A 57,671-nucleotide genomic window follows, 5' to 3' on the forward strand; every position below is an offset into this window, starting at 1 on the left:
GAAATCGAAAGACTATCGCACTCTGTAAAGAGTGTCATATGAAAAGACACAAGGGCGAGATATAAAATGCAGAAGACAGATGGAGAGCCGGATACATTGAGAGATGTAAGTCCGGTTCGGGGAGGAACATTTGGAAACCTATCACAGGAATGTAATAAGGCGCTGGATGTTTACTCTACGCTTTACTAGTTGTGTTATTCATTCTATTAATAATTGTAGGATGCAGCTGCTGGGGCGGAGGATACTAATTTTTAATTAGTCTTCACAAATGTAAACTAAAAAACATTGAAGATACTTATGTATCGAAACAAATAAAAAAGGAGCGACTATGCTCCTTTTTTATTTGTTTTAATGCGTATTCTTATTATATTTCGGGAACGTAATCGTTAAAGTCGTTCCTTTACTAACGATACTTCGAATTTTTAAACTTCCATGCATCGTCTCAATAATCTTAACAGCAACCATCGTACCTAAACCGGTTCCTTTTGTTTTTGTACTAAAATACGGTTCACCGAATCGATGTATTTGCTCCTGTGACATTCCAACTCCGCTATCTTCAATTCGTATTTCAACTTTACTATTATTGATAGATGAGGAAATATTTAAGGTACCACCATTAGGCATTGCTTCAATACTGTTCTTTATTAAGTTTAAAAAACATTGTTGAAAGTGCTGTTTATTACCAACAATGGTTGCCTCAGAAAAATCCTGTGTAATATGTATCGTATTCATATTACACAATGGCAATATCATATTAATAACCCGATTTAACTCTTGTTTTATTGAAATTTGATCTAATTTTTCTGGAGCAGGTTTGGCAAACGTTAAATAATCATCGATAATTTCTTGGGCACGATTTAACTCTTCAAGTATATGTTTAATATATTCGTCTCTTGACTCAGGAGTTAAATTTGGTGTTTTTAAAAGCTGTGTAAATCCTTTTACAACCGTTAAGGGATTCCTTACTTCGTGCGATATACTTGCAGCGAGTTGGCTAACAATCTCCATTTTTTCCATTTTAATTAATTTTGAGCGCATTAATACAGCATCTTTTATAACTTCATTTATATAAACAATAAATAACATCAAAGTAGTCGGTAATACCATGAAATAAATAATATACAAATTATTCACTTCAAAATCTGATAAAGTTAATACAATTAAAGTTGTAAATATGGCTAGGAAAAAGGTTAAAAACATGGAAAAAGCTACTTTAAGTTTTCTATTATATGTATTAAATTTTGAAGATGCGAGTGCTGTAACGATGAACATTATTCCGTAAACAACAACGGTCAGCATGTTAAAGCCATAAAATAAAAATCTTGTAATTAATAAAATTGTAAACAATATGATACCGACAGGGAATCCACCATAAAGCGTACCTATTATGACCGGAATTTGTCTTAAATCATGAATACAACTTTCATCCATATAGATAGGGTATCGCATACATAAAATAAGCGGGATACTAGAACAAAGGGTAATCAGTAGTATTTTATATTTCTTTAAATAGCGCCCGCTATCATATATGAAATAAAAAACAAATATACTACATAAAATGTATAGAAGATTATTTAATACGTTTTGATTAATATAAACAAAGTCCATAATATTTGCCTCGTTATTCTGAATTTACTTAACATATGTATTATACATAATAACATATGTTAAGGTGAATAAACCTTGTTAATACAAGATTTGTTTGGCTTTTTGTTATAAAATGCAAACATTTTTCAAACGTTAGCTATCCAAAGATACTTTTACTAAAATTTTTTACTCCTTCTTCCTGCATGTTCGGTAAAACATGAGAATAAATCCTAAGAGTTAATGAAATGTCTGTATGACCTAATCTCTCACTGATAATTTTAGGATTAACTCCTTGTTTCAATAGTATAGTTGCGTGTGGATGTCTTAAATTACGAATTTTAATTTTTTTCACTGCTGCATTTTTTATTTCCTTATAAAACTTTTCCCTGAAAGCATTTCTGCATAACCCCCCACCTGATTTATTACAATTAATTAAATCTAAATCTTGATAAGCAGAACTGATTGGTAATAAGAAACGTTTGCATGAGATTCTAAATAAATATAAAAATACTAAAGGAAAGTAAGGTATGAAAAAACAGGTGTTTCAAGAAAAGTGGACGAGCTAGGTCGTGTAGTAATTCCAGTAAGAGTTTATTTGGGAGGTGGCTTTTAAAACTGATGTTGTTGAGTACATGTGGTAGTAAAAGGTAGATGGACATATGAAAAAAGTAGAAATTGATGTTAGTAGCAACAAACTTTTAATAGTGCAGGACGGGAATGTGACAGTAGTCAATCCACCAATGAGCGGATTTGGTGAGCAAGTCGCGGTTTAGATAAACGGTAAGGTTGATCGTGTAGATACTAAGTTTACTGAAAAGATAAAATGATTATTTTTAGAAAGATACCCAGACGGATTTAGTCGAGAAGCTAGTCAAAATCGCGTAGATGTGAAGTGAAAATCGTAAAAAAAAAGAGTCATGAGTGGAAAGGCTCATAGCTCTTTGAATAAGGGTAATGGTTTTATAGGTAAATATTATTATTAAATTCTAAAAAATTCAATGTTAGTAAATTAATTGGTATGTGATTTGAGTTTTATAGAAAGAGATCAGCTAACAACAGCTAGCTGATTTGCAGGTTCTGTAAGACAAAACAGAAAAGAATATTAACAGAATATAGAGGTTTATTCTGGTTGTTTGAACGTAGTTAAAGAAAGAATATCACATACTATCAATTTTAATAAAAACTATCTGTGGCTTTCACTTCTTTATTTTATTCACAAATAGTTCCAGTAGCTATTCCGGTTGGAGCGACACCTACTGGGACATTAGTGATAACAGTATTCGTAGCAATATCAATAACGGAAACAGTATTACTAGCTTGATTTGTAACATATGCTCGAGTGCCATCAGGTATGATGGTTACTTGATCAGGTATGATGGTTACTTGATCAGGGGATAAACCAACAGAAATTGTATCAATCACAGTATTTGTCGCCACATTTATTACCGATACATTATTGCTAACTTTATTTACAACGTAAATAAGGTTTCCACCCGGTGTAATATCTATGCCAACAGGTTCGGTACCTACGTTAATTGTATTAATAACTGCATTGGTAGCGGTGTTAATAACAGAAACCGTATTGCTGTTTTGATTCGTGACATACGCACGAGTACCATCTAGTGTAAACACGATTATTCTAGGACGAATGCCAACAGGGATGGTAGCAATAACTGTGTTGGTAGCAGTATTAATGACAGAAATTGTGTTGCTTAATTCGTTTGCAACATATGCAAGGGCACCATTTGGGGAAACAGTAATTCCTTGTGGAGCGATGCCAACAGGAATGGTATTAATAACTGTGTTTGTTGCCGCATTAATGACAGAAACAGTATTATTGCCATGATTTCCAACATAAACAGTTGTGTTATTTGGAGAAACAGCTACACCTATTGGGTTAGTTCCAACAGGAATGGTAGCGATAACGGCATTAGTAGCAGTATCAATAACGGAAACGGTATTAGAAAAAATATTAGTAACATAGGCACGAGCTCCATTTGGTGAAACGGTTACTTCAAGTGGTGCATTACCTACAGTAATTGTATCAACTACTATATTTGTTCCGGTGTTAATTACAGATACTGTATCATTTGTAGGGTCATCTATGAGTCCTGCATTTGTAGCATATACTAGGAAATTACATGCAGGTCCGGTTGGCCCGGTAGGTCCGGTAGGTCCAGTCGGTCCCGGTGGACAATCACAATCTCCAGTAGGTCCTGGTGGTCCTTCAGGTCCTTGAATACCTTGCACACCTTGAGGTCCAGTAGGTCCCGGTGGTCCTTCCGGCCCTTGAATACCTGGCACACCCTGAGGTCCAGTGGATCCTTCCGGCCCTTCAGGTCCTTGAATTCCTTGTACACCTTGAGGTCCAGTGGGTCCCGGTGGTCCGGGAATTCCCATTCCGGTCCCTGAACCAGTAGGTCCCGGTGGTCCCGGAGGCCCTTGAATCCCTTGTACGCCTTGAAGTCCTTGAGGTCCCGGTGGTCCTTCCGGCCCCTGAATCCCTGGCACGCCTTGAGGTCCTTCCGGTCCTTCCGGCCCTTCAGGTCCCTGAATCCCTTGCACACCTTGAGGTCCTTCCGGTCCTTCCGGCCCTTCAGGTCCCTGAATCCCTTGCACACCTTGAGGTCCTTCCGGTCCTTCTGGTCCTTCCGGCCCCTGAATTCCTTGCACACCTTGAGAACCCTGAGCGCCTCTAGGTCCAGGAAATCCTCTAGGTCCAGTGGCTCCAGTCGGCCCCGGTATTCCGATGTTACTTAATAGCGAACTATTTAAGATTCCTTGTAAAATTAAGTTGAATGTTTGCTGTAATAAGGGGTCCGATATATTTGAACAACTTATAAGTGAAGACAAGCTTTGGAATAGAAATTGGAATAATGCTGAGATTTGAGTGAGGGATGCAGTAGGTAAGGAATTAATTAATTGATTTATAGTTCTTATAACTAAATTTCTATTTGGTGTATTTGGTTGTACTGTTATTAATAAATCATTTAATGCCTGTAATGCTGATTGGAGTATTTGTATAGTTGTTGGATTTGGTGTTGTGAAAAAAGAAAGGATGGCTTGATTTAATTGATTTATTATTTGTAATAATTCTTGTTGTTGAGAATTCGAGAAAAAAACAGGTGTACAGCAATTACTTTGATCACAAGGGGATATAGAAATAAAGCAGGGTTGCTGAAATTTATCACACGGATTTTTGGAATTTGATTTTCGATTATATCTCATAAATACCTCCTTTTAAAAATTGAATATTAAGTAATTTTTGGTAAATTATTAGCAACTGACTTTGTAGGTATATGTTTAATGTGAAATGTTTTTTCCTTCAAAGTATATGCCAATAAAATAGAGGTGTTCATATGGGATATATAACCAATACTTGGTTGTTAGGAGGATGTTGTAATCATAGGAAAGAAAATGAAGGTTACAAAGTTTATAGGCAAGCGATTGTATTTTAAAAAAGCGTTATTGTAATAAAATTTGAAGTTTATTAAAAAGAAGGAATGAAGGAAGATGTAAAAGATTTTGAAAGATCCATAAAAAGAATTCAGTAAAACACTGAATTCTTTTACACGTATTTTTATTTGTTAATCCATTTAGAAATAATAGGAATTTGTTGTGCCTATTAAAATATGTACTGTTGGTAATTATAACATGAAAATGGATTGTAATAGAATAATGCATAAAAAAGAACAAGTAATAAATTAAACAAAAGCTTTATTTTATTATAGATAAATAGGTGACTCAGCAATTGTGCTAGCCGAGTCACCTAGTACTATGGAACCAAATAATGTTCTTTTTCTATATGTAGTTATGTGGAGTTCTTAGAGGATAGCCCAATAAACAGTTAAGGGATAAATAAAATCATTTTAGAGGGTTTTACATTTTATTATGTTAATGCTACAACAGCAAGAGTTAAGCCCAATGTATTTAATGTATTAGAATATGGTCCTACATTAACAGTAAGAGTACTTGTTATACCTAAAGGTGTAGTGAAAATAGCGGGTGCTGATACAGAAGTGAATCCTGCAGTATATCCCAGAGAAGTACCAGAGCCAATGATTGGATTATTATTAAGATACATAGTGATACCTGCCGAATTACCTCCTGGTTGAATGATAACTTGCACTTCATAGATTGCCAAATAGGTTCTTCCACCTTCAAGTAAAACAGTTGTTGGTGGTGTGAATGAGATTGCCGTACCATTAGAATTTACCACGGTATCTAGTGGAATCGCAGAATTTACAGAGACTATTGATGGGGTAGTTTGAACAACATTTAAACTGTTAGCCGTGGGGGATGGACAAGTGCAAGGTTTGTGAATGTTAGGGTTATTATCATTTTGGTAATTCACAAATAATCAAGCTCCTTTGCGTAAGATAATTTTTTATCCTATATAAAACGTAGCTTTTTTGTATCTAAGTTATTTTTAAAGAGAAGTTGAATATTGTTGGTCAGTTAACTTTTAAAAGCATTTGATACTCTGGGATTTAAAAGTGCATCTGATAAATATATATGAATGTTTTTTAAGGACATTACTGTAAGTTTGGAAACATAATAAAATCGTTATTTGAAACTGTTCATGAAAAAAGAGCACCATCGAAAGTGCTCTTAGAAAATACATTTTATATTCTGTTTTGAGCTACAATTTTAATATTCTCTGGTGGAATGATATCTTGAATTTTTTCTTTTAAATCTACTTGGACCATTTCTTCAAGATGTTCAAGTGAAACTTCAAAGTTTATACATTCCGCAGATGCGATGCTTAATAAAGAATAATTTTCATTCTTTTTAACGACAAGATATTGCGATTGATCTGTTATTACTATACACCCTTGTTGAATGCCTAATTTACGATCGTCTTCAAAAGTCATAAATGTTTCTCCTTTTATATGTATTGCCGATAAATAGTTTACTACATAAATACATTGGCTCATATTGAGAAACCTTACATTAGTATTACAATTTCATACGGTTTCTGAATATCTTATGGGCTAGTAATACGGAGAGTGTAAGAAGGTTCAATTGAATATTTAACAAAATCCTTATTTGAAAACAAGAAGCCCTAGAGTTAGGGCTCTAGGGCTTCTTGTTTTGGTATTCTCACATGGTTTTTCAAAAAGAATAGAACATATTGAAGATAACATGTGAATGTTTCATAAATGTATCAAACAAGTGAACAAAATTGTTATTGTAGAAGTAGTAGAAATGAAGTTTCTATTAGTTAAGTGCGTAAAAGGTATTATTTCCAGTAGATAAAATGCGCATGGGGCACCTAATCATTATTATACCAGAGGAAAAGAATATGTTATGAACTTCGGTGAATGAAAAAATGAATATTTCACTTTAAGCGAAGTTAATGAAAATAAAAACTTCATTTTAGTAGGTGAGGAGGATGAATGATGGTTGTAGAAGCAAAGGTGAAATTTGAATTAGATGAAGAACAAAAATTACAGTTTCAAAATGTAAGAGAAAATGAAGGGGAACAAGAAGCGTTTTACTTTCTAGAAGAATTGATAATGAAAGAGATTAATTTAGCTGAATTTTTGGAGATGGAGTATAAGGATAAAGAATAGCATTTCAGTCAAATCAAAAGGGGGAACCTGTGATGGAAGTAGTGGAAATCGAAGGCCAGTTATCAATATTTGATATAGGTTAAACAAAATTTAAACTGTACGAAGTCTTAGAAGCGAAATACCTAGAACATCATAACAAATATAGTTGACTATGTTTGTCAAATTTTGTTGGATTCTTTAGAAAAGTAGTATTGCAGAGAGAAACACAATGATTTGGAAAAGATTATTATACGGGACTTATTAAGAGAATGTAGGAATTGATAAAGCTTAACAAAATAGTTATTTTGCATAAAAAAACAGGAGTGCGTGACCAAAGCACTCCATGTCGCTAATGACAACACCTATAAAAGTATATGAATGATTTTCATAAATATGTTGTTAAAACTTGAAACAAAATAGTTAGTTATTTGAATAGAAAGAGATTCAAGAATTATAAGGTGAAAAGCGTCATGTATTATCCATTGTAATTAAATATTCATAGTATGAAAGATGGAAGACAAAATATTTAAAGGATGAGGTGAATATAGGATGTTTTTTGATTTTTTTTATAATAAAACGCAAATGCGCCCTTTAGGAGGATCGGGGCCTGCACAAAGTACTATTCAAGCAGTTCATCAGGCTATACAAGCACAACAACAAGCGCTGCAATCACAGCACACGCAACAAAGTTATACCCCAGCACAATCATATTATTCTTTACAACCTTATACCCCAGCACAATCATATTATTCTTTACAACCTTATTACCCAGCACAATCGTATTACCCAATGTAGATTATCCAGAATAGAATATTCTTTTTATTGATTTCGTATGAAACTATATATTTTTTATAGTAATAAAAATAATAAAGTGGATTTAAATAAAAAAGGACCTGCTGTGGGAGAACAGGTCCGTTACAAAAATGCCTATGTGGAAAATCAATGTCACCAATATAGTATCAATAAACGAGAATTCATTTCAGGTGCTAAGTATTGAGAAATAAAAAATATTTGGCGCAACAAAGTGGTCAACTTTATTAGCTAACCACCTGTTACACAAAAGAAAATTAGGCCCTGCAAGTTAGGATGTGTAACTTAAAGTTACAGTTATAGTGTAAGCCAGATTTGAAATGTTATACGAAAGTTATTTTGATAAAAACCTCATTTTGTAGAAATAAGGAAAATAAAAAAAGTACTATGCATAAGTGCTCTTTAAGAAAGGAGGTAACTCTTTAAGCGGAACGTTCAGGTTAGAAATATATGATGTGAAAAGGAAATGAGAACAAAATTTCATTTTAGATTTAATACAAAAGAGCAGCTAGCAAAAGCTAACCGCTCTTCAGAAAAACATTAAGAAGGAAGTTCAGAACTCAAGTGTATTTATAGTATGGACATAATTTGAAGGTCTATTCAGAAAAAAATTATAAAGAGCAACCACTCAGGTTGCTCTACAGATAGGAGATAACTCAGTGAACAAAATGAACACGTTAAAAATGTATGTAACAAATAGAAAAATAAGAACAAAAAAGCAGCTAGCAAAAGCTAACTGCCCTGGTGAATAAGAAGAACACAATGGTCATTCGTATTCAACCTTGGTGTACTTATATTGTTAACACTTTTTAGAAATTTATTCAATAAAAGAGCAGCTAGCAAGAGCTAACTGCTCGACTCTCGACCAAGAGAGCTAGAGTGGGAAGAATTTAAAGCTGACTTTTTAAAGTCGTATATAGTATCGGTGAAATTTAGAGATTTATTCGTGTAAAGCATAAAAAGAGCAGCTAGTAAAAGCTAGCTGCTAAGCTTTCGGGTATGAAGGGGAATCAGAAACTGTATATACATTATTAACGGAATGTTGTGTTTTATTCAGTAGTAGCCTAATTTGCTACTACTTGATCTTGATCTGCAACATCAGAATCAAATGTATTCGTTGCACTAACACCATTAAAATTATTAACGATAAAAGCGGCATTGGAACCGCCCGAGCCATTATAAGATTTTGTATTTGCTTTTGGAGAAACGTTATAAAAATCACCTAAGTTGAAAGAACCGTTACTGGTTTGTAAGACAAGGTTTCCAAGAATAGCTGGCATAGCTTTCACCTACTTTCTTAGGGAGTATTTAAATTAGTATATGGTGTATGTGTCTAGAGGTTCATTTGAAACGGAGAATTTTGAAATGAAGTTTGATTGAAAACTCAATAAAATAATCACTTGAATAGAAAGCGAGTTAAAAGAATAGAAAAAGAACGCCCAGGAAAGCGTTCCTTGATCAAGACTCATATCGAAAAAGCGAAAATGTGACAGCGATATATATTATTTAAGTTTTGAGTGTATGTGCAAGTTTAAAACAAAATCCTTATTTGAACAGAAAAAAAGACCGCATGGGAAAGCGCTCTTTGACCAAGATATATTAAAAAGTATCGGCAATTAAATTTTATGTATGTTTTCAGTTTATGTGCAAGTCTGAATAAAATCTTTATTTTATCAATTTATAGGTTGATACAGTTCCCCAAACGAAAAGAACCAAGTAAAAAAGTCTTTGTAGTAGACCTGCAGGTAAGGGGAAAAGAAAAACAAGTGAGATAAGGATAGTTATTACTATTAAGCTTAGTAAACAGAAATATGTCCATTTTCTAGTTTTTTTAAGATTCTTAGCAAAAATAAATAGTCCTGGAAATACCGTAAGCATGCCTATCCAAACTAGAATGGAATGTCCAATTAGGTTTACATCTGCAGGAATTAATCCTGAAACTATAGTAGAGATTCCTATTATAAGTATAAAAAATGTTGCTATTCTATTAATTCTTGTTTTTTCTAGATGTTGTGAAATATATAGTACTCCAATACAAAATGTTATTCCATTAACAATAAAGAGTATATTCATCCCAAAATGATTAGGGGAGCATATTTCATACGGAGCTATTTCGTAGGTGAATTCTCCGCAGGTTGTTACACCTAGATCACTCATTGCATGATGCAAATAGTTATAAGGTGCTGTAGAAGTGAAAATAAAGAAAGGTTCAATTAAAAAGTATAGACAAGTTGCAATCCAGCTAAATAAGCCAATTTTATTTGATATATACATTAGATACCTCCTTTGAAAAAAAGTATATTTCCATTATAGGTGGTTACATCATCAAAAGTGAAAATTTTCAAGTTGAAAGTCGATAACTCTGTTCAATAATATAGGATTTTCTAAAAAAATGTGATTAGCGGAAAGACGTATAAAAAATGGATGGGGCAGAACCTAACAAAATAGTTATTTGAATTAGTTTTATTAATAAAAAGAGCACACTTGTATATGTGCTCTCAATAAGGTAGATGAATGTCTCATGAAACAGAAAAATCCAAAAAGTTGTAATCAGATTTTCATGAGTAAATTTTTAATATTGTATTCCTTATGTGAATTTATGGAGCCTGTCATTAAAGAAACGATGCGAGTTGGAGTTTTAACCCAAACGATATTTCATAATAAGCGAAAAGGAGCACACATATAAGCATGCTCTTTAATAAGAAAGGTAGATCTCTATGAGCGGAGAGACTACATACAATATCCATATGTTTGTTTCTTTTAAATGTGAAGAAAAAATCAACAAAAGGTCAATGTAAACTCAATAAAAATTCAACAAAAATGCTATTTTATTAGACTGCGAGATGGTGATATGAGTCTTACTTTTATAGAGATATTTGTAGGTCGTGAGAGTAGTACCTTCACGACCTACAATATCCCTAATTCCTTTAATGGCGTTTCTAGTTATTTTAATAAAATTTCATGTTCTGGTTCTAAATGGATTAGTATGTGAGCACGATTAAATTGTTTCTTAATATTTTTCTCTATCCGATCACATAATTCATGGGCAGTTTCAATGTTATAGTGAGATGAAACGACAAGATGAAAATCTATGTATTCAGTTGGACCAGAACGTCTTGAACGAAAATCATGAAACTCAATATATTCATCTCTATAAGATTCTATAATTTTTATGATTTTTTGTTCCTCTACTGGTAATAAACGTGCATCAATTAATGGGGGAAAGGACTCCTTCATTAATTCGAAGGCTTCAGTCATGATATAAACAGCTAAAATAATTCCAATGATTGGGTCTAGGAAATACCATTCTGTTATACTAACTAAAAGTAAGCTGATTGCAACACCTAAAGAAGTGTATACATCAGTGAGTAAATGTAGTGCATTAGATTTCATTGCAATAGAATTTGTTTTTTCAGCAGTTCTGTTAACAATTCGTGATACTACAAAATTGATGAGTGCTCCAATCAACATAACAACTATTCCTAAAAATGGGAGATGAATGGGTTCGGGGTGTATCAATTTAAGGGTACATTCATAAATAATCCAAAAACCAGCTATAAAAATTAATAATGTTTCGATTGTTCCAGAAATATTTTCTACTTTTCCATGTCCATAGGGATGTAATTTATCCGCTGGTTTATTTGAAATTCGGACAGAAAAGAAAGCGATGATTGAAGCTAATAAATCTAAAGAGGAATGAATTGCTTCGGAAAGAATAGCTACTGAACCAGTAAAAATACCAATAACAACTTTTAAAATGACGATAAAAGTGTTACTTAATACTGACGAAAAAGCTACTTTTGATGAATTCATTGTTACATATCCCCCTACCTTTTATTAATTATTTTTTATGTTATCAGTTCAATATACAGTGGGTCTATAGCAATCTTTTTGCAAAAGACAATAAAAATTGAAAAGGTTTCAATATGTTTCCCGTGGGCATATTTAATTGTTAACCAAAAAATTGAAATATAAGTTAATAAAATGAATTAAAGACAGGGAATAAGAGGTGCCTAGTGCTTTTGATAAGTTATCTTCGGTGCAAAACTAAAAGCAGCTAGCAAAAGCTAGCTGCTAAGCCTTCGGGTATGAAGGGAAATCAGAAACTGTATATACATTATTAACGGTATATTGGGTTTTATTCAGGTGTAGAGGGAAATAAATAAATTTAGGCTGTTCCAACTTGGCTTTGGTCAGCAACATCAGAATCAAATGTGTTTGTTGCACTAACACCGTTAAATGTATTAAGAACAAAAGCGACATTAGATGAACCCGAACCATTATAAGCTTTTGTATTTTCTTTTGGAGAAACGTTATAAAAATCACCTAAGTTGAAAGAACCGTTACTATTTTGTACAACCATATTTCCGACAATAGATGGCATAGCTTTCACCTTCTTTCTTAGGGAGTATTTATATTAGTATATGGTGTATGTGTCTAGAGGTTCATTTAAGTTTGAAAATTCAAAGATATAGCTTGTGAAAAACTTAATAAAATAATCCTTTTGTTTATAGAAAAACAAGCTACCTCGTTTCATTGATTGTGAATCTTTTCTAAGGTGTGGTTAAGGGGATGGGAATAAAAAGAATATTTTCGAGAGGAAAGGGATTAATTTATGTTAGGAAATTAGTTTGATAAATTAAAAGAACCTAAATGTATACATAGATATAAACTTAATAAAAGTTATGACAATGAAGATTTTAGAACTGGTAAGATGGGGATAGTTAGTTATTATAAATGTGAAAAGTGCGGGAAAGAGAAGGAAATCAGCAAATATACTAATGATGTTAATAGTGACTATTGGGATGTTTAAAATAACATTCGAATATAGTCCGGCTAGAAAACTAGAGGACAACAATTCATTAAAGTAGCAATTAAAGCTGTTTTAGGAATAGGTGTCCTTTTTATTTCGTTTTAAAATTAGAACACAATAATATGAAATGCTCATAAAATCATTCTTGCTATACATGATAATAGTATAAACTCTATATTTCTTTTAATAATTTAGGGTTATATCTTTTCTGCATCAGCCGCTTTTAACCACGCTTCGTAGAATTCTGTAACTGATGCATACCGTTCTGCCCGATTGTCATTTACAGCACGATACGCTACCTCATATAATTCCTTACTTGCTTCCCATTTTATAAAAGAACGATCTTTTTCACCGCCTAAGAGTGAGAAAGCCATTGCTCCCATATTAAATACATTTGTTCTTTCATCAATTATTGCGTTTAGTTCAAATTCCTCTGGTGACATAAAACGGGAGGAACCCCATAGCCGGCCCATTTTATTTATGTAAGGTTTCTTACTGTATAAATCTATATCACAAATTTTTGTTTCGTTTGTATTAAAATTATATAAAATACTACCGTCATAAAAATCTATCGCTACATAATTTTTCTTTTCTACATAAGTATGGAAAGAAAAAATGGAATGTAAGGAATGAACTCGTTCTATAGCAGATAAATGTCTAAATTTATAAAATGGAGAGTTTGGATTTTTATATTTCTCAGGAGGTGGGAAGCGCCAATGCGAATGAAGACATTCACCATCAAACCAATCGAAAATTAATACATATCCAGATTGAACTGGAAAATGATCAATTAATCTTATGAGCGATTCATGCTTTAAAACTTCATAAATAGTAACTGAATTTTTTAGCCTTTCAATAGCATCACCCGTTGTTCCTTCATATGCAATTGTTTGTGCTCCTGCGTATTTGATAAATTTCTTATGCCCATCTTTTTCTACACCAAAACTTATATTACCTGAATCTTGCTGGTCAAAAACTGCAAATACGGTACCTAATTTAATAAGCCAATCAAAATTATGATGTTCTTTTAATTGGAATATTACACTATTTAACTGAACTTCGACGGAATTATCTTTCATAGATTACCTCACATTTAATATAATTAAGTTGTACATTCCACTATTCGACATATTTTGTGGAAATCCTATGCTAACAACATAAAATTTTATAAATATAATGATAAACACTTATAGAGAGGTGAGTACAATGGACCAACAAATTGTTATTAAACCGTATCAAAAAGACTGGGTTGAAGAGTATATAAAAGAAGAAGAGAAGTTCTGTTCCTTGTTAGGACAAGAAATAATCGCTGTTGAACATATAGGGAGCACAGCAGTAGAAGGATTAGGAGCTAAACCTCTTATTGATATGATGATTGGCGTAACAGACTTACAAATTACTGAAAACTGGATTGAGATTCTATCGGAAATTGGATATGAGTATGTTCCAAAAGATGCAACCAATTGGCGTTTTTTTAGAAAGGGAAAATGGAGAGCAGGTACTCATCATTTGCATGTTTATATTTATAATAGTGACGAGTGGAGAAACAATATTTTATTCCGCGACTTTCTAATAAGCCATAAATGGGCACGTAAAGAATATAGAGAATTAAAAGAGAGGCTTGCTATTACATATGCTTTTGATCGTGTTTCATATACAAAGGCAAAAGCGCCGTTTATTCAAAACATAATAAAGTTAGCTGAAAAAAATCAATAATAGTTGTCAGTGATATTGAAATTCTCATTTTATTTTAATCTTTCTCTCATTTTATTTTCTTTTTTATTTGATAGACTGCTTGTTACAAAGCCTTTATTAGTAAGGAGATTAAATAAAATGGAGAAGATATTAAGAAATAAATATTTCCATGTGTGTGTTAAAATTATAGGTATTACTATTATTATTTGTAGTGTAGAGATGCTATTTATTAATGTTATGTACGGCAATGTTCTGAATGTAAAATGGTTAAATAAAAAATTAGGCTCTTTTGGTGAATATGGGGCTATTATCGCTGCTTCATTATGGTTTTTACGCCATATATGGGTGTTTTTAAAGAAGAAAAATATACAAGGGTTTAAAAAAGTTAAAGAAGTGTATCTATTTGCAAAAAAGTTTCATGTATTAATTGGATACGCTATAATAGCTGTTGCAATTACTCATGGTGTTTACTTTTTTATAAAAGGGAGTCGTCATATTTTACTCATATACAGTGGTATATTTTCTCTATTAGCCTTAATTGTACTAGGGGTTTTTGGGTTTTCTTTACAGCAAGTAAATAAAAAAGAAAAATTTATGATGTATAGAAAAGTGCATCAAATCATTGTAATTATATTTGGAATAGGATTATTTATTCATTTAATTGTCTAGGAGGAACTATCGTTGCAACACATTTTAATTATTGAGGATGAGGAAAGTTTAGCAGATTTTCTAGAATTAGAACTAAAATATGAAGGGTATAAAGTAGATATACAACTAGATGGAAGAAAAGGGTTAAGCGCAGCACTTGAAAAGAATTATGATCTCATTTTGCTTGATTTAATGCTGCCTGGATTAAATGGACTAGAGGTATGTCGTCGACTAAGAGCGACTAAAAATACACCCATTATTATGCTGACTGCTCGTGATAGTATTATGGACCGTGTGACAGGTTTAGATAGTGGAGCGGATGATTATCTTCCGAAACCATTTGCAATTGAAGAACTGTTAGCACGTATGAGAGTGATATTTAGAAGAGAAGAACATATTGAAAACAAGCAGGTTTCATTTCTTACATTCAAAGATTTGCAGCTTCAGATTGAATCTCGAACTATAACTAAAGGAAATGAAGAAATTGAACTTACAAATAAAGAATTCGAGTTATTGCTTATGTTTATGAAAAATATTAATCGCGTACTTACTCGTGATGTTTTACTGGATCAAGTATGGGGATATGATGCAATTGTTGAGACAAATATTGTTGATGTATATGTTCGTTATTTGCGAAATAAGTTACATAGTGTAGATAAGGAGGAGTATATCCAAACAGTGCGTGGTGCGGGATATATAATGAAATGATAAAAAATATTATGTTTCGAATTCGAAATCTACCTATAAAGTGGAAACTAACACTTTGGTCCACTACACTAGTATTTATTTTATTCATCTTATATAGTGCTTTGCAGTTTATTGTAATTAATAAGTGGACTATAGATTATGAACAGAAACAAATAAATAGGCAAGTTACGGAAATAGCGGCATATTTCCAAGATAAAAATGATACCCTTTCGAGTAAAACATTTAAAAACAGTAAAGATTTTCTAAACAATATGATTGATAAGCATCAAATGATTCGTATTATTGACATGGATGGGGAGCCGATTATTACTGTTTCACGAGATTTTAATGAAACGTGGATAAAGCCGAAACAGGTTATAAAAGATGAGTCATTTATAAAAAGGCATTTAGAAGATCGAATATTAGTTAAGCGCATACCAATTAAAACGAAAGAGTTTACTGGAACTATTGAACTTACGAAAAACCTAGAGACATTTGATTATTTATTAAAAGTTATTTTAGTGGTAATGCTTATTGCTGGAATATTTGGATTGATATTTAGTTTTTTAGGTGGGATTCTTATAACGAAGAAACTATTATCAAGTGTTCAAAATATAACAGATACGATGAAACGTATTAAAAAGAATGGACTAAATGAACGGGTTCCAGTACGAGAAAATAATGATGAGCTTGCAAAATTATCATTTCTCTTTAACGAGATGATGGATGAAGTAGAAACTTCTTTTACACAACAGAAACAGTTTGTCGAAGACGCATCTCATGAACTAAGAACACCGTTAACAATTATTCATGGTCACTTAGCGATGTTAAACCGATGGGGGAAAAATGATCCAGCAGTATTAGATAAATCTCTTCAATCTAGTTTAAAGGAAGTAGATCGTTTAAATAAATTAGTTTCAGAATTGCTAGAACTATCAAGAGCTGAATCTGAACAATTGCATCCAATAGCAGCTGAGCCAGTTCATGTAAATAGCGTATTAAAACATGTTACACAAAACTTTGTAGTACTCCAAAGTGATTTTCAATTTGATATGAAATTCGGGGATGACGAGGCTTATGTGTCAATACCATCATCTTACTTAGAACAAATTATTATTATCATAATGGATAATGCAGTTAAGCATACAAAAGAGGTTAATAAATATATTTGCATAGAATCCAGTTTACAATCAGGGAAAGTTACAATTCGTGTAATAGATCATGGAGCGGGAATACCTGAATCCGATTTACCATTTGTTCTTAATCGGTTTTACCGAGTTGACAAAGCGAGAAGTCGAAAACAAGGTGGAAACGGACTAGGTTTGTCTATTGCAAAACGACTTGTAGAAAAATATAACGGAGCTATTAAAATAGAGAGTAAAGAAAATGAAGGAACAATCGTTACGATTACATTACCATGTATAATAAAATAAGCCTTCAAAGAAGGGGTGCTTCTTGCATTCCTTCTTTTTTTACGATCAAATCATTTTGTTTATTTCGAAATTTCTAGTACATTAAAATTATTAAGGGGGAATAATAATGAAAGCTATCGTACATCAATATAAAACTGGGTTTGACGGTGTAGAATATAAAATATCACCTGAGAGAGCACTTAATGATGGGGAAGTTAAAGTGAAATTAAAATCAGCAGGCTTAAATCATCGGGATTTATTTATTATGAATAATAGAAAAGAAATGCAATTACCTTTAATCTTAGGATCAGATGGTGCAGGTATTGTTACGGAAATTGGAAACGGTGTTTCTGATAACATATTACATACAGAAGTTATTATTAATCCTAGTATTGGATGGGAACATGCTACTGAAGTACCGGAGTTACCGGAAGTGCTAGGTGGGCCGAAAGATGGAACGTTTGCTGAATATGTAATTGTACCAGTTGAAAATGTTGTAGAAAAGCCGTCATATCTTACTTGGGAAGAATCAGGTGTTTTATCTTTATCCGCATTAACTGCATATAGAGCGCTTTTTACTAAAGGTAGATTGAAGCGCGGCGAACACGTTTTAATTCCGGGAATAGGCGGTGGTGTTGCTACATTTGCCATGTTATTCGCGAAAGCAATTGGCGCAAAAGTGAGTGTTACTTCAAGGGTAGAGAATAAAGTGGAACTTGCTGCAAAATATGGTGCAGATATTTCTTTTCATAGTGCCGGAAATTGGGAAGAGAGCTTACAAGGTGAAAAAGTAGATTTAATAATAGATAGTATAGGTCCAGCAACTTTTTTGAAATATTTTGATGTATTAAAACCAAACGGAAGAATCGTGAATTTTGGTGCAAGCTCAGGAGATAAAATTGAATTACCATTACGCGCGCTATTTTACAATCAAATTGATATTATGGGAACATCCATGGGTAGCCGTGAGGAATTTAATGAGATGATAAAGTTTATAGAAAAACATCAAATTAAACCAATTATTGATAAAGTTTACTCGTTAGAAGAAGCAATTCGAGCACTAAGCCGTATGGAACATGGAGAACAATTTGGAAATATTGTACTTCAAATGAATTAAAAAATATGATTTTGCAATTAGTATATTTAAATGAACATGTTATGTATTCCAAACATGAAAAAAATACGAATCGCCTTATTATAAAGGTTTACGAACTTTATACATAAATAGCGTATAAAATTTGTTTTATAATTGTCACATGAGTAATAGTAAAATGAGAATTAGATGAGAAAAGTTTAAGCCCATTTTCATAATGGTATTGTATACTGTGTAAATCAAGAACACTTGTAAGTAGGGAGAGAGTATTATGAATTACACAGTATTTCAGTGGTTTAATAATTTTGCTGATTCATCCAAACTATTAGATACGATAATGGTTGCAATTACAAATAGCGCTGCATACGTAGCCATTTTATTTATGCTTATCTTATGGTTTAATAATGGAAAGAAAGAGAATGCAATTAGAAAACAATATACAGTTTTATATACGACGCTTTCGGTTATTATTGCATTAGTAGTAAATGTTCTTATACATGCGGTATATTATCATCCGCGTCCGTTCGTATCACATGATGTACATCAATTAGTACCACATGCAGCAGATTCATCATTTGTTAGTGATCATTCTGTACTTGTATTTTCAATCGCCTTCGTATTTATTCTTAGAGGAGAAAAACTGAAATATATCGCGCTATTATGGGCAGTGTTAGTCGGTATATCACGTATGTATGTAGGTGTTCATTATCCTTTAGATATACTTGGTGCAGCTTTCATAACACTTGTTACGAGCGGTTTAGTAATGCAAAGTACACGTATGTTTGAACCAATAGCGAAATTCGTATTCAAAATGTATGCATTAGTAGCGAGACGAATTCCTTTCTTAGCAAAATATAACCATATTGCATAATTTTCTTATAAAAAGTTCCCCTTTGGAAATCCAGAGGGGAACTTTTTATAGTAAATAAGAAAAGAGTTTAGAGTGCTATGCAATCAAGTTTTGGTGAAGTTAATATTCAGAAATTTCACGCACCGTATTTTAATGAAATAAAACAAAAACAAAAAATAACAATAGTTAGTTTCGTATTGTTTTAAAGGAATTAAAAAGAAAACTTCGAAACATATAGTATCGTAAACAAAAACTACAAATTATAAAACGCATCTTCGTACGAATCCATTCCAAAAGAGAGGAGATAAGTATGCAAAAACTTCAAACGAATAAAGGCGCTCGATATATGATGATTGCTTTTATTGTTTTGTTTCTTATTATGATTTTGCGTATATTCTATATTCAGGCAGTAGGAGTCGTGCATAATGTAAATGTAAAGGACCTCGCGGATGAACAACATAATAAAAAAGGTGTTTTAGAAGCGAATCGTGGTACTATCTATGACCAAACGGGAAAGGTGTTAGTACAAGATTCTACAACGTATCGAGTTGTTGTGAATTTAAAAGGAAAAGATAAAGTGAAAAATAAAGATGAAACCGCACAACAATTAGCCGATGTACTTGAAATTGATAAAGAAGAAGTATTAAAAAACTTTCATGAGGGGCGTACGCAAGTTGAAATTGGAAAAATTGGTCGGAACTTATCTAGGGAAACGAAGGAAAAAATTAATGATTTAAAAATACCAGGTGTATCTTTTATGTCGGAAAAAGCAAGAGTGTATCCGAATGAAGATTTTGCATCCTATATACTGGGTTTTGCTAGACCAGATGATAAAGGGAATACGGAAGGAAAGTTTGGGCTTGAAAAGAGTTTGGATAAATATTTGCGCTCTACAAACGGGAATATAGAATATGTGGGTACACGAAGAGGGATTCCACTTACGAATGATATAGGAAAAGTAGAACCTGCTAAAAATGGGAATAACGTATATTTAACGCTTGATAAACAAATTAATAGCTTTTTAGAAGAAGCGATGAACAAAGCACAAGAGCATTATGATCCTTCTATGTTAATTGGCATTATTGCTGATCCAAAAACAGGAAAGGTTTTAGCGATGTCTAGTAAACCGAGTTACAATCCTAATGTAGGTGATATCGAATACTTTTTAAATGATCCGATTGCAAATGCATATGAACCAGGTTCAACAATGAAAGTTTTTACGTTAGCAGCTGCCATTAATGAAGGTGTATATAACGGAAAAGAGTATTTTCAATCTGGGAAATATTCCGTTGGTTCATCTGATATAAAAGACCATAATGGTGGATTTGGATGGGGATCTATTACATTTGATGAAGGTTTTGAAAGGTCATCAAACGTAGCTTTTTCTATTTTAGAAGATCAGTTACTGAAGCCAAATAAATTTAAGCAATATATGAATAAATTTGGATTCAATCAAAAAACAGGAATAGATTTACCTGGTGAAAGTAAAAATACTTTATTATTAAATACGCAAATTCAACAGGTTACAACTTCTTTCGGCCAAGGTTCTACAGTAACTCCGATTCAATTAATCCAAGCGGCTACTGCTATCGCAAATGACGGGAAAATGATGCAACCATATATCGTTGATAAAGTTGTAAATCCAACAAACAAAGAAGTTATTATGGAAAATCAACCGAAAGAAATTGGGAATCCGATAAAAAAAGAAACAGCGGACAAGGTTAGAAGCTTAATGGAGCGTGTTATAACATCTTCAAAAGGAACTGGTACAATGTATAAAGTGGATGGTTATCCAATTGGAGGTAAGACAGGAACAGCACAAATCCCGAATCCTGAAAACGGCCGATATATGGAAGGGAAAGAGAATTACATTTTCTCCTTTTTAGGAATGGCTCCAATTGATGATCCGGAGTTAATCGTATACTTAGCTATTAAACAGCCAAAGTTAAAAGGAGATGAGTATGGAGCTCAGCCGCTTGCTGAAATATTTAAACCTGTTATAAAAAACAGCCTTGAATATTTAAAGGTGAAACCGTATACCGAAAAACAAATAGCTGATGCAGCGAAACAATCTCAATTAAAAGTACAAAATTATGTAAATCAATCGATGGGTACAGCAGAGAAAAGTGTAGAAAAAGAGAAGCTACAGCCGGTAATTTTAGGAGAAGGAAAAATAATAAAACAATATCCACAGTCTGGCGAGGTAATGAGTGAAGGTGATCGTATATTTTTATTAGGGAATAACGCACAAATGCCAAATGTAAAAGGTTGGTCCATGCGTGATGTTATGTATTTCTCTAAGCTTTTGAAATTAGATTCGAAAACTTCTGGTACAGGTTATGTAACGAGCCAAAGTATTGAAAAAGGACAAGATTTACATGAAGGAGATACACTAGAACTAGAATTAGAACCGCCGTTGCAACCGTTAACAGAGGCGAATACAAATTAATTCAGGTATTTGGAAGGAGCTAGATGCAAATGGCTCTTTTTTTAGAGCTGTAAGTAATTTCACGCACCGTAATTTTCAGAAAAAACAATAAATAAACAAATTAATAGAGACACGTTATTAAATATCTGATTATTTTTTATTTACAGTTAAAAATAATTGTGATAATATGGAAAAAATAAAATGCAGTGAAGAGAAGAGTAAATAAAATGAATTTTTTACAGAGAGCTCCATTTAGCTGAAAAGGAGTAAAAATTCTTTATTGAACCAAGCCTCTGAGCAGCGCATCGGAACCTATTATTAGGGGATGGTGTGACGGGAGCTCCCGTTATAGAGCTATGGTATAAGCATGAGTTAGAATGCAGTACCTGATAAGGTTAATATGGTGACATATTAACAAACTAGGGTGGCACCGCGATGATAAATCTCGTCCCTAAGATTAAAAGTCTTGGGGGTGGGATTTTTTTATTGTTTTAAAACAATTTTGAAAGCGGGGGCCAAAAATGAAAAACTTTCTTAAAGATTGGAAATATCCTTTATTACTACTGTCCGGTGTTGGTATTGCGAATTTAGGGGCATGGATTTACTTAATAGCACTGAATGTACTTGTCTATAATATGGGTGGCTCAGCCTTAGCTGTTGCTGCTTTATATGTAATAAAACCATTAGCCACTTTATTTACAAACGCTTGGTCTGGGAGTATGATTGATCGTTTAAATAAACGGAAGTTAATGATTCACCTCGATATATATCGTGCGTTATTTATCGCTATTTTACCTTTACTTCCGTCAATTTGGATTGTTTATGTATTTGTATTCTTTATAAGTATGGCCAGTGCAATTTATGAGCCAACTGCTATGACGTATATGACGAAATTAATTCCAGTAGAACAAAGACAACGTTTCAACTCATTACGTAGTTTAATAGGATCTGGTGCATTTTTAATTGGTCCAGCGATAGCAGGGGTTTTATTAATTGCGAGTACACCAGAGATTGCTATATATATAAATGCTATAGCATTTCTCTTATCAGGATTCATTACATTACTTTTACCTAATCTTGATAAGAAAGAAGCTTCGGATACAACAAGTAATACATTATCTCTTACAGTATTAAAAAAAGATTGGAACACTGTTATAAATTTTAGTAGAAAACATGTGTATGTCGTATGCGTGTACTTCTTATTTCAAAGTATGTTCGTATTAGCAACCGCTACTGATTCACTTGAACTATCGTTTGCAAAAGAGGTATTACTACTAACAGATAGTGAATATGGTTTTCTAGTTAGTATAGCTGGTGCAGGATTTATTTTAGGTGCCATAACAAATACAATTTTGTCAAAGAAATTAGCACCTTCACTTCTAATTGGAATAGGATCATTATTTATTGCAATTGGTTATTTAATTTATGCTTTTTCAAATGTATTTTTAATAGCTGCTATTGGATTCTTTATTTTATCTTTTTCAATGGCATATGCAAATACAGGATTTTATACATTTTACCAAAATAATATCCCTGTTCATATGATGGGACGGATTGGGAGTATATATGGACTTGTTATTGCGATAGTAACAATCTTTATTACAATATTATCTGGTGTTGCGACTCAGTTCATTTCTATACAACTTGTAGTTATTGTAGGTTCATTGATCATGTTATTTATTACTATCGTCTTGTGTGTGTTTACTTTATTCCCATCACAATCTAAGTTGTATTCTACTGAATCAATAAAGTGAAACTTTAATCAGGGGGCATCCCCCCACTGATTATCAGCCCTCACCAATCGAGCTTTTACGGGCAGCAGGGTCCCCACTTAACTTCTTTGCTTTCGCTGAATTTTGAGATGGGGGTCTTACTGTCCACAAATAGCGGGATAAATTCGAAATGAACTTTGTGTTCTCATTAACAATTTATCGTATTTAATAAAAGGGTTCTTTCCCCTTTATATGGAAAAATCAATAAGGGGAAAGAACAATACCGAAAGATAAGGGTGGTTGTCGTGATAAAAACAAAAGATGAAATTGATAAAATTGTAAAAGAAATACAAAAGAAAATAGATTTCTCTGGAGTAGTTTTAGTAAAAAAAGAAAAAGACTTAGTCTATGAAAAAGCTTTGGGTTACGCAAACCAAAGTGAATGTATAAACAATACGATACAAACAAGTATACAAAATTACTTTTAACTCCTCACATTCAAGTAAATGATAAACAGTCCTACGGCTATGGAATATGGATTGAAACACGAGAAAACAAGGTATTCAAATATCATGTAATGGGATATGATCCAGGCGTCAGTTTTCGCTCGGCTATATATCCAGAATTAGGAATAACTTTAGTTATTACGTCGAATAAAGGGGCAGGACCTGAAAAATTAATGACAGAAATAGAAAGAGCTTTTTAATTATATGGATTTAAAAGAAGAGATACGAAAATAATTTAAACGGGTTCATGATTGTTTCTGTTTTGAAAAATATTTTAGTTAACGAGGAACCCTTTATTTATTAAATAAGGGTTTTTTGTAATTCTGTACAATTATATATAATTATATGGATTTTTAAATTAGAAAACATTACTATATAGTTGTAAATTTTTATTATTAATTCATATGAAAGGATGTGTTAACAATTTGTATATGATTAACGGTAGTGTGTTTATTATTTTAGGAGTTATTTGTTATTTAATTGTACGTGGAATATTAATTGGTACCAAAAATACAAAACATGTAATTTGGTGGAAAGAAATAATAAGTTTTTTATTTGTGATCTACATTTGTATGGTTGTTGCAGTAACTTTATTCCCTTTACCAATCGGTTTTCCTTTTAATATTGAAAATCTGAATCGCTCGGTCAATATAATACCATTTGCATCAATTATTAAAGACATCAATCAAATTGGTAGTGCTTATGATGGAGATAGCCTATTTATGATTGGTCTAATTGTAAGAAATGTAGGCGGGAATATTTTATTATTAATGCCTTTAGGATTTTTAGCACCAATCCTATGGGATAAATATAAGAAATTCAAAAATACAATTTTATTAGGATTTTCTATATCAGCTAGTATTGAATTGCTACAATTAATTGAGTCTTTATTTAGTGGAGTGGGACGTATTACTGACATTGATGATGTGATCTGTAATGTTATAGGTTCTATTGTTGGATATTGTATTTATATTATCTTTTTAAAAGCTATTAATAAATTTAACATTCGAGTGTTGGGTAAAGCTAATTCTAAAGGTGTGGAATTAGTTGATAAATAGGAGTTTAAACGAGTTATTAAAGGCGTACGAGTAAAAAGTACGTCTTTTTATTTTTATAAATAATGCTTAAGGCTGATGAGAAATCACATTTTCCATCTTACACTTGAAAGTAGCTATCGTATTTCAAGTATGGAATGAAAAGAGGAGAATATAATCTTTAAAGATAAACAAGTTTATAGGAGGATTCTAAATGGATATTTTACTTGTTATTCTTATTATTGTTTTGATGCAAAGTAAAGAACGAAAAGTGAAAATAAACCGTATTTGGCTCATTCCGGCTTTGTTGTGTTTTGTAACAGTTCAATCCATTATTCATATGGGACAAATAACTTTGCTGCAAGGACTACTGTTTGTTGTAATGCTTGGAATTGGCTTAGGTCTTGGGATTATACGGGGAAGAGCTTTAACATTTCGATTAGATAGTGAAACAGGTCATGTACTACGAAAAGGAAATTGGGTAAGTACAATAATCCTTCTTGTTATTTTAGGAGCAAAAATTATGATTAAACAAAGTATGTTTTCGGGTAGTACGCACCAGACATTAATGGTTGTAACAAATGCCTTTTTATGTATTACATTAGGCACTGTGATTAGTAGACGTTATTATATTTGGAAAAAATATAATGAATTAACACAAAAAGCGTAAATACATTCATCCCTTGTTTAACATTGCTAAGAACGGTAATACTAATTAACATTGAACTTTTACAACAAGGGATGATAATATGATATACATTTACACAGATTTTGGTGGAACACATACTACCTCACTAGCTGCAGCGTATCATTTAAATAAACTACCAACGGATCGTAAGTTAACGAAAGAAGAAATTTTGAATGTAGATTACTTTAATAAATTGAAAACAGAAGATATGGGAAAAATTATTTTTCATGGAATCGATGAACATGGTCATCCTGTATATACGATTGGATGTGGCGCATCAAAAGTTGTTGTACCAGCGATGAAGCATTTAGGAGAAATCTTGCAAAAACATTATCAAAGCCATGAAAAGATTATATTTTCTAATACATCACCAACAGTGCCTTTACCGATGACTTTCGGTGGGCTGTTTTCTAGAAGGTTCCATATTGATTTTATTGGCGTACCGTTACTCGTATGGGGAGCAAAAATTTGCTGTGATAATATACAAAGGCTTGTTAGTTATACAAAAGAAGCTGGCCGATTAACGAATGATTATGTTGTAATTTTAGATAATGAAACTTTTAAATAGTATATGATAACAAGAAAATCGAGCAAATTCCTTGATTTTCTTTTTTATTTGTGAAATAGACAAGAAATAGTCACATTTAATATACATCTACTATAGCCAAAACAATAAAGTCCTGTTACTATTACAGGGATATTCTCTTTTCATAACATAAATATATAGAAAAATTAGAAAAGAGGAATTGAATTAAGGGAGGAACAACATGAAGCGTGTTGCTTGGATTACTGATAGTACAACTGCGAATTTTAAAACAGAAGGAGATAACTTTGTTATCCCAATCGAAGTTATTATTGATGGAATGTCGTACAAAGATTGTGAAGAAGGTGTACGTGAACGTGTTTATAATGCGTTAAATGAAGGTAAAACAGTCACTACTTCACAACCTAATATTGGGGAAATGGTAGAGTTATTTACGAAATGCAAAGAAGAATATGAAGAAGGATTTGCAGTTGCTATTAGCGGAAAAGTAAGTGGAACCTATCAAAATATGAAGTTAGCTGCAGAAATGGCAGGTTTTCCATTAACGGTATTAGATAGTGAAACAACAAGTTATCCAATGGATGAACTAATTAGAAAAGCGAAATCGTTATACAATGATGGTATGACTTTACAAGATATACACAAAACATTAGTAGATGAAAAAAGAAGACCTTTTCATGTATTCCCAAAGAGTTTAAAAGGTCTATATGCAAGTGGCCGTGTAAAGGGCATGCAATTTTTACTTGGAAGTTTATTAAGTGTTAACTTAATATTAGAAGTAAAAGGTGGAGAGCTTTTACTTGAAAAGAAAGTTCGTAAAATCCAAAAATGTCGAGAATATATTAAAAATGAACTTGAAAAAGAATTACCAAAAGTACTTCATATGTTCCATGCTAACGATAAAGCTGGAGCGGAAGAATGGATTGCAGATATTAGACAAGCATTCCCTGAAATGGATTTCAAATTATATCCATTACCAATTTCATTTGCGGTTCATGCAGGTGAAGGTACAATAGCAATTAGTTATTAAGAAGAAAACCCGTGAATGATTCGCGGGTTTTTTCAGAGTGTCGGGAAAGACCTTATATACTATAAGGTCTTTTGTACCTCTTAAAATGGCTTGAATAGCGTTTATTTGAGGTCATTAGGTAGTTAGAGATTGATGACTATCTTTAACGAAAAAAGTTGAAGTCATATTTTTCAATGTTAATAAATCAGAATATTCTTTCTATTATTTCTGCAGTTACAATCTATTTACATATAAGATTATTAGGATTATATTGACAATGAAAGAGAAAACAATAGATGGAAGGGGATGTTTTTATGTTAAAAAAAGCAGCACTAGGGATTTCATCGTTAGCAATCACAGCGTTCGTCGGATTAGGGATGGCAACAGAAGCTTCAGCTGGACCAGCAGCACCACTTACTTCACTAAACGTCGTACAAGTAGAGTCTGAGCTAGGCGGGGTAGAAACAATTAATCAGAACAGCTTCAGCACATCGCGTAACCACGGGGGAAAATATTTATATATTACAACGAAAGAAATGGGCTATGGCCAAAACCCATTTGCTAAAATGAATGGTTCTAATGTAAAAAGTATTGATTCCACTATAATTGGCGGAAGACCAATCGTTGGCTGGTATTATAAATGGGATGCTTCTGGACACCAACAAGGAACTTTTGAGTACCAAAAGACATCTATAAATGCACCATTTAATACAATGCGTACATCGATTTATATCCAATAATTTTGAAAGCGTTCGCACATATAGAATAGTAAAAAAGGTACTTCTAGGAGTACCTTTTTTTGATTTGAATCACGTTCATCTATATTTACAATCCTAATTTCACAGCAAGAATACTTCCCATAAAACAAAATCCTTAAACGTCTATAAAATTAATATGAACGCGTAGTACAAGTCCGCTACAGTTAAAGTACGTAACTTTACATATTTCAACTCAATGAAAAAGGAAGAAACTGCAGTACTTACGCCGCAGTTTTTAATTCATACATGAATTCACAGTTTTTAGATATATAGACATAAACGTACTACCTGCTACTCTTTTTTAAATTCAAGATTAAAAAAGGAGTAGCTAAACTTATATAAGCTTAGCTTAATGGGTATGTGGCGGAACTTTAAAATTAATTACATCTTTTTCATAGCATAAATAATTTTGTATAGGGAGATGAAAGGATTTTTTAAAATAATAAAGAAGTATGTATAAACAAATATATAAATGGTAGTGATTAGGATGAAAATCAGTAAGTTTGCAGAAGTAAATAATGTAAGTGTAGATACGATTAGACATTATATGGACCTCGGACTCGTTATTCCCGAGAAAAAAGGAAGTCACTATTTTTTTGACGAGTATTGTCAAAAGGATATAGAACTTATATTAGAGTACAAATGGCTAGGGTTTAGCTTGTATGAAATTAAAGAACTGTTTCTTTATAAAAATTTAGGGAAATCCTTAGGCTATGAAAAGGATAATTTTTATCAATCTTTATTTAAAGTAAAATATGAAAAGATTGAACAAGAAATAAAAACTTTAGAGGAACGAAAATGCAAATTAAAGGAAGCGTTACATAATTTATCTATAGAAACTGAAATTTCGAGTTCAATTTTAGGGATAGATTTAAAAGTACTTCATTTATTTAAATGTGTTAAGTGTAACGGAAATTTAATTCTTGAAGATGGCATTATTAATAAGAATCAAATTATTGAGGGAAAGTTAATTTGTAATTGTGGTGAAGAATACATGATTATTTCAGGGGTTTTAACAGCTGGTAACTCAGTGAAAGCGTATGAAAAGAAATCACTTGAAGATTCTATTTCGGATTATATTCATGAAACTGATACTGCTTTTTTGGAAAATGTTCAAAGAGGAGGAGAATGGGCGAAAAAGAAACTAATGCAATTAGATTTAAATGAAAAAATACTACTTGATTTAGGGTCTGGTATTGGGTTCTTTTTACGAAATATTTATGAAGAACTACCGGAAGAGTGTTTATATATTGCTGTTGATCGAGATTTGAATAAACTTTTACTTTTAAAAGATGTAATTGAGAGAAGAAATGTGAAAAGAAATATTGTATTTATCTGTGCCGATTTTCTAAACATACCTATTCAGAATTATTCTATTGATATTGTAATTGATCAATCAGGTACAAGTAATTATAGTTTTGAACATGAGGAGTTCTTATTGTGCGAATTAAATTCTCTTTTTAAACACAATAGTTATTTATTAAGTTCGTTTATTTTATTTAATAAATTTAGTATAAATAGCCAAATTGCACCTAGACTCAGAGAGAATTTTACATATGTAAAAGTAACGAAAGAAATCCAAAGTTTACAGTTTCAATCGATTGATGAAAGTACTTCAAATTATTTGATACGAGGGGGAAAGTACGAGGATTTCTTTGTTCAAGGAGAAGAAATTTATACATATTCATTTTTCGGAAAAAGATGGGGTTAACCCCGTCATAAAAAGTCCGTTTTTATAACGGGACTATTTATGACGATTCCTATCTATACTTTTTACGATGAAAAGAAAAAGAGAATGTTAATCTAAATGTTTAGCACTCACTGGACAGTCTCTTGTCGGTGTATGTCTAGTAAGAGAAAAGATAGCCAAACCTAAAGATAATAAAACTAAAGATCCACCAACCCAGGCCATATTGGCGACATTATGTACTTGTTTTAAAGCTATGCCTCCAACTGCAGAGCCGAGTGAAATTCCTATTTGTAGGGCTGAATTATTAAAACTTTGCTGTATATCTGACGTATCCGGGGCAGTTTGGATTAAATAACTTTGTTGAGGTGGTGCAAGCCCCCAACTCAATGCAGCCCAAACTATCATAACAGGAATAAATAGGATAATAGAAACTGCAGTAAACGGTAATATAAATAAGATTAGAGCAAATAGAGTAATAACTATCAAAATACTTTTTTGAGCGCCTATTTTATCTGATAATACACCGCCAAACGCACCGCCACTTACTGCAGCTATACCAAACACTAAATAAAATATGCTAATCCAATAAGGACTTAGGTGAAACTTATTTTCTAAAAAAGGAGTAAAATAAGCATATAGAGTATAGTGTCCTGCTAACATAAACATGGTAGCTAGATGGGCAGATCCTAGTTTAAGACTACAAACGGCCTTTAATTGGATAGATAAAGGAGTTCGGTTTTCCTCTCCAGGTATTTTATCTAAAAATACTGAAATTAAGATAATAGACCCCAATGATAAAATAGCTATACATAAAAAAATAATTCTCCAGCCAAATGTGTTTGAAATTAATATGCCTAGTGGTACTCCTAGTACAAGTGAAGAGCTAATACCCATATAAATTAATCCTAATGCTTTTGCTCGATAAGCGGGATTAACAATTTTAGCTGCAATTGTTAGGGAAAGTACTACAACTAAAGCAGTACTCATAGCAGTTAAAATTCTTGCTATCATCATAAAAGTAAAGTTCGGACTAAAATAAGTAAGTAGATTACCAATTAGAAAAATGTAAAGTGAAATAATATATAATTTTTTTCTTTCCACTTTACTTGTGAAAATCAATAATACAGGACCTGCTATTGCATAAGTAAAGGCGAAAATTGTAATTAATTGACCAGCAGAACTTAATGAAACATTAAAATCTTTAGCGATGTCTGGCAATATTCCTCCAACGATAAGTTCTACAAGACCTACCGCTATCGTTGCTAAAGCTAATATAAATACTTTGAAATTCATTTTTTATATTCCCTTCTCTGCATTATTTACCGTAGAACAAAAAAACTCCTGACTACAAACGCTAAAAGACGCATTTTGTAGTCAGGAGTTGTTGGTTCCTGGTAGAGACCCCCAAGCCATATTCTTGGAGTTATACATGATTCTCATATGTAATTAATCAACGTAATAGAAGATACCATATTATTTTTTAGATTTCAATAAAAAATTTGCATTTGTACATGTGATCTTATTAATCATTTTATTTTTTATCGTTGTAGGAGGCACTAATATCTTCAGTTGATGTGCACGGGGTTAACCCCATCTTTTTTCATTTCTTTGTAGTAATTTTTAAACACAGTGTATTGATATTGGGTTAACCCGAGAATTTACACTTTATGTAATACAAAGAAAAGTGGGGGAAAAGTGATGGGAAGTTTACGATTACATATAGAAAATAAAAAAAGAAACCAAGAACTAAGAAATATTTGTTTATATTCAATTGCAAAAACAGTATCACTATTCGGTAGCTCAATTTATAGTTTTGCATTAGGATTGTATGTTTTACAAATAACCGGATCTGCGTTACATTTTGCGATTACGCTCATATTAGGAACGATTCCAATGATTGTTATGAATCCATTTGCTGGTGTCATTGCTGATAAGGTTGATAAAAAGAAACTCGTCGTTTGCATGGATGTACTAAGCGGGTGCTTATTAATAACTGTTTATATATTAAGCAACTATTATGGATTAAACTTATTCATTATTTATACTACTACCTTTCTTATGACAGTATTTACAACGTTTTTTGGAATAGGATTAGAGGCCGTAAAACCGAATATGGTTACTAAGGAACGGTTAATGAGTATTAATTCTATAAGTAAAATTATCGATTCTATATCTTTAATTTTAGGGCCTATGTTAGGGGGGATTGTTTTTGCAGTCTTTGATATTAAAATTTTTATAATTATAAATGGTATTTCATTTATCCTTTCGGCTATTTCCATATTGTTTATTAACTTTAAATTGTTTGAGCAAAACATAAATGAGGAATGTTCAATTAGAGAAATTAATTTTATTGAAGATATAAAGGAGGGATACTCTTACTTATTGGAGCGGAAAAGCTTAAAAAATACTTTTAGTATTTTAATTTCTCTTAATTTCTTTTTAGGCTTTGCTGTAACCGTTCCGTTGCCATACATTATTAACACAGTTCTCAATCTTAATTCTAAGCAATTTGGTATGATTCAAGGGACTTTTCCGATAGGTATGATAGTTGGTGCAATATTAGTAAAAAAGATAACTGATTGTTTTTCTTATTCTTATCTATTGAAAAAAATAAGTTTTATGTTGGCAATTTTTATGATAGTTTCAGGAATACCTGTTTTATTTAAACCTATTGTAGTAAATAATTTGGTATATGTTACTACGTATTGCATGATTATGTTCTTTTTAGGATTTATGATAGCACAAATTGATATTCCTTTAATGTATTTCATGCAAAATGAGATTCCTGAAGAATATAGAGGAAGAGTTCTTAGTATTGGATTAAGCTTAGGTAAAATAATGCAGCCAATAGCACTTGCAATATCAGGACTGTTATTAAATTTCATTCCAGCCTACACGCTTCCCATTGCAGGAGGTATTGTATTTTTTACTTTGAATAAAATTTTAGCAAATAAGTTAAATTTAGAAATTCATTCAAAAGATTATAGTGTTTAACGTAACTTAAAAAGCGCAGGATCAGCATCCTGCGCTTTTCTATCGTAATTCAGCTGTTTTTCTAATAACAATCTTATCAATATCATCTTCTTCATCACCAATAAATAACCCGCGCTCTTTTAAATACGCTTCAAAATATAAATCTGCTTCTGCACGTTCATCATACGGTTTTACAGATAAAACGAAACCTAATTTGTTTTGTTCTTCTAAATGAGAAGTGGAGATGTAAGCCGGTACATTGTGGCGTAAAAAGAGTTCTTTAACCGGAATAATCATATCTTTCATTAATTTCGTTAACATACCCATTTCAAACTCGAAATTAAAGCGATCTATACTACATAAATCAGCGAATACTACACCAATAAAACCTGTATTAAATACTTCTTGATATTCTACTTCTTCATCATTACCGTAAAAATTCTTTTCGATTAAATAATTTACAAAATAAGCAATACCATCACTTTGTTCAAATGGTTTCGTTGAAAGAACAAAGCCGATTTTCTTTTGTTTATGTAAATACACACATGACATGTATGCTGAAATGTTATGTTCTTTAAATAGAGAACTTGTTGCCCCAGAGAGGCCATCAAGTACGTGATGAACAATTTGAAGTTTTTTACGAGCGAAATAATAGGATTTCTTTTGTAACTCCAATGTATCAATAAAGACAGAGCCGATAAAGCCTGTATTTGAAATGATAGGTGTTTGCTTTTTTCTTCCTCTGCGCTTTGCTTGAGCCATTGTAAAAATCATCCCTTCATGTACAATTAAAATAAAAAGAACGTTTGTTCGTATATTTATATTTTACTATTAAAACGCTATAAAGTAAAGGGTTTTTGACGAAAAAAACAACAAAAAAGACACCTGTAAAGGGTGCCTTAAACGCTGTAGGGAAGAGGGTTCATCCCTACAATTTATATTATGATACAGAAACAATCTCTTCTGTATCTTCTACATCTAAATGACAGTCCATAGTACGAACATCTTGATCTTCATGACTTCCGAAATAAATAGTAATTTTCATATGTATCGCTCCTTTATTCTAGGAATACCTAAAATAATTACTAGTAATGTTAATATTTATTATATACCACTTTTTTCATTCCGACAACGTTATATCATTTTTAATTCTTTCAGAGCGTATAGAGTGATTTATAGAGATATTTTTATAGAAATAGTTACATTTCGTATATGTTATATTTAATACTGAACGATTTGAATACGAATTTTTATGAAAGGAGAAAAAAGAATGAATTATAAACAGTTATTAATAGATAACTTCACATATAAAATGTCATATATTGCGCGTCATGTACATGAAATGAATGTAAAAGAAACGAAGGACTACATTGCTGTAGATTGTGGTTTACCTGCAGATACATTTAATATCATTACTTTACTAAACAATGATGTAACGGAAGACATTGAGAAATTATATAAAGTGATAAACAACTATAATAAAAAGAAGTTTCCAATGTGTGTTTGGTTTTGGGATAATGGCTATGAACAGGCTATAAAAAACGAATTAATAAAACTTGGCTTAAAAGAAGCAGAACAAAATATTGCGATGGTAGCAGACTTAAAGACAATTCAACCAACAATAAAAATGCCAGAAGGTTTTACGATACAAAGAGCATCTTCGTTAGGACAAATTAAAAAGTTTGGGGAAACGTTAGCTAATCTATTTGGTACATCAGAGGAAGGTATACATGTGCAAACATTTTATAATGAAACTGCTTCTTTCGATTTATGGAATAGTGAAAATATGAAACTATATTTAGGGATTTTTAAAGATGAAGTCGTATCTGTTGGTTCATTAGTATGTACAAAAGATAGTATTGGTATTTATGATATAGCAACTAAAGAAAAAATGCGAGGGCAAGGATTTGGCTCCACTATGTTTAATTACTTGCTGCAAGAAGCAAAACAATTGAAAGTTTCTCAATGCGTATTACAAGCTTCACCTGATGGGATTAATATTTATAAAAAGGCTGGTTTTCAATCTGTTGGACAAATGACTGTATTTGAAAATCGACATTTAATTGAATAAATTATTCGATCCAAATTGCTTTCATGTAGGAGTTAATACATCATTATGAAAAAGATATATATCATTACAATCATTTGCACCATTATATTACTAGGTACTTTCGTTTTACATAAAGTAGATGAACGTAAGTACACGAAAGCTATTAATCAAGCAAATCATATAAAAAACATTGCACATAGAGGCGCTTCTGCGTATGCGCCGGAACATACAATAGCAGCGTATAAATTAGGACAACAATTAAAAGGAGATTATATAGAAATTGATCTTCAAATGACAAAAGACGGACATTTAGTAGCTATGCATGATGAAACAGTAAACCGCATTACAAATGGTACGGGTCTAGTTAAGGAACATACATTAGAAGAAATAAAGAAACTTAATGCAGGTTCTTTTTTCAATGAAAAGCATCCAAGTTTAGCAAAGAAAGACTTTGAAGATGCTAAAGTCCCAACACTAGAAGAAATTATTGAAACGTTCGGGAATGGTGCAAACTATTATATTGAAACAAAATCACCAGATGAATACGCTGGTATGGAAGAGAAGCTATTAGAAATTATACAGCACTACGAAATAAGTGATAACGTTATTATTCAATCATTTAGTGAAGAAAGCCTGCAAAAAATTCATAGTTTAGATGTTACTTTACCGCTAGTACAATTACTACCTTACAAAAAGTCAGTTCAATTAACTGAATTAGAGATGAAAAAGTATAAAACATACTGCATCGGTCTTGGGATGAACTATAAATATATTGATTCCGCTTATGTAAAGAGAATAAAGAAACACGGATTAGAAGTTCATCCATTTACTGTAGATAATGAAAAAGATATGAAAAAGTTACTTTTATGAGGCGTTGATGGGATGTTTACGAATTACCCGGATCGTTTACATTCGTTATTACAATCTTAAACTATAATGGTGTAATTATCACTGAACCAATAAAACAAGTACCCACAAGTATACAAAGATGGTTTTTGGTCCAAATGGTAACATCATTGAATGCATAAAGCCGATATTGAAATGAAATTTGAAAAAGAATCCAATACTGTTATTGGATTCTTCTTATTTAGCGCTAAGTGACTAACTTAAAGCAATACGATCTTGAATTTATAAAAAAAATATTACATTGAGTATGATTTTTCATAATAATCATCAGAAAGTAACGAAAATGTAATGAAGTTTAACTACGCTTTTTATATTTTTTTGATACACTGGCTACGAGAGGAATACCGATTAATGTAGGTAAAAACCAAAACCATATAGGCGGCAATAAATTAATTAAGGGAATATGAATACCGACATTTACTAAAAGTGCAGTAACAGCACCGATATAAGAGCCTAACATACCTCTAATATGGTGGTGAAGCCAATTCTTCCAACGTTTTTTTCGTGCGAGGTATCCATAAATCGCAAATGAATAAGAGAAAATTGCTACATAAAATAAATATGCGATTTTATCCCAGTTTATAACGGATAATATAATGGCAGTAACGGTGATCACAACATAGGATGCATGATATATTTCACCCCATTCCGTATGTTTTCCTTTCTTCTTTTGAGCAACCATCGCTACAATACCGGTGATTAAACATATCGTTCCAAATAATATGTGGATGGCTAAAAGAACGTTGAAAATGCTCATAATAATTCCTCCTTTTTTATTTTTATAGTATTGCAGTATAGGAGAAAAGTTGAAACATATTGTTTATTCGCCTTAATATATTGAAATAAAGGTACTTCTAGAACAAGTTTAAACGGACAAATTTTTCTTGAGTTTAGTGAGACACGTATTACGTGAAATGAAGGAGAGACTTCCATGTTTACATCTATTACATATTTACAATCAGGGAATGACAAGCAACAAAAGGTATATGATGTTTTGAACAAACTAAATATTATGGAGGATTTAGCTTTATATAATCCCGTTCTTTGCGGGACAATCCCGATAAGAATTGATACTCCTCAATCTGACTTAGATATTGTAATGGAAGTATATAACTTTGATGTTTTTGAGCAAGAAATGAGATCTTTATATGGTTCTTATAGAGGGTTCAACATAAAAAAGAAAAAAATGAAAGGTACTGAATCGATAAAGGTGAATTTTGAATTCGAAGGTTTTGAATTTGAATTATTTGCTCAACCTAAGCCAGTGCGTAATCAAAATGCATATAGACATATGATAGTGGAGCACATGTTATTAATGCAGCATCCCCATATAAGGGAAGAAGTTATTCACTTAAAGGAACAAGGTTTAAAAACAGAACCTGCTTTTGCTCAAGTATTAAATATTGACGGAGATCCTTATGAAGAACTTATTTTATTAGGGCAGGAAATGAAATTGTGGTAAATAAAATACGTGAAAAAATCCTCCAAAAACAAAAGAGGATTTTTTTATGCCGTTAACTTCCGAATTAATTCACTGAGCAATTTAATTCCGTTAGTCATTTGTTCTGGAGAAGCATATCCATATGATAAACGAATGTACTGATCTGATTCTTCTTCATAAATACGTCCCGGGTTTAAAAGAATTCCTTTTGATAGTGCCTCTGAAAATAGTTTTTTCATCGGAATGTTATGTACAACCTTTAGCCATATAAAAACTCCACCACTAGGAATATCCCACGATGCAATATCTGCACAATATTTATTTAAAGCTCGTATCATTATTTGTCTTCGTTTTTTCAGGTGCATTCTTACGTTTGCTACATGTTCTTCATAAAAACCTTCATTTATCCATTCAGCAGCTACTCTTTGAGATAAAGAGCTTGATCCATAGTCTGTTTGCATTTTTATATCTGACAATCTATCAATAACAGGTTCTGGTCCAATTATCCATCCAATTCTAAGTCCAGGGCTAAGTGTTTTAGAGAGACTACCAATATATAATACATGTCCATGTTTATCTATTGACTTTAAAGGAGCTGGAGGTGATTCATCAATCCATAACTCTCGGTAAATATCATCCTCGATGATAGGCAACTGCTCTTTTTTACATATTTTTAATATTTCTTTTCTTCGCTCTTTGGACATCAATATCCCCGTTGGATTTTGAAAACAAGGGATTGAATATAAAATATTATTCTTTTGACTATATTTAATTCGTTTTAACAAGTCGTTAGGTAAAATACCGTGATGATCCATTGATATACCGGATAAGTTTATATTTGCTGATTGAAAAACATGAAGTGAATATAAGTAAGAAGGTTGTTCAAGTAAAACAGTTGATTTTCTATGTAAAAGACCAATTGATATTAATTGTAATGCTTGGAGTGCACCCGAGACTATTAATATAGAACCCGGTGATGCATGTATTCCAAATGATTTTACGTATTTGCTTATTGCTTCACGTAACGGATAAAAACCTTTTTGTTCTTCGTATCCGAAATAATCTAATTCCTCACTGACGTTTTTTATTATAGATTGCATAGTTTCGAGCGGAAAAAGATGAGGTGCAAGTTCACCTTTACTAAGATGGATAAGCGTTTTATTTGCTTCTGCTTCATTTATTTCTCGCACCATTAACTTACTTGGTTTATGAATACCGGCCTTTACATATTCACTCCAATCAGGCGGGGGATTAGTTGCTAATAATGACCATGTATTATTTGTTACAATTGTTCCTGCTCCGATTTGTCCTTGAATTAAACCATCTGCCATAAGTTCATCTAGCGCAGTTATTACAGTACTTCGATTTACATGAAATAATTTTGCTAACTGCCGCTGACTAGGGATTTTACTTCCAATTGGCCATTCTCCGTTTTCAATTTTTTCTTTCATATAGTCTATTATCTGCCGATATTTGGGCACTTTTTTATCGGTTGTCATATAAAAAACTCCTTCGTTAATTTAAAAGATTCAAAGTGGTTGGTTTTTCCGATAAATAACTGGTTGAAGACATTGTATCAACTATTAAATATGATGAAAAGAAATAATTGGTAATTTAAAAATGGTTGGTTTATTAAGGAGGGAGAGAAAACATGCATAATAAAAAATGGGATTTACGCATTATATGTGCTCATGCTTTTACAATTCTTATATGGGGAACTGCTTTTCCAGCAATTCGTCTGGGGCTTGAATCTTATACGCCTGAACACCTTACTTTACTACGCTTATTAATCGCCTCATTTATACTTTTGTTATTTTCATTTATATACAAACTACGATTACCGGATTTAAAGGATATCCCAGCATTTTTTATATTTGGTGCTTTAGGGTTTACTATTTATCACATCGCATTAAATTACGGCGAAAAAACAGTCAATGCTGGATCTGCAAGTTTAATAATTTCAGTCACTCCAATAGTGACGGCAATTTTTGCTTCTGTTTTTTTGAATGAAAAAATGAAATTAAATGGCTGGATCGGTGGTGTAATGAGTTTTGCAGGAATTGCCTTAATTTCATTTAGCCAAGGCGACGCTATTCAATTAAATAGCGGGGGATTATTTATATTATTAGCGGCGATTTCAGAAAGTCTATTTTTCGTTTTCCAAACATCTTACTTAAAAAAATACGGTTTCTTACCATTTACCATATATACAATTTTTTCTAGTACTGTATGTATGCTTATTTTCTTACCCGGAGTTTATCAAGAAATATTAGCAGCTCCTCTTGAAGTTAACTTGAGTGTTATATATTTAGGTGTCTTTCCAACAGTACTCCCGTATATTGCATTGGCCTATATTATATCTCGTGCTGGTGCTTCTGAAGCAACAAGTTCTCTATATTTAACGCCAATAACTGCGTGTTTCATTGCTTGGATATGGTTAGGAGAAGTGCCAACTTTAGTTTCAATAATTGGCGGTGGAATTACTATACTTGGAATTGTGATTGCTCATATACCAGTATTAAGAAAAGAAAAACATAGGAATTTAGTAAATAATCAATCCGTATAATGTAATTCAATAATGATTTTATGATACTTTTTTATATAGTTTCTTTCTTATGTTGATAAATATAATATTTTGTATTTCAGTTAAATATTGTATGTTACATTTTATGTAGTAAGCATTTTAAAAGGAGCTGACAACATAATGAATGGAAAAAGAAAAATTTTCACATGTATTTCTATTGTAGGAATCGGACTAGCTAGTTTTTCTAATTCTAGTTTCGCAGCAAGTGTAACGGACAATTCAGTACAAAATTCTATTCCCGTAGTTAATCAACAAGTAGCTGCTGCAAAGGAAATGAAACCATTTCCGCAGCAAGTTAATTATGCAGGTGTTATAAAACCGAATCATGTTACACAGGAAAGTTTAAATGCTTCTGTAAGAAGTTACTACGATAATTGGAAAAAGAAATATTTGAAAAATGATTTATCTTCTTTACCTGGTGGTTATTACGTAAAAGGAGAGATTACAGGTGATGCAGATGGGTTTAAGCCACTTGGAACTTCAGAAGGTCAAGGGTATGGGATGATAATTACAGTATTAATGGCTGGTTATGATTCGAATGCTCAAAAAATCTATGACGGTTTATTTAAAACAGCAAGAACTTTTAAAAGTTCTCAAAATCCTAATTTAATGGGATGGGTTGTCGCAGATAGTAAAAAAGCACAAGGTCATTTTGATTCTGCTACTGATGGAGATTTAGATATTGCGTATTCTCTTCTTCTTGCTCATAAGCAGTGGGGATCTAATGGAACAGTTAATTATTTGAAAGAAGCACAAGACATGATTACAAAAGGTATTAAAGCTAGTAATGTTACAAATAATAACCGACTAAATTTAGGAGATTGGGATTCTAAAAGTTCACTTGATACGAGACCATCTGATTGGATGATGTCACACCTTAGAGCATTTTATGAATTTACAGGTGATAAAACTTGGCTTACTGTTATTAATAATTTGTACGATGTTTATACGCAATTTAGTAATACATACTCTCCAAATACAGGACTTATTTCAGATTTCGTTGTAAAAAACCCACCACAACCCGCACCTAAAGACTTCTTAGATGAGTCAGAATATACAAATGCATATTATTACAATGCTAGTCGGGTACCATTGAGAATTGTAATGGACTATGCGATGTACGGCGAGAAAAGAAGTAAAGTCATTTCTGATAAAGTTTCTTCGTGGATTCAAAATAAAACGAATGGAAATCCTTCTAAAATTGTGGATGGTTATCAATTAAATGGATCTAATATTGGTAGTTATTCAACTGCTGTATTTGTTTCACCGTTTATTGCTGCAAGTATAACAAGTAGCAATAATCAAAAGTGGGTAAATAGCGGTTGGGATTGGATGAAGAATAAGAGAGAAAGTTATTTTAGTGATAGTTATAATTTATTAACTATGTTATTTATTACAGGAAATTGGTGGAAACCTGTACCTGATGATACAAAAATACAAAATCAAATAAATGATGCAATTTATGAAGGATACGATAATTAATTAAATTTGAGAATGGTTACTCAAGAAAGGAATTAGCATACGCTAGTTCCTTTTTAATATTTTGTAAAACATTATCCATTCTAAAATTTGCATAGATATACTTGCTTTTTTCATATACATAGTTACTAATGACTCAATTTTTTCGTGAGAGGAGCGTATTTCTTGGAAAAAGTATTATTTTTCGGAGACCCAGGTATTGATGACTCATTTGCCATTATGTATGGTTTACTGCATCCCGAAATTGAAATTGTCGGTATTGTAACTGGATACGGAAATGTTGAGCATATACATGCTGCACATAATGCAGCGTATATTTTGCAGTTAGCAAATAGACAAGACATTCCTGTCATTAGTGGTGCAACAAAACCACTTACAGAAGAAATTACTACGTACTATCCTGAAATTCACGGAGCAGAAGGATTAGGGCCTATCCATGTTCCAGAAAATGTATTATCTATTCCAATATATAATTTCGGCAGTATTGCTGCGATTCTTATAAAGTACGGAAAAGATTTGACAATTGTTGATGTAGGAAGATCTACCTCGTTAGCAATTGCTTTTAATTTATGGAATGATTTAATGCTAAATGTAAAAGGAATCTATTTCATGGGTGGTGTTTTTTTAGAAGTAGGAAACGTTACGCCGTTAGCAGAGGCAAATGTGTATGGAGATCCTATAGCAAGTAAAATTGTTTTCCATCAAGCAAAGAATTTATTCATATTCCCTTTAAATGTAACAAACAAAGCTGTGTTAACACCAAATGTGTTTGACTATATTCAAGCTAATTCAAAGAATCCATTCCATACGATAATGAAACCAATGTATGATTACTATTTTTCTGCATACCAAAAACTTAATCCATCTATCGAAGGGCCATTGCTTCATGATGTGGTTGCTATAAGTGGATTAGTTAACCAAAGTTTTTTTGAATTTGCGCATCGTACAGTGAATGTAGATACATACGGAGATACGAAAGGACAAACATTTGCTGATTTTCGCCCTAACTCTAAATCTGAAGGAGCCCGTATAGCTTTAGAAATAGATGCAGAAAAATTCATTCAAGATTTTATAAAAATTATGTTATAAGTCGTTGTCGAAAAAGGGAATTATTTCGCTACGTTGAATATAAACATACATCCTCTATATAAGGGAGCTTACAATATTGAATGTCCAGTTAAAGGTTGTTACGAGAGAAAATTGGGAAGAAGCATTAAAACTACAAGTTAAAGAAAATCAGTTGAAATTTGTTCCATCCGTAGCAGTTTCGCTTGCTAAAGTATATATAAAACCAGATGGTGACAATGTAGAGTACATACCACTCGCTATATACGATGGTGACCTTATGGTTGGTTTTGTTATGCATGCTGTTGTAAGAGAGACATCAGATATGTATTGGATTAACGGATTTATTATTGATCAATCGCAGCAAGGTAATGGTTATGGAAAAGCAGCATTACAAGAAAGTATTAATATAATAAAAAATACTTTTAAATCGTGTAAAGAAATTAGATTAACAGTACATAAAGATAATATCTCTGCAAAGAAACTATATGAACGATATGGTTTCATATCATTAGGACAGGAGTATGATGGTGAGCAAGTATATCGTTTATTTGTTTAACTATTATGAAGTAAAGGTGTGAAATGAAATATGCAATTTACTGAATTGAAAATTGAAGTATTCATTCCTGAAGAATATATTGAAACATTAAGGGATGAATTAAATAAAATTGGAGCATGTAAAACGGGCGAATATGACCATTGTCTTTCCTATAGTTCAGTGAAAGGATATTGGAGACCTTTAGACGAGGCATCTCCTTTTAATGGAGAAATTGGTGGAATATGCGAAGGGCAAGAATGTAAAGTTGAAATAAAGTGTAAACGAGAACTTGTAAAAGATGCTCTTGAAGTTATTAATGATATGCATCCGTATGAAACACCTATGATTTATATTATACCAATACTAAATGACTATTTTGAGCAACTATACATTGAATAACTAGGAGGAATATCAATTGAAAAGTAAATTCCATCATATTGTACGAGCAGTCATGATAAAAGATGAAAAATTATTAGTTGCTGAATATATTGGCCATCATTATTTTTTACCTGGTGGCCATGTTGAAATTGGAGAATCAGTAGAGAATGCATTAATAAGAGAGTTAAGAGAAGAACTTGGAGTAAACTGTAGTATACAACAATTTTTAGGAGTCATAGAAAATCAATGGCAAGATAAAGAAGTGCTCCATCATGAAATTAATCACATTTTTGAAGTAGAGTCACAAGATTTACATACGGACTTAACACCGAAATCGAGCGAGTCTCATTTAGCATTTCACTGGATAGATTATAATAAAGAAGCCTTAAATCATTATGAAATCATGCCAATGCCTTTAGTGAAGGAATTACTAGAAAGAAAGTTAAGTGATGAACTACTAAATTGTTGGATTAGTAATTTTTAAATCACTTTATTTATAGTAAATACGTCCATCGAATAAATATAAAGAAAATAGGCTGAAAAACAAGGTACATCACCTAGTGTAAGTTCATATTTTGTTGATGTACGCATTTAGTCTATAGTCTTGTTTCTATTTTGTTTACAAAAATATATAAACTTTAACGTTTGGGCGAAATTTATATTTATAAATGGAGGGGTTCGTAATGAATCAGTTTCAACATGAATTACAAACATTAAACCTTAATGATTATCAAACTGGTAATGTTGTGTATTGGGATCAACAACAAAGCCAATATCCATATTATTACATCCAAGGCGATGCACGTCGTTGTGGCGGATGCGGAGGTTGTGGTGGACGCTGTGGCGGATGCGGCGGTGGCAGATGTGGTGGTTGCGTAGGTTGTGCCGGATGTTTTGGTTGCTTTAATTGCTGGAACTGGTGGATTATTTAAATATAGTACATCATTAATATTTTATATGAAAGAAAGGTGTAAATACTGTTTATACTTTTCTTTCATACTGTAATTTTGATGTGTATTAAGGGGGATTTATTTGTATACATATGATAAGTTGATTTCTTGGGTAGAGAATATAAAAGAAAAAAATCATAGTTCTGCTACAGCAATTTGTATTATAAAAAATAATAAAGTCGTATTAGAGCATTATAGCGGTTATCACTCAAATACATCGACTAATAAAAAAGTAACCGCATCTTCGCAGTTCAACGTTGCTTCTGCTAGAAAAAGTTATTTAGGATTAATGATAGCGTATGCGCTTTACGAGGGGAAAATAAACTCTATTGATGATGAAGCGATAAAATATTTTAAAGACTTTAATCCTGCATTGCTTGGTAAAACAACGATAAGACATTTAGTAACACATTCGCACGGATTAGAAGAAATGAATGACGGGACAATTTTTCGTGAATTTGAACCGGGACAAGCATGGGCATATAGAGATATTAATGTAAGAATGATGACACGTCTTATTTATCAGCTATATAACAAAAGTTTTCCTGAATTGTTAAAGGAGCGTGTTTTTAAGCCTGCTAATTTTCAAGAAACAGGTTGGAGAGTTCAGCGAGATGAAGATTTAGTTGACGTTGTTAATAATCCAAATGAAGACGCGACTAGTGAAATTGGTACGGTAGATGACGGTACTGAAAAAAATCTGTTTGTCTCAGCTAGAGAATTTGCTTATTGGGGCAATCTTCATTTAAATCAAGGTGTGATAAACGGTAAGCAAATTGTTCCAAAAGAAGTTATAAAAATCGCTACGAGTTTGCAGAGTCCAACATATGTAAATAAAGAGCTACCACAAAATGGCTTGTTTTGGTTCGTTCAAAATGAACCTGCACAATTAAGCGAACTTGGTGAACGTGTTCCAAAAGGGTCATATCAAATATTAGGGATTACTGGACCGACTATTTTAGTAATACCTGAATATAATGTAGTTGTTGCAAAAATGTATAACAAAAGATATAACTACGGCGGTGATAATTACTTATATTATTTACGTGAATTTAGTAATTTAGTCGCTGATACATTTAGTAACGGTAATAGGGCATAATTACTCCTATAACAAAAAGGAGTGATTGTAAGTGAAAGATAAAGTGAACAAAAATAAAAAACAAAATATAAAAGATGTAAATACAGAGCAAAATGCAATTTATAGCGATCCTAAAGATGCAGCTAATATGCAAACTGTACCGCAGCCGAAGGATTTTGATGAAATCGAATATTAATTTTTCATCCGACTATATGATGAATGAAAAATACGTCTTAAGTCTCATCACATATAAGAAATTATTTGATAACATATATACATAAGCATTCGAAAATGGCTTATCTTAACAACGCTTTCTTTAGAAACATCTGATATAACCTGCAAAAGACACTTCTTTATGAAGTGTCTTTTTGTGTATATGAACTTAATTACCATTTTCCGTACAGTATCTTGCAATTTACGATGGATATACTAACTGTGAAAATCTATGTCAAGATAAAAGAAGGGGACAGTTAGTATGAAACAAACTTCTATAAATCCGTTACTAATTGTTCTAGGTACAATCATTGTTCAAATTGGCCTTGGAACAATTTATACATGGAGTTTATTTAATCAACCCCTTGTAAGTAAGTTTGGATGGAATCTTAATTCAGTAGCGATAACTTTCTCTATAACAAGTTTTTCTTTATCATTCTCAACTTTATTTGCAGCAAAATTGCAGGAAAAATTAGGACTTCGGAAACTTATTGCTACTGCAGGAATTGTTTTAGGACTCGGCTTAATACTTAGTTCACAAGTTTCTTCCTTACCACTATTATATTTATTAGCTGGTGTTGTTGTTGGTTATGCGGATGGAACAGCTTATATTACATCACTATCTAATTTAATTAAATGGTTTCCAAATCGGAAAGGGCTTATTTCAGGTATATCTGTATCAGCGTATGGAATGGGCAGCTTAATCTTTAGATATATAAACGGAAATTTTATCGATAACCTTGGTGTATCACAAGCATTCTTATATTGGGGCATTATCGTGTTACTTTTAGTATTAATTGGATCGTTCTTCTTACGTGAGGCAATCGTAAGTAATGCTGTAACTGAAACATTACACAATGACTATACTCCGCGTGAAATGATGCAAACGAAACAAGTATATCTACTATTTTTTATGTTATTCACCTCGTGTATGGGTGGTTTGTATTTAATAAGTATGGTAAAAGATATCGGTGTACAACTCGTCGGACTTAGCGCAGCAACCGCTGCAAACGCCGTTGCTATGATTGCAATTTTTAATACAGTAGGTAGAATTATTCTTGGGACGTTATCAGATAAAATCGGCCGAATGAAAATTGTCTCTGCAACGTTTATTATTATAGGATTGTCAGTCTTTACTTTAAGTTTTATTCCGCTAAATTACGGAATCTATTTTGCTTGTGTAGCAAGTGTCGCCTTTTGCTTCGGCGGTAATATAACTATATTCCCAGCTATTGTCGGAGATTTCTTTGGATTAAAAAACCATAGTACAAATTACGGGATTGTCTACCAAGGTTTCGGATTTGGTGCGCTTGCAGGATCATTTATTGGAGCGATACTCGGGGGATTTCAACCAACTTTCATTATAATCGGTGTTTTAAGTGTTATTTCCTTCATTATTTCAATATTAATCCGCCCACCAAATGTAGAAAAGAAAAAGGAACTAAAACATTTACATCGGAAAGTAGCTTAATTTTAAAAAGAGTCCTCATGTTAGGGCTCTTTTTTATTCCATTAACTTTGCTTCTTTACGAACTTATTAAAGACAGGACAATTTCATTATAAAATTGAATAGATAAGTAAAAAGGAGCGTGACACTTAAAATGAAAATAGTACAGCAGTGGGTACAAGAAGATAGTGATTACATAAGAGAGAAAGTAATTGAATACAATCAAAAATATCTTGCAGATGAAGAAAAAACACCTTCAGAAAAGGTTAGTTTCATAGTAAGAAATGAAAAAGAAGAAATAGTAGGTGGGGTAACAGCAATAACTTTTTGGCACCATGTACACGTTGACTTTCTATGGGTTTCTGAAGAATATAGGCATGAAGGTTACGGAAGCAAGTTAATAAAGCTTATTGAAGAATTTGCAATTGAAAAAGGGTGTAGGTTAATTAATTTAGATACTTTTAGTTTCCAAGCACCTGATTTTTATAAGAAACATGGATATAAAGTAATTGGAGTAAGTGAAGATCATCCGAAAGGACATAATCATTATTATTTAGAAAAACGGTTAAAAAGTATATAGAATTTGTTAACGTTAGTATTTGAAATACAAATGCAATAAGGGCGAGGTTATTATTAATTTCAGTATTAATTGAATCAATTTTTATACTAAAACTGCAAGAACGTACTTTGGATAATCTTCCTAAGGTACGTTCTTTTTTTATATCAGTAGCCTATTCTTATTAACTCCAACAATAGCGGTAAAGGCAAGACTTAACTAACTTATATATATTAAAAGGAGTTAATGGTAGAATGAATAGAAGGCAGAAAATTCCTTTTATTTAAAATAGAGGAGGTACATATGAAAAAAGTTAATGTTACATACGCGATTTTGTACGATAAAACTAATGAAAAGATCTTAATGGTAAAAAACAAAGGGGAAAATGGTTCTTATTATACATTACCAGGTGGCGCAGTTAAACTAGGAGAAACATTAGAAGAAGCAGTAATTCGAGAAGTAAAAGAAGAAACAGGGTTACATATAAACGTAAACGGGATTTGTTCTATCAGTGAAGCCTTTTTCGAGGAAAGAGATCATCATGCAATTTTCTTTAATTTTCTAGGCGAAATAATCGGCGGGGAGACATATATATCAAGGCCAAAAGAAATCGAAGAGATTACTTGGATGGAATTACATATAGCAGCACCGTATTTACGCATACCAGAACATTTACTATATTTATTACAAAAGAAAGAAACAGTACCTTATTTTTTTAACGGAACAATCGTTCATCAATCTTCATAAAAATATTATCTCATGTAAGGCGGGGGAAACATGGAGTTTATCGTTAATCACAAACAATTCACTCAAGCACTTTCAGAAGTCAACAAAGCAATATCAACAAAATCTTTAATTCCTATATTATCTGGTATAAAAATAACTGCAGATCAATCTGGAATTACTTTAATTGCAAGTAACTCAAATATTTTTATTGAAAAATTCATTCCTGTTTCAATTGAAGACGAAAAGATTGCAACTATTTTAAAGGTAGGAACTATTGTTGTACCTGCAAAGTATTTCATTGAAATAATAAAGAAAATGCCAAGTGATATCGCAATAAAAAGTAAGAATGAGCAAACTATTAAGATACAATCAGAAGAAATCACATTAAGTTTAAATGGATTTCCTGCAGATGAGTTTCCGAATGTACCGCTTATAGACAATCATGCAGAAATCAAGGTAGAGACAGAGCAATTGATTGAAGTATTTAAACAAACAGTCTTTGCGGTAGCAAAAAATGAATCTAGACCTGTTCTTACTGGGGTGCATATAGAGTTATCTAATAATAAGTTAATTTGCGCTGCAACTGACTCACATAGACTAGCGATACGCGAAACATTACTTTCCTCAGATGTAAAAGCAAATTGTATTGTACCAAGCGCAACCATTAGTGAACTTCTAAAATTAATGAACAACAATTCGGAATTCGTATATATCTACCTTTCAGAGAGTCATATTATATTTACGCTCGGAACAACTACATTATATTCAAGACTAATTGAAGGGAAATATCCTAATATTTCTAACCTTATTCCAAATGATTTTAAAACGATTATTAACGTAGATAGAAAAAAGATATTACAAGGTGTAGACCGATCAAGTTTATTAGCAAGTGAATGGGCTAATAACAATGTTAACTTAGAAATCATAAACGAATCCACAATTAAAATTTCTTCAAACGCTTCTCAAATTGGGAAAATATCTGAAACGCAACAAATAGATGCGATTCAAGGTGAAAAACAATTAAATATATCTTTCGATGGGCGTTTTATGGTTGATGCTTTAAGAGCAATAAAAGAAGAAACGATTACTTTAAGTTTTGGAGGTTCTATGCGACCGATATTGATTGAAGCAGGAGAGCAATCTGCAGCAGTACATCTTATATCGCCAGTAAGAGCTTATTAAGGATAGAGGAAGGGATTAATAGACAAAGCAGCAATGGTAATCTGAAATACAAAGCGAAATAATAATAACCTGAATATAAAAGCCATAGATTAATCGATATGGGGTGAGTACGATGAAGAAAATAATTGTTTTACTCATTGGTATAGTTTTAATTATTTTTGCTTTTTATCAATACAACAAAAAAGACTATGCAGCTAAAAGTACTAACTTGTATGTAGAAAACTTTAAAGGGGAAAATGATTCAATAAAAATACAATCTGCTATTAATAAAGCAGAGTCTAGTAAAATTAAAACTGTATTGCTTGATGATAAAAAGTATAAAATCACGTCACCAATCATTGTTAAAAAAGGTGTGAAATTATTATTTGGTTACGGATCCCACTTTGTAGTTGAGGGAAACTTTAGAGTTTTAGAACTAGAGAAAAACGCATCCATTGAAGGAGCGTATATAGCTATTGACGATCCTAAATTTAACTCTGAAGTTATTTATTTAGACGGTAAAAATAAATATTATAACACTTGGAACAAAACACAAATAAAAGATATAAATATTATCAATTGGACGGAAACGAATAAAGGTACCGGAATTTCTTTATACTCTGCTGGAAAAGAAAATGAAATTTCGTTTGTTAACTTCGAAAATATTAAAGTTGTAGGAATGGAAACTGGACTGAAATTAGTAGCGAAAAAACCGAGCACCGGACAAGCTTGGATAAATGCCAATCGTTTTATGAACTTTTCTTTAGAAGACTGTGTAAATATGATTTATATGGATAGTCAAGTAACTATGCCAAATGAAATTAGTGGGAATCAATTTACAAACCTTCAAATACAGCCTTCAAATAAAACAAAAAGCATTATACAGGTAAGTGGTCAACATAATGAATTTCATGGGATGGTGTGGGATTTAAATAAAATAAAACATGAAAACGAACTTATTGAACTGACTGATAAGAGTATGAATACAGTGGTTGAAATGTCCAGTGTACCAGCAAATAGAGTATTAGATAGTGGGAGATCCAATATAGTGAAATAAGTTTAAATACAGAAAAAAGAGCGAATTCTTTATAAGAGGATTCGCTCTTTTTATATTTTAAAATTAAATTTCCTTCCACCAAGCGGATAAAGGATAGTCTGTAGATTTTAACGTAATAGATTCGCCAATTTGTGGCGTTGTAATTTTAACTCCTAAACGGTTAGCTTCTTTCGTAACACGTTCTATCGGGTCACTCCATTCGTGTAATGCTAACGTAAAAGCACCCCAATGAATCGGAAGAAGTAATTCTCCTTTAACATCAATATGAGCTTGTACCGTTTCTTCAGGCAACATATGAATAGCAGACCACCTCGAATCATATTGCCCGCATTCCATTAATGTAAGATCGAATGGACCGTATTTATCACCAATTTCCTTAAAGTGAGGGGCATAACCGCTATCACCACTAAAGAAAATTTTAGTCTCTTGACCAAGAATAAGCCATGAACACCATAATGAACGATCTCTATCTGTCATACCACGTCCAGAGAAATGCCTTGCAGGCGCACATACTAACTTAATATTATCAAACGTAATTTCGTCCCACCAATTATGCTCACTAATTTTACTAGGTGAAACACCCCATTTAATAAGATATTGTGCAACTCCAGTTGGAACATAAAAGTGTTTTGCGCGATTTTTTAACTGCATAATACTTTTGTAATTCAAATGATCATAGTGATTATGAGAAATGATAATCGCATCAATTTCTTGAAGGTCATCACGTTCTAAAGAAAAAGCACCACTATAACGCTTACTATTAAACAAGGGAAATGGGGAAGAGGCATCTCCAAACATCGGGTCTAATAACAGTTTTTTACCTTCTATTTTCAAAAGAGAAGCAGAATGGCCAAACCATGTAACACTCTCTAACGCTTCATTATCTTTATTTGATAAAGCAACAGGCAAATCCTTTATAGGACGCAGCTTTGATTTCATTTTAAAGTAATCCGTCATTAAACTTATAATATCTTTCGGTTTAAAACTCATATCAGTATGAATTTGGTTTGTATATTTCTTATTCATTCGTTCTCCTTTTTACGATTAACAATATACGTATGTTGTTATTGTAGCTATTTGTAGTTTAAACGAAATCATTTTACCTTTCACCTTAAATGCAGTACCTTTCATAAATTTGTCAAATTCATTATTCTTATATGCAAAATAAAAACCATGTAGCAGCAGATAAAATCAATATTAAGTAGATGTAAACTTTTTTAATTTAGTAAATTTCTTCTTATAAGCAACAAAGAACGTACGTTTCGTTATATGTTATAGAAGAAGATAAGTCTCAAATTATTAAAAGGAAGGAGAGGATGTAAGTGCACATAGAGCGAAAAAAGAAATCAAAATGTAAACTATCAAAATCTGAGATAACGCAGCTATATGCAGAGGGGAAAAGCACCTCAGAGATTGCTACACTTGCTAATGTGTCTGCAAGGTATATTCGTATGGTTTTATCAGACAGCAACGTCCCAAGGCGCGCTATAGGGAGTTGGAAGAGAAAGTATGACATAAAAGAAAATTATTTTAAAACTTGGTCAAATAATATGGCTTATATTTTAGGATTTATAGCAGCTGACGGCGTTATACAAAAAGAAAATCAATGCGTCAGTATATCACAAAAAGAAAGTTATATTTTAGAAGATATAAAAAAAGAATTAAACACCAACCAGCCACTTTATCAAAACAAAAAAACAGACGTATATATGCTAAACATTAATAGCAAAACAATAAAAGACGACCTTATGAACATACATGGAATCATGCCATGTAAATCATTAAATATTAAATTTCCATTCGTGCCTGAAGAATATTTACATCATTTTGTTCGTGGATATTTTGATGGGGATGGTTACGTCAAGTATGAAACGTATACAGTAAGCTTTGTAGGAGGATCATATAGCTTTATGAATTCTTTAAATCAGGTACTACAAAATCACAATTTACCAGCCGATTTACTAAATCAAAATAAACATTATCGCGTCATTTTAACCGGGAGAAAATCAATACAACTATTTTCAAATTGGATTTATAAAGACAAAGATATTTATTTGCATAGAAAATATGAAGAATTTCAGAAAGAAAGTCTAAGTCTAGATCAATTAAAAGATTGAAACCTAAAAAGAACCCAATCTGCTGTTAAGCAGAGAAAACAAAATTTCCTTAAGGAATATATGAAAAATAAATGTATCGCTAAAACTTGTTCCATTTTAGAAATAAAGGAACCAACTTTTAAAAGTTGGTTAAAAAATGATAATCAATTTAAAAAAGACTATGAAAGAATTCATTCATTATAAAAATACAAAAAACCTTAGTATATCTATGCTAAGGTTTTTAATTTGAGATTATTAGAGGATACTTATTTTCGTTTATAGAAGTTAGTAAATACATAAATCTTACAATGAATTTACTAGTAAGGGAGGGGTTATGAAGTGTTTACTAATAATATTCCGGAGAATATATTACATACAGCTTATGAAGCTAAAATGATTTTCTCTGGAGATAATTCGCCATCTATAAAAATAAAAGGAACGAAACTTCAATATTTACTTGTAATGCTTCATCTTGGATCAGTAAAGATTTAGTCTTATTGTTTAATGAAAACGATAAATCTTTAAAAGAATACTTTGCCAGCAGCAGATACTCAAAAGAAATTACTTATGAAGAGTTTTTTATCTGGTGGTATCACTTTTTCTATACAAAAGTAACTGAAGAATTAATAAAACAAGGTGTAATTATAACAAGCACAAAAAAATCAAACGTACATAATCCATCAATAACTTTAAATTAAAGTGCTAATACACTTTTACAAATGTAGCAGCTAAATCGATAAATAATTATTAGTAAATAGAGGATAATCTGAAATCAAAACCTAACATTAAGAAAATGAAATGTTTAAAGGGGAGAAGAGCCTTGCAAAAGAAATTTATCAATCCAGAAACGATGCCACCAACTTTTGGATACTCGCATGTAGTCGAAGTTACAAACGCTAAACGAACAATTTACATATCTGGACAAGTAGCGATTAACACTGACGGTCAAATAGTTGGAATTGACGATTTAGCTACACAAACGCGACAAGTATTCGAAAATATTAAAAGTGCATTGGAAACTTCGGAATTAAAATTTAATGATGTAGTCAAATTAACATTTTTCTTAACAGATATTTCTCAAATGGCCATTGTGAGAAATATTCGAGATCAATACATTGATACTAATAATCCACCAGCAAGTTCAGCTGTAGAAGTTAGAAAGTTAATTAACGATAACTTATTAATTGAAATCGAAGCAATCGCTGTAGCAAACTAGTTATAAAAAAATATTCGTCATCATAATACAATTCGTTTAATCTGTTCATTTTAAACGAATTGTATTTTTATTATTTAAAATCTAATTTATATCCGAAAATATTATTATCAATAGCTAATAAAGCGAATAAATACATAACCAATCACACATTACTAATTCGGTGGAAAAGGGGATCATAATAAACACAACTAAAACTTAGTAAGTTTATTACTTTTTTACAGTTAACATAATATATATTATAGGCAGTTATAGAAACAAAGCGATATCAGGTATCAAAAACCAAGTAAACTATACTTAATGAGACGAAACAGAGATTTTTAGTGAGATTTACACAAAATCTTATCTAAACGAATTTCTACAGTTTTTATCATTTATTTTGCTATAAATCCATCACAGCAAATTCAAATCAATAATCAATTAAGAATTATCGAATCAAAAACATTTTTGATCGACAAGAAATTTTTTATACAGAAAAATTATTTCTATACAAAATTTAAATTATTATATTCATTTTATGTTTTACTTTATGAATTTGTTGCTATTTACACACGTTTTATAACTTTAGATTATTTGTTGTTATTTCTGTTATTTAGGCTTGACTTTCATTACACCCATTGTTTTTTTATTCTAGTTAACATAACGCTTATTTTTAACATAAAAAAATCCTCCTCACCTTCAGGAAGATTTTTTGTTTGCTATTATTTTATTTATATCCTCTAGTAACAATCCCAATTGTAAATGACATTGGAAAAATCTAGATTTAACAAATCTTCCTTACGTATAAAGAAATTAGCAACGCCAGAATCTCCCCACATAATATTTAATGAATCGTCTGTATCGATTTGCAATAATAATATATCATGTTGTTGGTATTTTTCTTCCCACTCTCTCGGATCTGTCTGTGTGAAAAATGGATAACCACCAATTTTATGCCCTTGATCTTTACATAAATCATCATACAGTTCGCCTAATTCTGTATTATTTTCTTCATCAACAATTTCTTCCCAATCAATGTTATCACTAAAAATCATTTCAAATCGATAATCTCTTGGTGTTACTGGTTGATAAGCTAACTCAAAATTCAGTTTTGCTGCTTCAGGTATGATAAAGTCCTCTAATTCTAAGGTGTTTAAATAACTAAAATCAGTAATAACCTTATTTAAATCTTCTATAATTGTAGAATGATAAATAATTCGAAAGTCTTTTTGGATTGTTGGATGATCAAAATCTGCTCCGTAAAGCTCATCATCAGCACTTACGAAAAACTGTAACATTCCCTTTTGAGGCATATATTCAACATGCGGAATTTCTTCAAAGTTTAACTGTGCAAGTAACATCATAGGTAGTCCGTTTGAATCTTTAGGATGCTCTTGATCTATAGGTAAATACGGATAACCACCAAACTTACTTTCAAAAAGCGTTGTCTCTGCTAATGTTCCAGACACATTAATACACGGTTTTACACTTTCTTCTAAAATACTACGATACTGTTCTAGCTCTTTTGGAATTTGAAGTTGATACGTATTCTTCATCACATTTGCCTCCCTTTAGTAATGAATTGAAAATGCCTTACTTAATTATATAGCAAGAAATAGCTTCGTGAAAAATTGTTAAAAGTCCGTTTTCACCCTCGTTTTTTGCGCACTTGGTGGACAAAGTAAATTATGTTCTAAAACCTTTTTATTAATAGTTCGAATTAAATCCGCTGCTTCTGCCGTATTTGTATTTTCTTTTAGTCTTTCTTTTAAATCGTCAATTTCTTTTGAAAGCTCAATCCACCTAGGCAAAACATGATTATTTGCTAAAGTTCTATAAAGTTGCTTTTCAGGATTGTAAGAAAGATCTTTATCGAGATTAAGAGGTTTACCTTTACCAGGTAAATTATCAAATGACCCTTTCTTTTCTGCCTCTTTAACGATAGAACTAATATGATCCTCATACGTATAGGACCAAACTTTTTCATCTTTTACTAAAATCTCTTGCTTTTTTAGTTTTTTATCTAGTTCTTCTTGATTCATAGCTTCTCTCTCCTTTTTATTTTTTAGTGTCGTTTTTGTAAATTCCAATGCCCTTAATCCTTCGAATAGCTTTTCTCGCCACCACACGCTACCATGATCGCCTTGAAACTCTTCATAAGTAATTTGGTATTCCTTTTCTTTTAAAGCTTTATACAGACGTCTATTAGCCGTTAAAAGAGGTTTGTTTTCAAGTTCTCCTACTGCTATGTAAGAATAGAGATGAGTCGCATTAGAATCTATTGATTAAATTTGATTTTCAATCCAAGGAATTTGATTTTCAATCCAAGGAATTTGATTTTCATAATCATCTTTTTTCCAATGTATGGATCCAGACATTGACAACACATTTCCGAAAACATGTGGATTTTGAAGTGTTGCATAAAAAGCTGCTAAGCCACCAAGACTGAAACCAGCAATTGTTGTATGTTTTGTTTCTTGATGCACACGATACTTCGCCTGAATTCACGGAAGTAATTCCTCCTTGAAAAATACATTCATTTTATCGTTATAAGTTAGCTCTTCTAATCGATCGACAGGATCTATAGCAACAGCAATACAAGATGGGATTTCATTTTTGTAAATTAAATAATTAAGTGTTTTTGCGATTGGAAGGTTATGAATGAATGAATGAATGAATTCCCATCAAATACAATGAAAAGTTCTTGAAGATGTGAAGTGTGAGAATAATCATGAGGCGTATAAATATGAATTTTACGTGTGTTATTTAAAATCGAACTATAAAAAGAATATGTTTCAATCTTTCCGGATGGATAATCATTTGAAGGAAAACGACTGCTATACTGCACGTCCATACCTATTTTTAACACAGACGCTTTATTGGTACCTTCTCCATCACCTCTCTTTCTCCTTTGTAGTATTCTATATGTAGTTTTTTCATTAGAATCCCTATATAAAAGTAGTCGTAAGTTATGTGTTTAGAGAAGTTATTGATTAGAAAGATGATCAATTGCTTGAATAGAAAGTTCCAATGATTTTATTCTTCTTTCTAACAGTGTTCTTTGAGGACTCCCAAGCTTTGACTTAACATAAATCTTTTCAATTGATGGCAACAAACCAATTAGAACATTTCGAGCGTCTGCTAAATCCTCTTGGGTGTAATGATGGGTTTCTTGATTCCAAATACTTTCTAACATAGCTAAGCCGATACTAGCTGCTTTGAGTCTTTTTTTCACTAATGTAGTATTTGCACCTTTTTGAGTCATCTGAGATAGTGCATTTTCAAGTTTACGGATTGTTGACTGTAAAGACTGTATAGATTCTACTTTATCTACATTTGATACGTTTTCCATATTAAACCTGTCCCTTCTTCGTTTCTAAATTAGTTTTCTTGATATTTGATAATACCATTTAGAAGCGAATTTTACTTGAAATATTTGAGTTGGACATGAATTGAAAGGAAAACAGCTAACAAGCTTTTATCTCCTCCCTCTTACATATTCTATATGTACTTCTTTTTTCTCGTTAAAATACCTACATGGACAAGGTGTTAATATTGTATATTTTATGAACAAAAAACGTACAAGCAGCATCACTTGTACGTTTTAATTTTTATTCAGTAAGATAATAAAGTAATAGCTTACGGGTCTTTTCATAATTCATGAAATCTCTATATAAAATGGGATAATTCATAATCTCTGTTTCTAGAAAACGATATTGCGGAAACCACTCAAAAAACGATTTTCTTAGCCACTTAATTTGATTAAACACAATCTCCTGTTCATTATTATTAAGCACGTAACTTAAAGTACCTGCTGTATGCATCCAATAATAATTTAAATCAGCGCTTATACAATCATCTTCTGTAAACGTATTATTAAAATCTTTTCTTATTTTTCGAATGTCACAATTCGGAAACGGTTTATACAGTGGACTAGGCATGTTCTGCAATTCATTAAAAATAACCTTTTTACCTACCACCCCTTTATTTCTCTAGCCAATTTAATAAGTTTTCATAATGATATTGAGCATCGATATACCCAAGATTATATAAATTAACGAGCTTTTCCTTATTTCTTTCTATTCCGCTTATAGGAAGCTGTACACTTGGTTGAATTACATAAAAATTATCTTTTTGTTCTTCTTGATTCATATAAGATATCGTCTCGTTATAAAAACGATAATGGTCTACTAAATTCTCTGCGATTTTCGGATATTTTCTATATAGAATTTTAGCTAGACCAGAAAATTTATTTCGCTGCT

At 31.9% G+C, this 57,671-nt stretch carries 57 protein-coding genes, 7 pseudogenes, 1 riboswitch and 1 other annotated feature (1 of these 66 running past the window's edge); of the genes and pseudogenes, 43 read left to right on the top strand and 21 right to left on the bottom strand.

The window, feature by feature from the left end:
- The first annotated feature begins 66 nt into the window (after positions 1-66).
- Both ACS2CR_RS08820 and ACS2CR_RS08825 read left to right on the top strand, forming a co-directional pair.
- Positions 67-189, top strand: a complete 123-nt coding sequence (locus tag ACS2CR_RS08820) for a hypothetical protein (RefSeq protein ID WP_438906062.1) — start codon at positions 67-69, stop codon at positions 187-189.
- Positions 177-248 (top strand): annotated as a pseudogene (locus ACS2CR_RS08825) (YjcZ family sporulation protein); the annotation flags it as partial. The gene ACS2CR_RS08820 and the pseudogene ACS2CR_RS08825, both read left to right, overlap by 13 nt.
- A gap of 100 nt (positions 249-348) precedes the next feature.
- Here ACS2CR_RS08825 and ACS2CR_RS08830 read toward each other — a convergent pair.
- Both ACS2CR_RS08830 and ACS2CR_RS08835 read right to left on the bottom strand, forming a co-directional pair.
- A complete protein-coding gene (locus ACS2CR_RS08830; RefSeq protein WP_000348327.1) occupies positions 349-1,608 on the bottom strand; it encodes a sensor histidine kinase in 1,260 nt (419 codons plus the stop codon).
- 136 nt (positions 1,609-1,744) lie between these two features.
- Positions 1,745-2,050, bottom strand: a pseudogene (locus tag ACS2CR_RS08835) (tyrosine-type recombinase/integrase); the annotation flags it as partial.
- A gap of 196 nt (positions 2,051-2,246) precedes the next feature.
- On the opposite strand from ACS2CR_RS08835, the gene ACS2CR_RS08840 reads away from it, so the two are divergent.
- The gene (locus tag ACS2CR_RS08840) at positions 2,247-2,360 is read left to right on the top strand and encodes a DUF3954 domain-containing protein (RefSeq protein ID WP_000754943.1); all 114 of its coding nucleotides are present in this window, start codon (positions 2,247-2,249) and stop codon (positions 2,358-2,360) included.
- Positions 2,361-2,796: 436 nt separating this feature from the next.
- On the opposite strand, the gene ACS2CR_RS08845 is transcribed toward ACS2CR_RS08840, so the two are convergent.
- The 3 genes from ACS2CR_RS08845 to ACS2CR_RS08855 form a co-directional block, all read right to left on the bottom strand.
- Positions 2,797-4,815, bottom strand: a complete 2,019-nt coding sequence (locus ACS2CR_RS08845; protein ID WP_325839039.1) for a collagen-like repeat preface domain-containing protein — start codon at positions 4,813-4,815, stop codon at positions 2,797-2,799.
- A 661-nt stretch (positions 4,816-5,476) separates the two neighbouring features.
- Complete coding sequence (locus ACS2CR_RS08850; protein ID WP_001109240.1) at positions 5,477-5,941, bottom strand: hypothetical protein; 465 nt, start codon at positions 5,939-5,941, stop codon at positions 5,477-5,479.
- Between the two features lie 271 nt (positions 5,942-6,212).
- On the bottom strand, positions 6,213-6,461 hold the full coding sequence (locus ACS2CR_RS08855) for a hypothetical protein (protein WP_000141879.1): 249 nt from the start codon (positions 6,459-6,461) through the stop codon (positions 6,213-6,215).
- 528 nt (positions 6,462-6,989) lie between these two features.
- Here ACS2CR_RS08855 and ACS2CR_RS08860 point away from each other — a divergent pair.
- Both ACS2CR_RS08860 and ACS2CR_RS08865 read left to right on the top strand, forming a co-directional pair.
- A complete protein-coding gene (locus tag ACS2CR_RS08860) occupies positions 6,990-7,163 on the top strand; it encodes a hypothetical protein (RefSeq protein ID WP_016110069.1) in 174 nt (57 codons plus the stop codon).
- Positions 7,164-7,691: 528 nt separating this feature from the next.
- Entirely contained in the window at positions 7,692-7,937 is a 246-nt protein-coding gene (locus ACS2CR_RS08865) for a DUF3947 family protein (RefSeq protein WP_000464621.1), read from the top strand.
- Between the two features lie 1,079 nt (positions 7,938-9,016).
- Here ACS2CR_RS08865 and ACS2CR_RS08870 read toward each other — a convergent pair.
- The 5 genes from ACS2CR_RS08870 to ACS2CR_RS08890 form a co-directional block, all read right to left on the bottom strand.
- Positions 9,017-9,232 (bottom strand): spore germination protein, encoded by a 216-nt coding sequence (locus ACS2CR_RS08870; RefSeq protein ID WP_001110933.1) that lies wholly within the window; start codon positions 9,230-9,232, stop codon positions 9,017-9,019.
- A gap of 385 nt (positions 9,233-9,617) precedes the next feature.
- Positions 9,618-10,226: a DUF998 domain-containing protein gene (locus tag ACS2CR_RS08875; protein WP_000275956.1), complete on the bottom strand. Its 609-nt coding sequence runs from the start codon at positions 10,224-10,226 to the stop codon at positions 9,618-9,620.
- A gap of 669 nt (positions 10,227-10,895) precedes the next feature.
- A complete protein-coding gene (locus tag ACS2CR_RS08880) occupies positions 10,896-11,765 on the bottom strand; it encodes a cation diffusion facilitator family transporter (protein ID WP_016110071.1) in 870 nt (289 codons plus the stop codon).
- A 355-nt stretch (positions 11,766-12,120) separates the two neighbouring features.
- On the bottom strand, positions 12,121-12,336 hold the full coding sequence (locus ACS2CR_RS08885) for a spore germination protein (RefSeq protein ID WP_001139346.1): 216 nt from the start codon (positions 12,334-12,336) through the stop codon (positions 12,121-12,123).
- A gap of 626 nt (positions 12,337-12,962) precedes the next feature.
- Entirely contained in the window at positions 12,963-13,844 is an 882-nt protein-coding gene (locus tag ACS2CR_RS08890) for a protein kinase domain-containing protein (RefSeq protein ID WP_053513023.1), read from the bottom strand.
- 127 nt (positions 13,845-13,971) lie between these two features.
- Here ACS2CR_RS08890 and ACS2CR_RS08895 point away from each other — a divergent pair, with 127 nt between their 5' ends.
- The 16 genes and pseudogenes from ACS2CR_RS08895 to ACS2CR_RS08970 all read left to right on the top strand — a co-directional run bounded on the left by ACS2CR_RS08895 (position 13,972) and on the right by ACS2CR_RS08970 (position 29,540).
- Positions 13,972-14,481 carry a GrpB family protein gene (locus ACS2CR_RS08895; RefSeq protein ID WP_000372684.1) on the top strand — a complete coding sequence of 170 codons (510 nt, stop codon included), beginning with the start codon at positions 13,972-13,974 and terminating at the stop codon, positions 14,479-14,481.
- A 117-nt stretch (positions 14,482-14,598) separates the two neighbouring features.
- Positions 14,599-15,129, top strand: coding sequence for a hypothetical protein (locus tag ACS2CR_RS08900; RefSeq protein WP_053513024.1), 531 nt, complete (start codon positions 14,599-14,601; stop codon positions 15,127-15,129).
- 12 nt (positions 15,130-15,141) lie between these two features.
- Positions 15,142-15,816 (top strand): response regulator transcription factor, encoded by a 675-nt coding sequence (locus tag ACS2CR_RS08905; RefSeq protein WP_001163828.1) that lies wholly within the window; start codon positions 15,142-15,144, stop codon positions 15,814-15,816.
- The gene (locus tag ACS2CR_RS08910) at positions 15,813-17,228 is read left to right on the top strand and encodes a HAMP domain-containing sensor histidine kinase (protein WP_053513026.1); all 1,416 of its coding nucleotides are present in this window, start codon (positions 15,813-15,815) and stop codon (positions 17,226-17,228) included. Before ACS2CR_RS08905 ends, ACS2CR_RS08910 begins: the two co-directional genes overlap by 4 nt.
- A 106-nt stretch (positions 17,229-17,334) precedes the next feature.
- Positions 17,335-18,324, top strand: coding sequence for a zinc-binding dehydrogenase (locus ACS2CR_RS08915; RefSeq protein WP_053513028.1), 990 nt, complete (start codon positions 17,335-17,337; stop codon positions 18,322-18,324).
- A 247-nt stretch (positions 18,325-18,571) separates the two neighbouring features.
- Positions 18,572-19,171: an undecaprenyl-diphosphatase gene (locus ACS2CR_RS08920; RefSeq protein WP_001110118.1), complete on the top strand. Its 600-nt coding sequence runs from the start codon at positions 18,572-18,574 to the stop codon at positions 19,169-19,171.
- 289 nt (positions 19,172-19,460) lie between these two features.
- Positions 19,461-21,599 (top strand): penicillin-binding protein, encoded by a 2,139-nt coding sequence (locus ACS2CR_RS08925; protein WP_016110079.1) that lies wholly within the window; start codon positions 19,461-19,463, stop codon positions 21,597-21,599.
- Between the two features lie 176 nt (positions 21,600-21,775).
- Positions 21,776-22,034 (top strand) — a binding site (T-box leader).
- Positions 22,035-22,099: 65 nt separating this feature from the next.
- The gene (locus ACS2CR_RS08930; RefSeq protein WP_053513033.1) at positions 22,100-23,332 is read left to right on the top strand and encodes an MFS transporter; all 1,233 of its coding nucleotides are present in this window, start codon (positions 22,100-22,102) and stop codon (positions 23,330-23,332) included.
- Between the two features lie 263 nt (positions 23,333-23,595).
- Positions 23,596-23,996: pseudogene (locus ACS2CR_RS08935) on the top strand (hypothetical protein).
- A gap of 13 nt (positions 23,997-24,009) precedes the next feature.
- Positions 24,010-24,078: pseudogene (locus ACS2CR_RS08940) on the top strand (GNAT family N-acetyltransferase); the annotation flags it as partial.
- A 143-nt stretch (positions 24,079-24,221) separates the two neighbouring features.
- A complete protein-coding gene (locus tag ACS2CR_RS08945; protein ID WP_016110082.1) occupies positions 24,222-24,854 on the top strand; it encodes a VanZ family protein in 633 nt (210 codons plus the stop codon).
- Positions 24,855-25,044: 190 nt separating this feature from the next.
- Entirely contained in the window at positions 25,045-25,500 is a 456-nt protein-coding gene (locus ACS2CR_RS08950) for a DUF1453 family protein (RefSeq protein WP_053513035.1), read from the top strand.
- Between the two features lie 79 nt (positions 25,501-25,579).
- Positions 25,580-26,086: a DUF3189 family protein gene (locus ACS2CR_RS08955; protein WP_000639421.1), complete on the top strand. Its 507-nt coding sequence runs from the start codon at positions 25,580-25,582 to the stop codon at positions 26,084-26,086.
- Between the two features lie 199 nt (positions 26,087-26,285).
- Positions 26,286-27,092 (top strand): DegV family protein, encoded by an 807-nt coding sequence (locus ACS2CR_RS08960; RefSeq protein WP_053513037.1) that lies wholly within the window; start codon positions 26,286-26,288, stop codon positions 27,090-27,092.
- Between the two features lie 293 nt (positions 27,093-27,385).
- Positions 27,386-27,811: a DUF4879 domain-containing protein gene (locus tag ACS2CR_RS08965; RefSeq protein WP_015382392.1), complete on the top strand. Its 426-nt coding sequence runs from the start codon at positions 27,386-27,388 to the stop codon at positions 27,809-27,811.
- A 505-nt stretch (positions 27,812-28,316) separates the two neighbouring features.
- Positions 28,317-29,540 carry a MerR family transcriptional regulator gene (locus tag ACS2CR_RS08970; protein WP_153602619.1) on the top strand — a complete coding sequence of 408 codons (1,224 nt, stop codon included), beginning with the start codon at positions 28,317-28,319 and terminating at the stop codon, positions 29,538-29,540.
- An 87-nt stretch (positions 29,541-29,627) separates the two neighbouring features.
- Here the strand turns inward: ACS2CR_RS08970 and ACS2CR_RS08975 are convergent, their stop codons facing one another.
- Entirely contained in the window at positions 29,628-30,812 is a 1,185-nt protein-coding gene (locus ACS2CR_RS08975; RefSeq protein ID WP_001009821.1) for an MFS transporter, read from the bottom strand.
- Positions 30,813-30,870: 58 nt separating this feature from the next.
- Positions 30,871-30,970, bottom strand: a riboswitch (purine riboswitch).
- Between the two features lie 247 nt (positions 30,971-31,217).
- Between ACS2CR_RS08975 and ACS2CR_RS08980 the strand changes: the two genes are divergently transcribed.
- Positions 31,218-32,513, top strand: a complete 1,296-nt coding sequence (locus tag ACS2CR_RS08980) for an MFS transporter (protein WP_016110084.1) — start codon at positions 31,218-31,220, stop codon at positions 32,511-32,513.
- A gap of 39 nt (positions 32,514-32,552) precedes the next feature.
- Here the strand turns inward: ACS2CR_RS08980 and ACS2CR_RS08985 are convergent, their stop codons facing one another.
- Positions 32,553-33,266, bottom strand: coding sequence for a hypothetical protein (locus tag ACS2CR_RS08985; RefSeq protein ID WP_002196556.1), 714 nt, complete (start codon positions 33,264-33,266; stop codon positions 32,553-32,555).
- 496 nt (positions 33,267-33,762) lie between these two features.
- On the opposite strand from ACS2CR_RS08985, the gene ACS2CR_RS08990 reads away from it, so the two are divergent.
- Both ACS2CR_RS08990 and ACS2CR_RS08995 read left to right on the top strand, forming a co-directional pair.
- Entirely contained in the window at positions 33,763-34,563 is an 801-nt protein-coding gene (locus tag ACS2CR_RS08990) for a GNAT family N-acetyltransferase (RefSeq protein WP_053513048.1), read from the top strand.
- Between the two features lie 45 nt (positions 34,564-34,608).
- Entirely contained in the window at positions 34,609-35,412 is an 804-nt protein-coding gene (locus ACS2CR_RS08995) for a glycerophosphodiester phosphodiesterase (RefSeq protein ID WP_153602618.1), read from the top strand.
- A gap of 331 nt (positions 35,413-35,743) precedes the next feature.
- Here the strand turns inward: ACS2CR_RS08995 and ACS2CR_RS09000 are convergent, their stop codons facing one another.
- Positions 35,744-36,205, bottom strand: a complete 462-nt coding sequence (locus ACS2CR_RS09000) for a DUF2306 domain-containing protein (protein WP_000021774.1) — start codon at positions 36,203-36,205, stop codon at positions 35,744-35,746.
- A gap of 174 nt (positions 36,206-36,379) precedes the next feature.
- Between ACS2CR_RS09000 and ACS2CR_RS09005 the strand changes: the two genes are divergently transcribed.
- Positions 36,380-36,910, top strand: a complete 531-nt coding sequence (locus ACS2CR_RS09005) for a DUF4269 domain-containing protein (RefSeq protein ID WP_000495176.1) — start codon at positions 36,380-36,382, stop codon at positions 36,908-36,910.
- Positions 36,911-36,954: 44 nt separating this feature from the next.
- On the opposite strand, the gene ACS2CR_RS09010 is transcribed toward ACS2CR_RS09005, so the two are convergent.
- On the bottom strand, positions 36,955-38,388 hold the full coding sequence (locus tag ACS2CR_RS09010; RefSeq protein WP_000205600.1) for a PLP-dependent aminotransferase family protein: 1,434 nt from the start codon (positions 38,386-38,388) through the stop codon (positions 36,955-36,957).
- Between the two features lie 152 nt (positions 38,389-38,540).
- On the opposite strand from ACS2CR_RS09010, the gene ACS2CR_RS09015 reads away from it, so the two are divergent.
- From ACS2CR_RS09015 to ACS2CR_RS09080, 14 genes are all read left to right on the top strand, one after another.
- A complete protein-coding gene (locus ACS2CR_RS09015) occupies positions 38,541-39,455 on the top strand; it encodes a DMT family transporter (protein ID WP_000551608.1) in 915 nt (304 codons plus the stop codon).
- Positions 39,456-39,593: 138 nt separating this feature from the next.
- Positions 39,594-40,955 carry a glycosyl hydrolase family 8 gene (locus ACS2CR_RS09020; RefSeq protein ID WP_053513066.1) on the top strand — a complete coding sequence of 454 codons (1,362 nt, stop codon included), beginning with the start codon at positions 39,594-39,596 and terminating at the stop codon, positions 40,953-40,955.
- Positions 40,956-41,117: 162 nt separating this feature from the next.
- Entirely contained in the window at positions 41,118-42,041 is a 924-nt protein-coding gene (locus ACS2CR_RS09025; protein WP_053513072.1) for a nucleoside hydrolase, read from the top strand.
- 76 nt (positions 42,042-42,117) lie between these two features.
- Positions 42,118-42,576, top strand: coding sequence for a GNAT family N-acetyltransferase (locus ACS2CR_RS09030; protein ID WP_001102682.1), 459 nt, complete (start codon positions 42,118-42,120; stop codon positions 42,574-42,576).
- 30 nt (positions 42,577-42,606) lie between these two features.
- On the top strand, positions 42,607-42,954 hold the full coding sequence (gene cutA / locus ACS2CR_RS09035) for a divalent cation tolerance protein CutA (protein ID WP_053513080.1): 348 nt from the start codon (positions 42,607-42,609) through the stop codon (positions 42,952-42,954).
- A gap of 16 nt (positions 42,955-42,970) precedes the next feature.
- Positions 42,971-43,417: an NUDIX domain-containing protein gene (locus ACS2CR_RS09040; protein WP_000836836.1), complete on the top strand. Its 447-nt coding sequence runs from the start codon at positions 42,971-42,973 to the stop codon at positions 43,415-43,417.
- A gap of 199 nt (positions 43,418-43,616) precedes the next feature.
- Positions 43,617-43,865 carry a heterocycloanthracin/sonorensin family bacteriocin gene (locus ACS2CR_RS09045; RefSeq protein ID WP_001071345.1) on the top strand — a complete coding sequence of 83 codons (249 nt, stop codon included), beginning with the start codon at positions 43,617-43,619 and terminating at the stop codon, positions 43,863-43,865.
- 100 nt (positions 43,866-43,965) lie between these two features.
- The gene (locus tag ACS2CR_RS09050; RefSeq protein WP_053513084.1) at positions 43,966-44,982 is read left to right on the top strand and encodes a serine hydrolase domain-containing protein; all 1,017 of its coding nucleotides are present in this window, start codon (positions 43,966-43,968) and stop codon (positions 44,980-44,982) included.
- A 31-nt stretch (positions 44,983-45,013) separates the two neighbouring features.
- Positions 45,014-45,157, top strand: coding sequence for a hypothetical protein (locus ACS2CR_RS09055; protein ID WP_000653680.1), 144 nt, complete (start codon positions 45,014-45,016; stop codon positions 45,155-45,157).
- A 279-nt stretch (positions 45,158-45,436) separates the two neighbouring features.
- Positions 45,437-46,645 carry an L-lactate MFS transporter gene (locus ACS2CR_RS09060; RefSeq protein WP_053513089.1) on the top strand — a complete coding sequence of 403 codons (1,209 nt, stop codon included), beginning with the start codon at positions 45,437-45,439 and terminating at the stop codon, positions 46,643-46,645.
- A gap of 130 nt (positions 46,646-46,775) precedes the next feature.
- Positions 46,776-47,201: a GNAT family N-acetyltransferase gene (locus tag ACS2CR_RS09065; RefSeq protein WP_000706906.1), complete on the top strand. Its 426-nt coding sequence runs from the start codon at positions 46,776-46,778 to the stop codon at positions 47,199-47,201.
- A gap of 279 nt (positions 47,202-47,480) precedes the next feature.
- The gene (locus ACS2CR_RS09070) at positions 47,481-47,924 is read left to right on the top strand and encodes an NUDIX hydrolase (protein ID WP_000757608.1); all 444 of its coding nucleotides are present in this window, start codon (positions 47,481-47,483) and stop codon (positions 47,922-47,924) included.
- Positions 47,925-47,954: 30 nt separating this feature from the next.
- Complete coding sequence (dnaN, locus tag ACS2CR_RS09075) at positions 47,955-49,085, top strand: DNA polymerase III subunit beta (RefSeq protein WP_153602617.1); 1,131 nt, start codon at positions 47,955-47,957, stop codon at positions 49,083-49,085.
- 112 nt (positions 49,086-49,197) lie between these two features.
- A complete protein-coding gene (locus tag ACS2CR_RS09080; RefSeq protein WP_053513103.1) occupies positions 49,198-50,121 on the top strand; it encodes a hypothetical protein in 924 nt (307 codons plus the stop codon).
- Between the two features lie 63 nt (positions 50,122-50,184).
- On the opposite strand, the gene ACS2CR_RS09085 is transcribed toward ACS2CR_RS09080, so the two are convergent.
- Positions 50,185-51,147: an MBL fold metallo-hydrolase gene (locus ACS2CR_RS09085; protein ID WP_053513108.1), complete on the bottom strand. Its 963-nt coding sequence runs from the start codon at positions 51,145-51,147 to the stop codon at positions 50,185-50,187.
- Between the two features lie 296 nt (positions 51,148-51,443).
- Between ACS2CR_RS09085 and ACS2CR_RS09090 the strand changes: the two are divergent.
- The 4 genes and pseudogenes from ACS2CR_RS09090 (at position 51,444) to ACS2CR_RS09105 (ending at position 53,433) form a co-directional block, all read left to right on the top strand.
- A pseudogene (locus ACS2CR_RS09090) lies at positions 51,444-52,421 on the top strand (LAGLIDADG family homing endonuclease).
- Positions 52,422-52,556: 135 nt separating this feature from the next.
- The gene (locus ACS2CR_RS09095) at positions 52,557-52,709 is read left to right on the top strand and encodes a hypothetical protein (RefSeq protein WP_002005131.1); all 153 of its coding nucleotides are present in this window, start codon (positions 52,557-52,559) and stop codon (positions 52,707-52,709) included.
- Positions 52,694-52,904 (top strand): annotated as a pseudogene (locus ACS2CR_RS09100) (hypothetical protein); the annotation flags it as partial. The gene ACS2CR_RS09095 and the pseudogene ACS2CR_RS09100, both read left to right, overlap by 16 nt.
- Before the next feature lie 133 nt (positions 52,905-53,037).
- Complete coding sequence (locus tag ACS2CR_RS09105; protein ID WP_001169714.1) at positions 53,038-53,433, top strand: RidA family protein; 396 nt, start codon at positions 53,038-53,040, stop codon at positions 53,431-53,433.
- Between the two features lie 716 nt (positions 53,434-54,149).
- Here the strand turns inward: ACS2CR_RS09105 and ACS2CR_RS09110 are convergent.
- The 6 genes and pseudogenes from ACS2CR_RS09110 to ACS2CR_RS09135 form a co-directional block, all read right to left on the bottom strand.
- Entirely contained in the window at positions 54,150-54,965 is an 816-nt protein-coding gene (locus tag ACS2CR_RS09110; protein WP_053513115.1) for a YwqG family protein, read from the bottom strand.
- Positions 54,966-55,043: 78 nt separating this feature from the next.
- A complete protein-coding gene (locus tag ACS2CR_RS09115) occupies positions 55,044-55,451 on the bottom strand; it encodes a DUF1992 domain-containing protein (RefSeq protein WP_002101039.1) in 408 nt (135 codons plus the stop codon).
- Between the two features lie 24 nt (positions 55,452-55,475).
- Positions 55,476-56,302, bottom strand: a pseudogene (locus ACS2CR_RS09120) (alpha/beta hydrolase); the annotation flags it as partial.
- A 93-nt stretch (positions 56,303-56,395) separates the two neighbouring features.
- Positions 56,396-56,761 (bottom strand): hypothetical protein, encoded by a 366-nt coding sequence (locus ACS2CR_RS09125; protein WP_000432685.1) that lies wholly within the window; start codon positions 56,759-56,761, stop codon positions 56,396-56,398.
- A 259-nt stretch (positions 56,762-57,020) separates the two neighbouring features.
- Positions 57,021-57,350, bottom strand: coding sequence for a YxiJ-like family protein (locus ACS2CR_RS09130; RefSeq protein WP_053513133.1), 330 nt, complete (start codon positions 57,348-57,350; stop codon positions 57,021-57,023).
- A gap of 43 nt (positions 57,351-57,393) precedes the next feature.
- Positions 57,394-57,671: the 3' portion of a patatin-like phospholipase family protein gene (locus tag ACS2CR_RS09135; protein ID WP_000789291.1), read on the bottom strand. It continues 574 nt past the right edge of the window; only the last 278 of its 852 coding nucleotides appear in the window; its start codon lies off the right edge, out of view; it ends in the stop codon at positions 57,394-57,396.

This window comes from Bacillus cereus group sp. BceL291 (genome assembly GCF_051776705.1).
GTDB lineage: Bacteria > Bacillota > Bacilli > Bacillales > Bacillaceae_G > Bacillus_A > Bacillus_A cereus.

What these genes read in the sequence shown, in the direction of transcription:
- ACS2CR_RS08895 (WP_000372684.1), top strand. Translation starts at nt 13,972, where the DNA reads ATGGACCAACAAATTGTTATTAAACCGTATCAAAAAGACTGGGTTGAA.
- ACS2CR_RS08985 (WP_002196556.1), bottom strand. Translation starts at nt 33,266, where the DNA reads ATGATTTTTACAATGGCTCAAGCAAAGCGCAGAGGAAGAAAAAAGCAA.
- ACS2CR_RS08955 (WP_000639421.1), top strand. Translation starts at nt 25,580, where the DNA reads ATGATATACATTTACACAGATTTTGGTGGAACACATACTACCTCACTA.
- ACS2CR_RS08900 (WP_053513024.1), top strand. Translation starts at nt 14,599, where the DNA reads ATGGAGAAGATATTAAGAAATAAATATTTCCATGTGTGTGTTAAAATT.
- ACS2CR_RS09125 (WP_000432685.1), bottom strand. Translation starts at nt 56,761, where the DNA reads ATGGAAAACGTATCAAATGTAGATAAAGTAGAATCTATACAGTCTTTA.
- ACS2CR_RS08930 (WP_053513033.1), top strand. Translation starts at nt 22,100, where the DNA reads ATGAAAAACTTTCTTAAAGATTGGAAATATCCTTTATTACTACTGTCC.
- ACS2CR_RS08910 (WP_053513026.1), top strand. Translation starts at nt 15,813, where the DNA reads ATGATAAAAAATATTATGTTTCGAATTCGAAATCTACCTATAAAGTGG.
- ACS2CR_RS08875 (WP_000275956.1), bottom strand. Translation starts at nt 10,226, where the DNA reads ATGTATATATCAAATAAAATTGGCTTATTTAGCTGGATTGCAACTTGT.
- ACS2CR_RS09070 (WP_000757608.1), top strand. Translation starts at nt 47,481, where the DNA reads ATGAAAAAAGTTAATGTTACATACGCGATTTTGTACGATAAAACTAAT.
- ACS2CR_RS08915 (WP_053513028.1), top strand. Translation starts at nt 17,335, where the DNA reads ATGAAAGCTATCGTACATCAATATAAAACTGGGTTTGACGGTGTAGAA.
- ACS2CR_RS08885 (WP_001139346.1), bottom strand. Translation starts at nt 12,336, where the DNA reads ATGCCATCTATTGTCGGAAATATGGTTGTACAAAATAGTAACGGTTCT.
- ACS2CR_RS08990 (WP_053513048.1), top strand. Translation starts at nt 33,763, where the DNA reads ATGAATTATAAACAGTTATTAATAGATAACTTCACATATAAAATGTCA.
- ACS2CR_RS09115 (WP_002101039.1), bottom strand. Translation starts at nt 55,451, where the DNA reads ATGAATCAAGAAGAACTAGATAAAAAACTAAAAAAGCAAGAGATTTTA.
- ACS2CR_RS09130 (WP_053513133.1), bottom strand. Translation starts at nt 57,350, where the DNA reads ATGCCTAGTCCACTGTATAAACCGTTTCCGAATTGTGACATTCGAAAA.
- ACS2CR_RS09060 (WP_053513089.1), top strand. Translation starts at nt 45,437, where the DNA reads ATGAAACAAACTTCTATAAATCCGTTACTAATTGTTCTAGGTACAATC.
- ACS2CR_RS08960 (WP_053513037.1), top strand. Translation starts at nt 26,286, where the DNA reads ATGAAGCGTGTTGCTTGGATTACTGATAGTACAACTGCGAATTTTAAA.
- ACS2CR_RS09045 (WP_001071345.1), top strand. Translation starts at nt 43,617, where the DNA reads ATGAATCAGTTTCAACATGAATTACAAACATTAAACCTTAATGATTAT.
- ACS2CR_RS08855 (WP_000141879.1), bottom strand. Translation starts at nt 6,461, where the DNA reads ATGACTTTTGAAGACGATCGTAAATTAGGCATTCAACAAGGGTGTATA.
- ACS2CR_RS09000 (WP_000021774.1), bottom strand. Translation starts at nt 36,205, where the DNA reads ATGAGCATTTTCAACGTTCTTTTAGCCATCCACATATTATTTGGAACG.
- ACS2CR_RS09020 (WP_053513066.1), top strand. Translation starts at nt 39,594, where the DNA reads ATGAATGGAAAAAGAAAAATTTTCACATGTATTTCTATTGTAGGAATC.
- ACS2CR_RS09010 (WP_000205600.1), bottom strand. Translation starts at nt 38,388, where the DNA reads ATGACAACCGATAAAAAAGTGCCCAAATATCGGCAGATAATAGACTAT.
- ACS2CR_RS09085 (WP_053513108.1), bottom strand. Translation starts at nt 51,147, where the DNA reads ATGAATAAGAAATATACAAACCAAATTCATACTGATATGAGTTTTAAA.
- ACS2CR_RS08845 (WP_325839039.1), bottom strand. Translation starts at nt 4,815, where the DNA reads ATGAGATATAATCGAAAATCAAATTCCAAAAATCCGTGTGATAAATTT.
- ACS2CR_RS08965 (WP_015382392.1), top strand. Translation starts at nt 27,386, where the DNA reads ATGTTAAAAAAAGCAGCACTAGGGATTTCATCGTTAGCAATCACAGCG.
- dnaN (WP_153602617.1), top strand. Translation starts at nt 47,955, where the DNA reads ATGGAGTTTATCGTTAATCACAAACAATTCACTCAAGCACTTTCAGAA.
- ACS2CR_RS08970 (WP_153602619.1), top strand. Translation starts at nt 28,317, where the DNA reads ATGAAAATCAGTAAGTTTGCAGAAGTAAATAATGTAAGTGTAGATACG.
- ACS2CR_RS08890 (WP_053513023.1), bottom strand. Translation starts at nt 13,844, where the DNA reads ATGAAAGATAATTCCGTCGAAGTTCAGTTAAATAGTGTAATATTCCAA.
- ACS2CR_RS09110 (WP_053513115.1), bottom strand. Translation starts at nt 54,965, where the DNA reads ATGAAGAATACGTATCAACTTCAAATTCCAAAAGAGCTAGAACAGTAT.
- ACS2CR_RS09015 (WP_000551608.1), top strand. Translation starts at nt 38,541, where the DNA reads ATGCATAATAAAAAATGGGATTTACGCATTATATGTGCTCATGCTTTT.
- ACS2CR_RS08975 (WP_001009821.1), bottom strand. Translation starts at nt 30,812, where the DNA reads ATGAATTTCAAAGTATTTATATTAGCTTTAGCAACGATAGCGGTAGGT.
- ACS2CR_RS08820 (WP_438906062.1), top strand. Translation starts at nt 67, where the DNA reads ATGCAGAAGACAGATGGAGAGCCGGATACATTGAGAGATGTAAGTCCG.
- ACS2CR_RS08880 (WP_016110071.1), bottom strand. Translation starts at nt 11,765, where the DNA reads ATGAATTCATCAAAAGTAGCTTTTTCGTCAGTATTAAGTAACACTTTT.
- ACS2CR_RS08995 (WP_153602618.1), top strand. Translation starts at nt 34,609, where the DNA reads ATGAAAAAGATATATATCATTACAATCATTTGCACCATTATATTACTA.
- ACS2CR_RS09065 (WP_000706906.1), top strand. Translation starts at nt 46,776, where the DNA reads ATGAAAATAGTACAGCAGTGGGTACAAGAAGATAGTGATTACATAAGA.
- ACS2CR_RS08860 (WP_016110069.1), top strand. Translation starts at nt 6,990, where the DNA reads ATGGTTGTAGAAGCAAAGGTGAAATTTGAATTAGATGAAGAACAAAAA.
- ACS2CR_RS08980 (WP_016110084.1), top strand. Translation starts at nt 31,218, where the DNA reads ATGGGAAGTTTACGATTACATATAGAAAATAAAAAAAGAAACCAAGAA.
- ACS2CR_RS09080 (WP_053513103.1), top strand. Translation starts at nt 49,198, where the DNA reads ATGAAGAAAATAATTGTTTTACTCATTGGTATAGTTTTAATTATTTTT.
- ACS2CR_RS08830 (WP_000348327.1), bottom strand. Translation starts at nt 1,608, where the DNA reads ATGGACTTTGTTTATATTAATCAAAACGTATTAAATAATCTTCTATAC.
- ACS2CR_RS08950 (WP_053513035.1), top strand. Translation starts at nt 25,045, where the DNA reads ATGGATATTTTACTTGTTATTCTTATTATTGTTTTGATGCAAAGTAAA.
- ACS2CR_RS09005 (WP_000495176.1), top strand. Translation starts at nt 36,380, where the DNA reads ATGTTTACATCTATTACATATTTACAATCAGGGAATGACAAGCAACAA.
- ACS2CR_RS08865 (WP_000464621.1), top strand. Translation starts at nt 7,692, where the DNA reads ATGTTTTTTGATTTTTTTTATAATAAAACGCAAATGCGCCCTTTAGGA.
- ACS2CR_RS08870 (WP_001110933.1), bottom strand. Translation starts at nt 9,232, where the DNA reads ATGCCAGCTATTCTTGGAAACCTTGTCTTACAAACCAGTAACGGTTCT.
- ACS2CR_RS08920 (WP_001110118.1), top strand. Translation starts at nt 18,572, where the DNA reads ATGAATTACACAGTATTTCAGTGGTTTAATAATTTTGCTGATTCATCC.
- cutA (WP_053513080.1), top strand. Translation starts at nt 42,607, where the DNA reads ATGCAATTTACTGAATTGAAAATTGAAGTATTCATTCCTGAAGAATAT.
- ACS2CR_RS08840 (WP_000754943.1), top strand. Translation starts at nt 2,247, where the DNA reads ATGAAAAAAGTAGAAATTGATGTTAGTAGCAACAAACTTTTAATAGTG.
- ACS2CR_RS08925 (WP_016110079.1), top strand. Translation starts at nt 19,461, where the DNA reads ATGCAAAAACTTCAAACGAATAAAGGCGCTCGATATATGATGATTGCT.